Genomic DNA, 57671 nt, shown 5'->3' with positions numbered 1-57671 from the left:
CAGCTGATTGCCGAAAGTATGCAACCGGCCGGTGAAGGGCTGTTGCAGCAAAAATATGAGCTGCTCAAGCAGGCGCTGGCGGATGAAGGGCTGTTCGATGCGCAATTCAAGCAGCCGCTCCCCTCCCCGGCCAAACAGGTGGGCGTTATCACCTCCGCCAGCGGCGCGGCGCTGCACGATGTGTTGCAGGTGCTGAAACGCCGTGACCCGTCGTTGCCGGTGGTGATCTACCCCACGCTGGTGCAGGGCGCTGACGCGCCGATGATGATTGTGCGCGCCATTGAGACCGCCAACCGGCGCAATGAGTGTGATGTGCTGATTGTCGGGCGCGGCGGCGGCTCGCTGGAAGATTTGTGGAGCTTTAATGACGAACGGGTGGCGCGCGCGATTTTCGCCAGCCGTATCCCGGTGGTCAGCGCCGTCGGCCATGAAACGGACGTAACGATTGCGGACTTCGTGGCGGATCTGCGCGCGCCGACCCCCTCGGCCGCTGCGGAGCTTGTCAGCCGTAACCAGCTGGAGTTGCTGCGCCGGATGCAGTCCCAGCAGCAGCGGCTGGAAATGGCGATGGACTATTTCCTCGCCCAGCGGGCGCGGCAGTTCACCCGGCTGCATCACCGCCTGCAACAGCAGCACCCGCAGTTACGCCTCTCGCGCCAGCAGACCGCGCTGTTCCGCCTGCGCCGCCGGCTGGATGAGGCGATGCAGCAGCGGTTGCGCCAATGGGTACGCCGCGCCGATCGCCTGCAACAGCGGCTATTGCAGCATCCGCCGCAGACCCGCATCCACCGTACCCAGCAGCGGGTGCAACAGCTGCGCTACCGGCTGAATCAGGCGCTGGCCCTCCAGCTTGCCCAGCAGAAACAGCGTTTCGGCACCGCCTGCACCCAGCTTGAGGCCGTCAGCCCGCTGGCGACGCTGGCACGCGGCTACAGCGTGACCACCACCGCAGAGGGCGGCGTGCTGAAGAAAACCGCGCAGGCGCAACCGGGTGACCGCCTGACCACCCGGCTGGCCGACGGCTGGGTTGAGAGCGAAGTGACCCACATTACGCCGGTGAAAACGCCGCGTAAACGCACGCCAACACGCTGATCCCCTCGCCGCGGGTTTGTCAGGATTGGGTAAAAATCCCCCACCCTGCTCATCCGGACTATACTGTGAATCAGGCGGTTATCGTTAACCGTCCTGACAGTATTCCGCCTTCCGGGCATTTCTGATAAGGAGATTCGGCATGAGCGACGGCAAGACCCCACGTCATTCCCAGGTTCCCTACAGCGTTATTCCCCCTTACATCCTGCGCCGCATTATCGAGCATGGCTCTGACCCGCAACGTACCCACGCCCAGCAGACGCTGACCCACGTTCGCACGCTGATGGCCGAGCCGTTTGCTAAATCCCAGGCGCCGGACGTCTCCGCGCCGGGCCAGGTACAGCGTAAGATCTATGATGCGCAGAATGAGACCGCGTTGCCGGGCCAGCTGGTGCGCAGCGAGGGCCAGCCCGCCAACGATGACGTGGCCGCCACCGAGGCCTATGACTACCTCGGCGTAACCTATGACTTCTTCTGGCAGGCGTTTAAGCGCAACTCCCTGGACGGCAAAGGGCTGGCGCTGAGCGGCACCGTGCATTACGACAAGAACTACCAGAACGCATTCTGGAACGGTGACCAAATGGTGTTTGGCGACGGTGATGGCGAGATTTTCAATCGCTTCACCATCGCCATTGATGTGGTTGGCCATGAGCTGGCGCACGGCGTCACCGAGAGCGAAGCGGGGCTTATCTATTTCCAGCAGGCCGGGGCGCTGAATGAATCCCTCTCTGACGTGTTCGGCTCACTGGTCAAACAGTTCCAGCGCAAACAGACCGCCGATCAGGCTGACTGGATCATCGGTGAAGGGTTGCTGGCGAAAGGCATCAACGGCAAGGGGCTGCGCTCGATGTCAGAACCCGGCACCGCCTACGATGACCCGCTGCTCGGCAAAGACCCGCAACCGGCGCACATGGATAATTACGTTCAGACGCGTGACGATAACGGCGGCGTCCACCTGAATTCCGGCATCCCTAACCGGGCCTTTTACCTGGCGGCCACCGCGCTGGGTGGTTATGCCTGGGAGCGCGCCGGGTACATCTGGTATGACACGGTGTGTGATAAAACCCTGCCGCAGGATGCGGATTTCGCAACCTTTGCCCAGTTTACCGTGCGGCATGCGCAAACGCGTTTCGACAGCGCCACCGCCCAGGCCGTGCAAACCGCGTGGCAGCAGGTGGGAGTGGTGTAATGCACCCGCTTTCAGAACTGAACCCGGATACGGTGATCATCCTGGTGCGTGAGGGCGGGTTCGCCTTTATTCCCAAGCTGAACGGGCCGCGCCGCATCGCGCTGACCGATGTCAGCGAAGAGACGCGTGAGCGCATCTGCCATCTGATTAACCAGATTCTGCCCTATGCCCAGCAGCAGCCCGGCCAGGCCGGGCGCGGCGACCAACGCTATTTCCGGCTGGAGCTTCATTTCACCTCCGCGGATTATCAGGATTGGGTGCTGGTCATTCCTGAAACCCGCACGCCGGAGGAGCTTATCAAGCTATGGAAATATGGCGATCTGGACGGTGACGGCAAACCGGATATTCCCCCCGGCCACTAAGGCACAGCCTTAAGAGGGAATGTAACAGACTTCCACCCGCGTTTTGGAAATCAGGCCGTGGCCGTGTGGGCAGAAATAGTCCACCGCGCCACAGGCTTTCAGTACCTCCAGCGGCTGATGGCACTGCGGGCATACCACCTTCTGCCGGAAATCCCCGTGGCCCTGTGCACAATGGTAGTGATCCCCGTGCCGGCTCATTGTCTGCTTACAGACAGGACATACTGCGTCCATTATTTTCTCCTTTTTTGCGGGCCGCTGCGCCCTGACAATCAGGTGCTGCCCCTTATTCCAGTGTAGCGCCCCGGTGGCGGCGGGCAACTTCCTGTGGCTGGCTTACACTTAACCTTTTCCCCCTCAGCGAAGGAGCACCATGCATATCCATCATCTGAATTGCGGCTGTATGTGCCCGCTCGGCGGTGCCTTTTATGACGGCTTCAGCAAAGGGCTGACGGCCCACCTCACCTGCCACTGCCTGCTGCTGGAGACGCCGCGGCATGGGCTGGTGCTGGTGGATACCGGCTTCGGCAGCGAGGATATGGCACAACCGCAGCAGCGGCTGGCCCCGTTCTTCCGCGTGCTGAATAATATCCGTTACCGCCAGCAGGATACGGCGCTGAGCCAAATCCGGCAGCTGGGGTTCTCTCCCTCGGATGTGCAGCACATTGTGCTGACCCACCTCGATTTTGACCATGCCGGAGGGCTGAGTGATTTCCCGCAGGCGCAGGTGCATGTGTTGCAGCGGGAAGCCGATGCGGCACGCGACCGCCGCCACTGGCTGAACCGGGGGCGCTACCGGGACGTACAGTGGGCACAGGTGCGGCAGTGGCACTTTTACCAGCCGGGCGGCGAAGGCTGGCACGGTTTTGACGCAGTACGCGGGCTGACCGGGCTGCCGCCGGAGGTGTTACTGATCCCGCTGGCCGGGCATACCCATGGCCACGCCGGGGTAGCGCTCCAGACCGGGGATGGCTGGCTGCTGCACGCGGGCGATGCCTATTTCTACCGGGATGAAGTGGGCCGGCCCGACCGGCACTGCACGCCGGGGCTGCGGTTCTACCAATGGATGATGGAAGCGGATCGTCAGGCCCGCCGCCATAACCAGCAGCGGCTGCGGGCGCTCTCCTGTGACCCCGCTGCCGGGGTCACGATGTTTTGCAGCCATGACGCCAAAGAGCTTGAACGGCTGGCGGCACCCTGAGGAGTCAGACCAGGTGCAGGCCGCGCAGCAGCGCCAGGCCCAGAGCCGTGGTAAAAAATGAGCCGAGAGTGGTCAGGGCGATGATGTTGGCGGCCAGCGTGGCGTTGCCGCCCATTGCCCGCGTCATCACATAGCTGCCCGCCGCCGTCGGGGTGCAGGAAAACAGGAAAATCACCCCCAGCGCCGCGCCATGGAACCCCAGCAGCGCGCCGCCCAGCGTCATCAGCGCCGGCACCACCAGCACCCGCGCCACGGTGGCGTAACCGGCCACGTTGGAGCTGCGGAACATGGCGCGCCAGTCCAGACTCGCCCCGGCGCACAGCATCGCCAGCGGCAGCGCCATGCCGGAGATAAATTCGCCGGTTTTGTACAGCGTGTCCGGCATTGTCCAGGTGGTTTCCTTAAACAGCAGACCCAGCACCAGCCCGATAATCAGTGGGTTAGTGACGATGCCGCGCAGAATGGCCGCGACGTCCAGCCCCTTCCCTGCCCCGCGTTGCAGGCTGCGGCTCAGGGTAATCACCGACAGCACATTAAACAGGATCACGGTGATAGCGATATACATGGAGCCAAGCGCCACGCCCTCTTTGCCGAACGCCAGAGAGGCGTAGGCCAGCCCGGCGATGCCGGTGTTGGCGCGAAACCCGCCCTGCACAAAGATGCCGCGTTCGCGCGGGTCTTTGACCAACTTAATCGCCACCAGCTCCAGCAACAGAAAGGTGACCAGCGTCGCCGCCCCGCCATAGACCGCCAGCGGCAGGTTCATGCCCTCTTCACTGCCGGTATGGGTGGAGACGCTGAAAAACAGCAGACAGGGCAAGGCGACGTTGAAGACGACCCGGCTGGCTTTATCACAGAAATGATCGTCCATGATGCCGGCCCGCTTTAATACTACCCCTAATACCAGTAACAACAGATTGGGCACCGTCACGCCCAACGCAAAACTCCAGGTCTGCCAGAACATCTCCCTTCCTTACCGTCATACCAAAAAAAAGGGATGCACTGATTGTGCATCCCACGAACGTTATTTGCCTTTTTTCAGGTGGCTCATTAAGCGCTTACGCTTACGCATCTGGTTTGGCGTCAGGGTATTGCGCTTACCGGCAAACGGGTTCTCACCCTCTTTGAACTGAATGCGGATCGGCGTGCCCATCACTTCCAGCGAACGACGGTAGTAGTTCATCAGGTAACGCTTATAGGAGTCCGGCAGATCCTGCACTTGGTTGCCGTGGATCACCACAATCGGCGGGTTGTAACCTCCGGCGTGGGCATATTTCAGCTTCACGCGGCGGCCACGTACCAGCGGTGGCTGGTGGTCGTCGGCGGCCATCTGCATGATGCGGGTCAACAGAGAGGTGCTGACGCGGCGGGTCGCGCAACGGTACGCTTCGTTGACCGATTCAAACAGGTTACCCACGCCGCTGCCGTGCAGGGCAGAGATAAAGTGAATACGGGCAAAGTCGATGAAGCCAAGGCGCAGATCCAGCGCATCTTTCACTTCATCTTTAATTTCCTGCGACAGCCCGTCCCACTTGTTGACCACAATCACCAGCGAGCGGCCGCTGTTGAGGATGAAGCCCAGCAGCGACAGATCCTGATCGGAGATGCCTTCACGCGCATCAATCACCAGCATCACCACGTTGGCATCTTCGATCGCCTGCAGGGTTTTGATCACCGAGAACTTTTCCACCGTGTCGGTGACTTTCCCGCGCTTACGCACCCCGGCGGTGTCGATCAGCACATACTCACGCTCATCACGCTGCATCGGAATGTAGATGCTGTCACGGGTGGTGCCCGGCATGTCATAGACCACCACACGCTCTTCACCCAGAATGCGGTTAGTCAGGGTCGATTTACCGACGTTAGGGCGGCCCACGATCGCCAGTTTGATCGGCAGGGATTCCGGGTCGAAATTATCTTCCGCTTCCGCGGCGGCCACGGCGGCCTCTTCTTCGCCCAGTTGCTCAGCCCAGTACGCGGCATTCGACTCCTCTTCGGTGAGCTCAGCGGGTTCTTCATGATCCACAAACGGCAGCAGCACGTGTTCGATCAGCTGGGTGATGCCGCGGCCATGGGATGCGGCAATCGCATGGACTTCGCCCATACCGAGTGAGTAGAAATCTGCCGCAGCGGAATCGGCATCCAGCCCATCAACTTTGTTGGCGACCAGGAAGGTAGCTTTGTCACGGCTGCGCAGGTGTTTGGCAATGCCCTCATCCGCCGGCATCAGGCCGGCACGCGCATCGACCATGAACAAAACGATGTCCGCTTCTTCAATGGCGCGCAGCGACTGACCGGCCATGTGCGTTTCAACGCCGTCTTCGGTGCCGTCAATCCCGCCGGTATCGACGATGATGAACTCGTGGCCCTCAACTTCAGCACGACCATACTTGCGGTCACGCGTCAGCCCGGGGAAATCCGCCACTAACGCATCACGCGTTTTGGTCAAACGGTTAAATAAGGTGGATTTACCCACATTCGGGCGCCCGACCAGCGCGACGACAGGTATCATTGTTGCAGCCTCATTACTTAAAAAACAAAATGTTACGTGGCATCTTCTATTTTCAGGTGCCGCGTTTCAAAAGACGAAACGGCCCCTGAATATCAGGAGCCGTTAAAGAGCCACCGGGGCGGCTCAGGATATGTTACCGGATGTTAGCGGGTGAACGCGTAAACGTCACCGCTTTTCGCCTGGATCAGCAATTTATCGCTCGCCACAATCGGCGCGCTCAGGAAGCCGGAGCTGTCCACTTTCTGCTGGGCCACGAAACGGCCATCATCGGTATTGAGCCAGTGCAGGTAGCCTTCGCTGTCCCCCACGACCAGATAACCATTATACAACACCGGTGCGGTAAGGTTGCGGTGCAGCAGATCGCTCTGGCGCCACAGGCTTACGCCGCCCTGGGTGTTGAGGGCCATCACGCGGTCATTCTGGTCCACCACAAAGATGCGGCCGGCGTCCACGATGAAATCGCTCACGGAGCCGACTTCACGTTTCCAGATGATCTGGCCGGAGCGCAGATCCAGCGCCGTCAGGTTACCGTTGTAACCCAGCGCGTATACCACCCCTTCAACCACTACCGGCGTGGTGTCCACGTCGTTCAGGCGATCGATTTCGGTCGCGCCGCTTGGCTGGGAGATGCGCTGTTGCCAGATCATCTGCCCTTCTTTCATCAGCACTGCGCTGACGCGGCCGTTATCACCGCCAACAATCGCGGCACCAAAAGCGGTAACCGGCGCAGACTCGCCACGCAGGGAAAGGGACGGCATATCCAGGTTAACCGTCCACTGGACTTTGCCGTCGCTTTCGCTCAGGCCCTGCAACATACCGTTGCTGGTGTGCACCAGCACCAGGCCGTCACTGACGACCGGGCGCGAGACAGCCTCACCGGCGACACTGGTCTGCCAGGCAATTTTACCGTCGTTACTGTTCAGGGCATAAACCACTGCGCGCTCACTGCCCACATAGACGTGGTCACCGGAGGCGGTAACGCCACCAGACAACAGCGCTGAACGGTTGCTGGAGAAGAAGCCGGTTTTCTCAGAGAGATCGGCTTTCCAGATCTCTTTGCCGCTGTCGGCATCCATGGCTTTCACTACGCCGTGACGATCGGCCGCAAACACCGTAGTCCCTTGCCAGGCCGGGCGCAGGTTGGAGTAGAACTCACCGATACCATCCCCTACCGAGCTGTTCCAGACTTCGGTCGGTGTGAACTGGTTTTCGACTTTCGGCAGCGGGGACATGGTGACCACATCCTCTTCGCCGTTGAACAATGAACAACCACTCAGCAGGGCAACTGACACCCATCCTACCAAGAGCGTTTTACGCAAATGCATTGGCATCCCCTTAGCTGGCCAAATTATTTAACTTCATGCGCAGCAGTGCCTGCTGTGCCTGAGAAGCTTTAGAGTCGATGCCTTTACTGTATGCGTCACGTGCGCCTTTCAGGTCTCCCTTACGCACCAGCACATCGCCACGGATATCCAGTGACATGGCCGCCCAGCTTTCGCCCTTGACGCCATCCAGTGTTTTCAGCGCGTCATCAAGTTTGTTTTGCTGAAGCTGGAGACGGGCCATCCGCAGTGAAATCAGCGGCAGCAGGTTGTCATCCTTGGTGAGACCGGCGGCCTTCACCAGCTGTTTCTCGGCGTTGGCGTACTCTTTCAAATCAACAAAGTGCTGCGCCAGTTGCAACGCGGCAAAGGCCCCGTAATTATTGTCATTGGCCTGAATGAACTGTTCCGTTGCCGCCACGCCTTCCGGTTTTTTCGCCATCAGCGCGTCGGTCGCTTTCTGGTAGGAGACTGACGCTTCGGTCAGGGCTTCTGTCTGATGCCCCTGCCAGTAGCGCCACCCCACCAGGGCACCAATGCCCAGCACCACGCCAACAGCCAATGCCTTGCCGTTCTCCAAGAAGAAATGGCGCACAGCATTAACCTGTTCGTTTTCAGTGGTATAGACTTCCACGGTGTCCCTCTCCTTAACCCAACATCGTTGCCAGACGCGCGGCAACATCGCCTTGCGCCAGCGTTTCTTGTTCACCACTTTGCAGGTTTTTCACGACCACCTGCCCGGCCGCCACTTCATTCTCGCCCAGCACCAGGGCCACGCGTGCGCCCCACTTGTCTGCGCGGGCAAATTGCTTTTTGAAGTTGCCGCCGCCGTAGTTGGTCATCAGCCGCAGTTGCGGCGCGGCATCACGTACCTGTTCTGCCAGGGCCATGGCCGCACCCTGCGTACCGGCACCGGACGAAATGACGTAAACGTCTACCGTAGCGGGCGCCTTAAAGTCAGGGTTGACTGCCTGCACCAACAGCACCAGGCGCTCCAGCCCCATGGCGAAACCTACCGCCGGGGTGGCGCGGCCGCCGAGTTGCTCTACCAGGCCATCATAACGGCCGCCGGCACACACAGTGCCCTGCGCGCCCAGGCTGGTGGTCACCCACTCGAACACGGTGCGGTTGTAGTAATCGAGGCCGCGAACCAGACGCTGATTAACCGTATATGGGATGCCGGCCTGGTCTAAAAGTTCACACAGACCGGAAAAGTGTTGTTTTGACTCGTCATCCAGATAGTCGGCCAGCGCCGGCGCATCATTCAGCAGGCGCTGCACGTCCGGGTTTTTCGAGTCGAGCACGCGCAGCGGATTGCTGTACATGCGGCGTTTGCAGTCCTCATCCAGCGCCTCTTTGTGCTGTTCCAGGAACGCGACCAGCGCCTCGCGGTAGTTGGCGCGGGCTTCCTGTGAACCGATAGAGTTCAGCTCCAGCGCTACATGATCGGCGATGCCGAGCGCTTTCCACCAGCGCGCTGTCAGCAGGATCAGCTCCGCGTCAATATCCGGCCCCTGCAGGCCGAACACTTCCGCCCCCAGCTGGTGGAACTGGCGGTAGCGCCCTTTCTGCGGACGCTCATAGCGGAACATCGGGCCGATATACCACAGGCGCTGTTCCTGATTGTACAGCAGACCATGCTCAATGCCGGCACGCACACAGCCGGCGGTGCCTTCCGGGCGCAAGGTCAGGCTTTCGCCGTTGCGGTCATCAAAGGTGTACATCTCTTTTTCGACCACATCAGTAACTTCACCGATGGCGCGTTTGAATAACGGGGTCTGCTCTACAATCGGTAGACGGATTTCACTGTACCCATAGCCGCCCAGCACCTGCTTCAGGGTGCCTTCAATCCGCTGCCACAATGCCGTTTCTTCCGGCAGGTAGTCGTTCATGCCGCGAATGGCTTGAATGTTCTTTGCCACGTCAGTTCTCTATAGTCTTAATACAAAAAATGAACCCGATTATAGAGGCGTTGCATCCGGCGGTTCAACGAGGATGCCGGGCAGCCCCCAGCGGGTTCAATAGAAAACGGGCCGCCTGAGCCGCCCGCTACCGATGTCACTCTGTTTGCGTGTTGATCACGATACGTTTGCTTTCGTCCATCATCGCGGCTTTCGCGCGGATTTTGGCCTCCAGCTGATCGATCATCAGGTCGTTATCAAACCGATCACGCTGGCGCACACCATCTTCATAGAAGCCGCTCTTGTTGTGGCCGCCGGTCACGCCCAGGGTCGAGACCAGCGCCTCGCCCGGCCCGTTGACTACACAACCGATGATCGAGACATCCATCGGCGTGATGATGTCCTCCAGCCGCTGCTCCAGCGCGTTGACCGTGCCGATCACGTCAAACTCCTGGCGCGAACAGGTCGGGCAGGCGATGAAGTTGATGCCGCGGGAACGGATGCGCAGGGATTTGAGAATATCGAAGCCCACTTTAATCTCTTCCACCGGATCGGCCGCCAGCGAGATACGCAGCGTGTCGCCGATGCCTTCAGAGAGCAGCAGGCCCAGGCCGATGGCGGATTTCACCGCACCGGCACGCGCACCGCCGGCCTCTGTGATGCCGAGGTGCAGCGGCTGCACAATCTGTTTCGCCAGCAGGCGGTAAGCTTCCACAGCCAGGAAGACGTCAGAGGCTTTTACGCTGACTTTGAACTGGTCGAAGTTGAGGCGATCCAGGATATCCACATGGCGCATCGCGGACTCCAGCAGCGCCTCCGGGGTCGGCTCACCATATTTTTCCTGCAGATCCCGCTCCAGCGATCCGCCGTTAACGCCAATGCGGATAGGGATGTTTTTGTCACGCGCGCAGTCCACCACGGAACGGATGCGGGACTCATTGCCGATATTGCCGGGGTTGATGCGCAGGCAATCCACGCCGTATTCCGCCACTTTCAGCGCAATGCGGTAGTCAAAGTGAATATCCGCCACCAGCGGCACGTTGACCTGTTGCTTGATCAATTTAAAGGCTTCGGCCGCATCCATCGTCGGGACGGAAACACGGACGATGTCCGCGCCCACACGTTCCAGCGACTTAATCTGGTTGACCGTGGCCTCTACATCGGTGGTACGGGTGTTGGTCATCGATTGCACGGCAATCGGCGCACCATCACCAATAGGCACCTTCCCGACGTAAATCCGCGTTGATTTTCGACGGTTTATGGGTGCTTGGTTATGCATGTCTTGCTCTCCATTGCTGCGGGCGCATTGCGCCGGATGCCCTATTATTCAGCAGCCAGCGTAAGGCGCGCAACACGGTTTGACTTAATGAACTGGCTGAGATCAACCGGCTTGCCCTGATACTGGATCTGGACTGCACGCGGTGCGCCGATTTTCAGTTTAAACGGCGCAGTACCGTTCAGGTTCAGCGTACCGCCGCTTTTCTGAATGCCGCTGAACAGGGTTTTCCCGGTTGCGTCATTCACCTGCAGCCAGCAATCCGCATTGAAATTCATCACAATCGCGCCTGCATCTGCTGGCGCTGCCGCCGGGGCGTCGGCCGGCGTCGTGACCGGTGCAGCCACCGGCGCATTGACCGGGGCCTGAGACGGCGAAACCGCTGCCGGGGCCGGGGTCTGAGCTACCGGTGCCGCAGGGGCTGCCGGGGTAACCGGTGCCGGCTGTGCCGCGCTGTTCACGGCCTGGCTGTCCGGCGGCGTGCCGGCATCGGTGCTGTTATCACCGGCCGCGTCGTCACCGTTTCCCAGCGGAATGGACTGACCATCGCCCTGGGAAAGCTGGGCAGAGGATTGATCTGCCATGGTGGCGATCTCCTGCTGCTGCGCCTGATGATTTTGCCACCACCATGCACCGGTCAGGCCAATCACCACAAAGACCACCAGCCAGGTGAACCCCATCAGCCAGCCGTCGCGTTTTTTACGGGATTTCCCCAGCGAGAAGCTCTGCATCGGGGCCACTTTCGCGGCACGGATTGGCGCCTGTTTGGCCATCAGCGGCAACAGCTCTTCTTCAGGAATGTGCACCAGCTTGGCATACGAGCGGATATAGCCCCGCAGGAAGGTCGAGGCCAGCCCCGGCGGCGCGATATCTTCTTCGATATCACGTACCGTGGAGACTTTCAGACACAGGCGTTCTGCAACGGCCTGCTGGCTCAGCCCAAGCTGTTCACGGGCTTGACGCAGGCGTTCACCTGTCGTTTTGGAGATGTTTTCTTGAGAGGCTTCAGTATTCATTAGCGAGAAACTGCTGGTACTGTTTAGAGTGTGGGAAACTTCGCGCCAACTGCCTGCCATAACGGTCTATCTTGTCCTGGCGGTCATCCAGCGCGGCGAAACGAATCTGTAACCATAAACTGTCGGCACTGGCCGGCAAAATATGCTGATAAACATCCAGCAAAAGCTGCGCCTGGGCGCGTTTTCCTTCGCTGAACTGCCGTTCAGCCTCTGCCAGCAGGGGTGCCCCTTTGTCCGGATCGTATTTCAGTGCCCGGCCCAGGAGTACCCGCGCCTCATCGTCCTGATTCGCCTTAAGGAAACAATAGCCGGCATTCTCCAGGCTGTCTGCAACCTGCCCATAATCGGGCACTTGCGCGGCGGCGCTAAACTGCTGTTGTGCCGGTACATACTGCCCTAAACTACACAAGAACGCACCGTAATTATTCATCACCGTGCCATTTTGCGGGGCAAGCTGCAGGGCGCCCTGATAGCGTTGCTGCGCGGCATCATTTTCCCCGACACGCTGCGCATAAAGCGCCATTCCCAGTTGGGTGCGGTAGTCCTGCGGCGCGGCTTTCTCCGCCTTTTCAAGGTTTTGCCGGGCGGCCGGCAAATTCCCCTGGGAAAGGTACCCCAGCCCCAGTTGCAGGCGCGTATCCACCGACGCCGACGTAGCAGATTCTGCGTTATCCGGCCCCGAACCTGAACAACCTGCCAGCACGGCCGCCGCGACGACGGCAGAGAGCCAGCGCGGCGTGCTCCGCAACATTTTCAGCATCATGCGTTTCATTCCCTGGAACGCGGCGGCAGGCTGCCCTGCCCGTGCCGTTCCGATCTGAGAGAGGGAGGCGTGGCGGCACAGCGCCACGCCCTCAGGTCAGGTTCAGAGTGCTTTTACCGAAATCGGCTCCCCTGCCATTTTCTTCTTCAGGGTACGCTTGGTCCGGTCGATCACCTCACCCGCCAACTGGCCGCAGGCGGCGTCAATATCGTCACCGCGGGTCTTACGCACAATAGTCGTAAATCCATATTCCATCAACACTTTGGCAAAGCGATCAACGCGACTGTTCGAGCTGCGTCCATAAGGTGCGCCCGGGAAGGGGTTCCATGGGATCAGGTTGATCTTGCACGGCGTGTCTTTCAGCACGGCGGCCAGCTCGTGGGCGTGCTCGGTGGCATCATTGACGTGGTCCAGCATCACGTACTCAATGGTAACGCGGCCCTGATTCGCATTGGACTTCGCCAGGTAGCGGCGCACCGCGCTCAGGAAGGTCTCGATATTGTACTTTTTATTGATCGGGACAATCTCATCGCGGATGGCGTCGTTCGGCGCATGCAGTGAGATAGCCAGCGCGACGTCAATCATGTCGCCCAGTTTGTCCAGTGCCGGCACCACGCCGGAGGTAGAGAGGGTCACACGGCGTTTGGAGAGGCCGAAACCGAAGTCATCCAGCATGATTTCCATCGCTGGTACGACGTTGGTCAGGTTGAGCAGCGGCTCGCCCATGCCCATCATCACCACGTTGGTGATCGGGCGCTGACCGGTGACTTTCGCGGCGCCGATGATTTTGGCCGCACGCCAGACCTGGCCGATAATTTCTGACACGCGCAGGTTACGGTTGAAGCCCTGCTGTGCCGTTGAACAGAATTTGCACTCGAGCGCGCACCCTACCTGGGAGGAGACGCAAAGGGTCGCGCGATCCTCTTCCGGGATATAGACCGTCTCAACGCGCTGATCGCCCACCAGAATCGCCCATTTGATGGTGCCGTCAGCGGAGCGTTGCTCATCCACCACTTCCGGCGCGCGGATCTCCGCAATCGCCTGCAATTTGCCGCGCAGCACTTTGTTGATGTCGGTCATCTGCTCGAAATCGTCGCAGCAATAGTGGTACATCCACTTCATGACCTGGTCGGCGCGGAAGGGCTTCTCCCCCATTTTGGCGAAAAATTCGCGCATTTGCTGGCGGTTCAGATCGAGGAGGTTAATTTTTTCCACAGCCGGTTTCACCGTTTGTACGGCGGGCGCAGAGGATTGAGAAAGTTCAGACACGGTTTGCCCAGAAGGAGTTGTTTCTAACATGGATGTCGCGGCCTCGTTGTTACACTTTTGGCTCAAGGGAAGTGCACCCGCCCGGTGGCGTGATGCGAAAACATGCGCCCCGAGAGAGCAGGCTCCTTCGGGGCGCAGTATTGTACAAATTTTAGGATAGCGATGCTATCGCGGAAAGCCTGCTGTCACCGTTTAATTGTTTCAGCAAATGAATCTTTCAGCTCGCTATCATTCACCAATTAACGGGTGCGCGGGCACAGCTCGTTTTCGGTGAAGAAGTACGCGATTTCACGCTGTGCAGATTCAACCGCATCAGAACCGTGAACGGCGTTCTCGGTAAAGCTGTCTGCGTAGTCAGCACGCAGGGTACCGGCCAGGGCGTTGTCCGGGTTGGTTGCGCCCATGATGTCACGGTTACGCTGAACGGCGTTTTCGCCTTCCAGAACCTGCATCATGATCGGGCCAGAGGTCATGAACTCAACCAGACCGTCGAAGAACGGGCGGCCTTTGTGCTCAGCGTAGAAGCCTTCAGCCTGCTCGCGGGTCAGGTGAACCATTTTAGCGGCAACGATTTTGAAACCAGCGGCTTCGAAACGGGCATAGATAGAACCAATGGCGTTTTTGGCCACTGCGTTCGGTTTGATCATGGAAAAAGTACGTTCGATAGTCATGTAAACCTCTGTCTGACGTCGTCCTGGGAGGCAGGCATAAAAGGGCCCGCCGTGAAATGGCGCCGATTATAGGGGGCAAGACGGCGCTTGCCTACCGGAAACACAACATTTGATTAAAATAACTTTAGCTAATTCCCTACTGTTTATGCACATATTTATCAATTTTTCGCCAACTGGCAGGCTGTCACCGCGCTATTGCCGTCAGGCGATGCCGGAAGAGGGAATGATATTGCGCAGCCAGCTGCCCCAGCGGCGCTGGTAGAAGGCCTGGGTATGCTGGATCAGGTAATGGCTGATGCCGCGCTCTTTCTCATTCACCAGACAGAAGTCCACCGGCTCGTCGTCTGCCAGCGCCTCACTGGCGACACTGCCGGCTTCCTGGATCAGCTGTTCAATCTCCTGCTCCGAGGCACCGTCAATCTCCAGCCCCACCAGCAGGTTTGGCCGTTCATCGCTGGTTTTATCATGGATTAACGCCAGAAACGCGCGGCGCACCGGCTTGCGCTGGCTGAACAGCGTGGTGAGCGCGTCCACCATGGCGGCCGGGTAGTGTTCCGGCTGGCCAATCAGGAACTCTGTTCCGGCTTCCAGCACCCGCTCCAACGGTTTGCCTGCCGTGCCCTCCTGCAACAGCTGGCTCACCTCCTGCGGGGTGAACTCTTTGCCGTACTCATTCTTCGGGTTAAGGAACAACTCCGCGCCTTCCGTCATCTCAAACAGCACACGCACCGGCAACGCCATAAACGGCTGCTCGCGCTCAACCGCCCGTTGCAGGGCCGCCAGTGAACTGAAGAACGGCAGCACATTCGTGCCATCCTGTTTTTCCCAGACCTGCAGGCTCAGCGGGCTGCCGGCGTCCAGCACCACCTCGCCCTCCGGGGCCTGATTGTCAGTCAGTACCAGCACGGTGGCGTCCATCAGCGCCCGGTAGAACGCCGGGCGCTGTGCCGGTTCGCTGACGGCCTGCATCAGTAGCTGCTCCAGTTCACTTCCCTGCGTAGTATCGGTGGGATCAAAAGACGGTGTGCTCATACGTTACTCCCTCAACAAGCCGGAACGGCTCTGCAACAAGATAAAACCATAAAAAAACGGGGCAGCCAGGCCGCCCCGTGATACCTGGTCACGTCATTATACCGGGAATGTGCTGCCGGTTACTGTGCTTTGCTCAGCAGCAGGTTCGCCAGGGTACGGACGCCCAGCCCGGTCGCGCCTGCCGACCACTGATCCACCGCGCCTTTGCGGTAGGTGGCGGAGCAGTCGATATGCAGCCAGCCCTGCCGGTAGTTCTGCACAAAGTGAGACAGGAACGCGGCAGCGGTGCTGGCCCCGGCGGTGTAGCTTGGGCCGGCCACGTTGTTCAGATCGGCAAAATTGGACGGCAACTGGCTGCGGTGGAATTCCGCCAGCGGCAGTCGCCAGAACGGCTCCTGCTCCTGCCCGGCACTCGCCAGCAGATCGGTGGCTAGTGCATCATCGAAGCTGAACAGCGCATGGTAATCATTGCCCAGCGCGGTTTTGGCGGCCCCGGTCAGGGTCGCGCAGTCGATCAAAAGTTGCGGCTGCTGCTCAGAGGCGTCAATCAGGCCATCAGCCAGCACCAGGCGCCCTTCTGCATCGGTGTTCATCACTTCCACGGTTTTGCCGTTACGGTAGTGGATAATGTCGCCAAGCTTAAAGGCGTTGCCGCTGACCATGTTGTCCGCACAGCAGAGGTAGAGCTTAACGCGCTGCGTCAGGCCGCGGGCGGCCGCCAGGGCCAGCGCGCCGGTCACGGTGGCTGCGCCGCCCATGTCAGACTTCATTGAGTCCATAAAGGCGCTCTGTTTCAGGCTGTAGCCGCCGGTGTCAAAGGTGATGCCTTTCCCCACCAGGCAGGCATAGACCGGCGCGCTCTCATCCCCGGACGGGTTATAGTCGAGCACCAGCAGCACCGGCGGGCGCTCAGAGCCACGGCCGACAATATGCAGGCCCGCATAATTCTGCTCGCGCAGGTCATCCCCTTTGGTGATGCGGTAGGTGACGTGCTCGCCGCCATACTGGCACAGCAGGTCAACGGCGCGGCGGGCCAGCGCTTCCGGCCCCAGATCTTCGGCCGGCAGGTTAATGGTGTCACGCACCCAGTCAATGATCGTCAGGCGGCGATCCAATTCCTCGCGATCGGTCTGCTCAAGGTCAGCCCATTCAATGCTGCGCTGGCCTTTCGGGCCACGGAAACCTTGCCAGAAGGCCCAGCTGTTCTCCAGATCCCAGCCCTCACCGGCCAGTCTGACCTTCTTAATGCCCTGCCCGTCAATCCGGCGCGCGGCGCGTTGAATCGAGACCAATGTAGCGGCATGCACTGTCATGCCCTCATTGCCGGTGCTCAGCAGGGCATTGTCACCCCAGCGGGCGTCGGCAGGCTGGGATGAAAGAAAGAGAGGCATGACATCTGTTGCCATCGTGTCTGCGGTCATAACGAAACTCCTGATTGTTGTTCTCATTGTCAGGGTAGGCCCGGAACCGGACCTATGCCGTGATGCGGCGAACCATAAACAAATCGGGCCACCTTATGGCAGCCCGTATGCTAGTCATTCCGCTTTATCTAACCAGACCCGGCAGATCGCTGCCAGCAGTTTTTACCCGGTGAGGTGGCAACATGTGCCGTATCAGGCCGCGCCGGAGAGATGGCGCAGGCGATCAACTGACTTGCGCACCAGCGCGACGGCGTAATCAATCTCGTCTTCGGTGGTGAAGCGCCCGGCCGAGAAACGCAGCGAGCTGTGCGCCAGCTCGTCATTCAGCCCCAGCGCCCGCAACACATAGGAGGGCTCCAGGCTGGCAGAGGTACAGGCAGAACCGGATGAGAGCGCCAGATCTTTCAGCGCCATGATCAGGGATTCCCCGTCCACGTGGCTGAAGCTGACGTTCAGGATGTTCGGCACCCCGTGCTCCAGCGAGCCGTTCAGGCTGACGCCGTCAATTTCACTCAGGCCATGCCACAGGCGGTCACGCAGGCCGCGCAGGCGCTCACCTTCCGCAGCCATCTCGGCGTTGGCAATGCGGTACGCCTCGCCCATGCCGACAATCTGGTGCACCGGCAGGGTGCCGGAACGCATGCCGCGCTCATGGCCGCCGCCGTGCATCTGGGCTTCAATCCGGATGCGCGGTTTACGGCGCACGTAGAGGCCGCCGATGCCTTTCGGGCCGTAAATTTTATGGCCGGAGAACGACATCAGGTCAATACTGAGCTCGCTCAGGTCAATCGGCAATTTGCCGACGCTCTGGGTGGCATCCACATGGAAAATGATCCCGCGGCTGCGGCACAGCTCGCCGATGGCGGCCACATCCTGCACTACACCAATCTCATTATTGACGTGCATGATGGAGACGAGAATGGTGTCGTCACGCAGGGCGGCGGCCAGGTCATCCAGGTCAATCAGGCCGTTGGGTTGCGGCGTCAGATAGGTGACCTCGAACCCTTCCTGTTCGAGCTGTTGACAGGTGTCCAGCACGGCTTTGTGCTCAGTCACGCTGGTGATGATATGCCGGCCCTTTTCCTGATTTGCATGGGCTGCGCCCTTGATCGCCAGGTTATCGGATTCGGTGGCACCGGAGGTAAAGACGATCTCACGCGGATCGGCACCAATCAGTTCGGCAATGTTATTCCGGGCGACATCCACTGCCTCTTCCGCCTGCCAGCCGAAGCGGTGCGAGCGGGAGGCCGGGTTACCGAAAGTACCGTCGAGAGTCAGGCACTGCATCATCTTTTCAGCCACACGCGGGTCAACCGGCGTGGTGGCCGCATAATCCAGATAAATCGGTAATTTCATTACTCTTCAACTCCGTACATCACGTAAAACGTCAGTGTAACGCGTCCGGATTACGAACGCAGGTTTACATTGATCGCTTCTTGCGGACGGCTATTGGCAGGCAGACGGCGGGTTTCATGGTTCTGGCGGTCAGCCACGTCCAGCACTTCCTGGTTGTTGACCAGTTCAGCCAGCGTGATGTTATTCAGGAAGCCGCTGATGCGCTCGCTCAGGTCGCGCCAGAGGGTATGGGTCAGGCAACGGTCGCCACCCTGGCAGCCTTCTTTGCCCTGGCAACGGGTCGCGTCGATGGATTCGTCTACCGCAGTGATTACGGCGCCAACGGCGATTTCCGCCACATCTTTGCCCAGCAGGTAACCACCGCCCGGGCCGCGCACGCTGGCCACCAGGCCATTTTTACGCAGGCGGGAGAAAAGCTGTTCCAGGTAGGAGAGCGAAATGCCCTGACGCTCAGAAATATCGGCTAACGGCACCGGCCCGTCCTGGGAATGTAATGCTACGTCCAGCATAGCGGTTACTGCATAACGACCCTTAGAAGTCAGTCTCATGGCTAATCTTACCTGTAAATAGGGGGTGAAATATGGCCAAGAGTCTGCCATTCCCGAGTATTTCAGTCAACTATTTACCCTACTGAAACAGTCAAGTATTAAAGCCGAAACAGCATTTCATCCTGAGCCAAAATTAACACGCCCGCTGAACCTTTTATTTTTCAACGGGCTATTCTGCTTACTGCTTTTTCTCGATGGACGTCAGGATGCCGCGCAGGATATTCAACTCCTGCGTCTCCGGCCGCGCACGGGTAAACAGGCGACGCAGGCGGCTCATCACCTGCCCGGGGTGCTGCGGGCGGATAAAGCCGGTCTGCAACAATACCTGTTCCAGGTGGCCGTAAAAACGCTCCAGATCGTCCACCAGCGGGTAGGCTTCTTCCGGCACCGGTGCCTGGCCGCGTTGCTGCTGGTCGAGCCACGCCACGCGGACTTCATAGGCAATCAGCTGTACAGCCATCGCCAGGTTCAGCGAGCTGTATTCCGGATTGGCCGGGATGCAGACATGGTAGTTACATTTCTGAAGTTCTTCGTTGGTAAGGCCCACGCGCTCGCGGCCAAACACCAGCGCAACCGGGGCGCTTTCGGCGGCTTGTGAGCATTTGACGCCACATTCGCGCGGCTCCAGCATCGGCCACGGCAGAGTGCGTGAGCGGGCGCTGGTGCCGACCACCAGACTGCAACCGGCCAGCGCCTCGTCCAGGGTATCAACGATGGTGGCGTTACCGATGACATCACTGGCACCGGCGGCCAGGGAGATCGCCTGCGAGTCGGGTTTTACCAGCGGGTTTACCAGATAAAGATTGGTGAGGCCCATGGTTTTCATGGCACGGGCGGTGGAGCCCATGTTACCGGTATGAGAAGTTTCAACCAGGACAATGCGGATATTGTGCAGCATACGAACTCTGAAGGTTGCGGAAAATCGGGCCATGCTAACACAACCGTAGGTATTTTTCAGAAGCCCTGCTATACTGCGCGCCGTTTCCCGTTCTTTAACATCCTAGTTGGAAGATATCCCATGCATCCGATGCTCACCATCGCCGTGCGCGCTGCGCGTAAGGCCGGTAACCTGATTGCCAAAAACTACGAAACCCCGGACGCTGTTGAAGCGAGCCAGAAAGGCACCAATGATTTTGTTACTAACGTTGATCGTGACGCTGAGCACCTGATTATCGACGTGATCCGCCGCTCCTACCCACAGCACACCATCATCTCTGAAGAGTGCGGTGAACTGATCGGCGAAGACCTGGATGTACAATGGATTATCGACCCACTGGATGGCACCACCAACTTCATCAAACGTCTGCCGCACTTCGCGGTCTCCATTGCAGTACGCATCAAAGGCCGTACTGAAGTGGCCGTGGTTTACGATCCTATGCGCAACGAACTGTTTACGGCCTCCCGCGGTCAGGGCGCCCAGCTGAACGGCTATCGCCTGCGCGGCGGCAACGCCCGCGATCTGGACGGCACCATTCTGGCGACCGGTTTCCCGTTCAAAATGAAACAGCACGCGACCCCGTACATCAACGTGGTCGGCAAACTGTTTACCCAGTGCGCAGACTTCCGCCGCACCGGCTCCGCCGCGCTGGATCTGGCCTATGTCGCGGCCGGCCGTGTAGATGGTTTCTTCGAGATTGGCCTGAAGCCGTGGGATTTCGCCGGCGGTGAGCTGCTGGTACGTGAAGCGGGCGGTATCGTGACCGACTTCATGGGCGGCCATAACCATTACAACTCCGGCAATATCGTGGCCGGTAACCCGCGTGTGGTGAAATCGCTGTTGAGCAGCATGCGTGAAGAGCTGAGTGAAGCGCTGAAACGTTAATTTATCTGCACAAATTTTGTGATGCCGCCCCCCGGGGCGGCATTTTTTTTGCCTGTGTCCCCGCCCGGCCACCCGGTTCCGGCCCAATAAATGTGATGGCGCTTCAAAGCCGGAGCAAAAAACAGCGCGCCCGGCGCGGCCTGGCGGCCCTTTTGCTATGCTTACACCTCCATACCCAGCAACGGTCAGAAGGTGTTCATGAGCCCGGCCACTTCCTCTGCGCCTGAGCTCTCCGGTCAACAACGGCGCTGCCATATCGTCCTGATGTTGTATGCGCTCTCCCCTGCGGTGCGCCTGGAGAAGATCAGCCAAATCAATGGCGTTGACCTCCCCACAACCCGACGGGATGTGGCTGCGGTTGCCGCGGAAATCCAGCGTTTTCACCATCTGGATCTGGTACTCGATGGGGCAGAAACCTGCCGCATTGCCGGCACCTCACTTAACCAGCGTTTATGCTTTTTTCACTGGTTACGGCGTGCTTTACGCATTTCACCTGACTTTACCACCCAGCAGGCGGCACTGGCCCTGCATCAGGGGCTGGCCCTTTTTCATCAGGCCGAAGCCGATGAGACCGACCAGTTGCTGCACACCCTGATTGAGCAGGCAGAAGTACGGCTGCGGCGCCCGGTCAACACCCGCGACCGGCACTTCCTCTGCCTGTTTATCAAATATTGCCTGAACCGCCACCACCAGCTCTGCCACCCTGATTTTACCCCCCACCAGCTGGCATGGCTGCGGCAGAAAAGTGAGTATGACGCTGCACACTACCTGGCCGGTGCGCTGACCGAGCGCTTCACCCTGCCCCCCTGTGAGGCTGAGCGTGACTTCCTGACCCTGCTGTTTACCCTGTTGAAAACCCACCGTTATGACAACAATGATTCGCCGGAAGACCGGCAATTGCAGGAGGAGGTTCACCGGTTGATCGCGCGCTTCCAGCAGATTGCCGGTATGAGCTTCAGCAGCCGCGAGGGGCTGGCCGGTCAGCTGTTTACTCATCTGGGGGCGGCGATTGAGCGGTGCCGGTTTGATATCGGCATCGATCATACGTTACTGGAAGAGGTGACGCGCATGTACCCACGGCTGATGCGCACCACACTGGAAGCGCTGGAGGCGTTTGAAGCAGCTTATGATTTGCGCCTTTCGCCGGAAGAGGCCGGGCTCATTACCATCTGCTTCGGGGCCTGGCTGATGCAGGGTAACGAATTGCAGGAGAAGCAGGTGCTGCTGCTGACCAACGGCAACCCGGCGCTGGAGACGGCGGTGGAATACCATATCCGTGAAGCAACCCTGCTGCCGCTTTCCGTGAAATACCTGCCGCTGTCGCACTTCCTGCACCAGGGGCCGCCGCAGGGGGTGACGCTGGTGATCACCCCCTACCCGGCCGATGAACCGGCGATCACCCTGCCGATTCTGCATGTGGAACTGCCGCTGGAGAAAGCGCAACGCATGCAGATCCGCGCCTTGCTGGAAAGCCCCTGAGGCGGCTCAATGCCCTATGGCCTGCACCTTCGGGCGCAGAAAAATGGCCGGAAACGCCACCAGCGCCATCACCCAGAACACCTGCTGGTGAATATGCTGGAACAGGAAACCGGCCACCACCGTCATTACCGCAATTCCGCCGCCCATCGCCAGCGCCGAATAGGCCGCCTGCAAACGAATCACCTCACGCGGCTCACGCGCAGAGATAAAGCGCATGGCTGCCAGGTGGCACACCGTGAAACTGCCGCAATGCAGGAGCTGCATCACCACCAGCCACGGCAGGGCAATAAAGCTGCCCATCAGCGCCCAGCGCACCACCCCGCAACAGGCGGAAAGCAGCAACAGGTTACGGGCGCTCCAGCGGGAGAAAAGCGGGCGGCTGAAGGTAAACACCAGCACTTCCGCTACGACCCCCAATGACCAGAGATAGCCCACCACAGATGCCGGATAACCCGCCTCCTGCCAGTAAAGCGCACTGAAGCTGTAATAGCCCGCATGCGCCGCCTGTAACAGCGTCACACACAGCAGGAATTGGCGCACCGGTGGCTGGCGTAACAGCGCCCGCCATGGGATCGCGCCGTTGCCGGCGGCCTGGGGGTCGGCCTGCGGCATCACGGCCGGCCGCAGCAACATCCCGAGCAGCATGGCGGCAAGCCCGGCCGTCAGGGCTGCCAGAATGGCGTCATGCCCGAATACGGCAATCATCTTGCCGGTAAAGGCGGAGCCAATCACAAACGCCAGCGATCCCCAGACCCGCACCTTGCCGTAATCCAGGGCGATTTGCCGCTGCCAGGTGCCGGCCAGCGCGTCACTCATCGGTACCAGCGGGCCAAAGAAAAGGTTAAACCCCGCCATCACCAGCATCAGCCAGGCCCAGCCGGTGCCAAACCAGAAGCCAACGCAACAGACCAGCGCCAGCAACGCGATCAGGCGCAGTGCCGCAACCAGCTGGGAGGCCTGTTTTACCGCCGGGGCCAGCAGCAAAGTGCCGGAGAAGCGGGCCACCATCCCGGTGCCCAGCAGCAGCCCGATGGCCTGGGCGTCCAGCCCCTCGCCCTTCAGCCAGGTAGCAAAAAACGGCAAAAAGATGCCGTAAGCGAAGAAGTAGGTGAAGTAGCTGAGTCCCAGCCAGTATGAGGAAGGCAAAACCATGGTATCTCCGATAACATGCAGAGCCGGTAAACACAGCGCTGCCTTGCGCCGGGCACATCCGCACCCGTTCCTGTTGGTGAGCGGCAACCCCCGCTCTCTGGGCCTGCCCCGGTGCAGCCGCGCATGGGTTGCACCGGAGTATAGGCAAAAAAAGTCCGGGTGAAAAAAGCCGGGGTGAAAAAGTCCGGACGAAAAAAAGGTACTGCCCGGCAGTACCTTTTTTGTCAGCGCATGACCGGGCAGCCTGCACCGGTCAGCGGGCGGTTACGCGTAAACCGGCAGGCGGGCGCAGATGGCCAGCACTTTCTGTTTCACACGTTCAATGGTGGCTTCATCATTGATGTTGTCCAGCACGTCACAGATCCAGCCGGCCAGTTCGCGCACGTCTGCTTCGTTGAAGCCGCGACGGGTCACTGCCGGGGTACCGATACGGACACCGGAGGTCACGAACGGGCTTTTCGGATCGTTCGGTACGCTGTTTTTGTTCACGGTAATGTTGGCACGGCCCAGGGCGGCATCCGCTTCTTTACCGGTCAGGTTTTTGTCCACCAGATCCATCAGGAACAGGTGGTTTTCCGTCCCGCCGGAGACCACTTTGTAGCCGCGCGCCAGCACCACTTCCACCATCGCTTTGGCGTTTTTGGCAACCTGCTGCTGGTAGGTTTTGAACTCAGGTTCCATTGCTTCTTTCAGCGCCACCGCTTTACCGGCGATCACGTGCATCAGCGGGCCGCCCTGGCCGCCTGGGAATACGGCAGAGTTCAGTTTTTTATACAGGTCTTCATCACCGCCCTTCGCCAGGATCAGGCCGCCACGTGGGCCTGCCAGGGTTTTGTGGGTGGTGGTGGTGACGATATGGGCATGCGGAACCGGGTTCGGGTAGACGCCGGCGGCCACCAGGCCTGCCACGTGCGCCATGTCCACAAACAGGTACGCGCCGATGCTGTCAGCGATTTCGCGCATTTTTGCCCAGTCAACGGTGCCGGAGTAAGCAGAGAAGCCACCGATGATCATTTTTGGCTGGTGGGTCTGTGCCTGACGGGCCAGATCGTCATAGTCGATCTTGCCGGTTTCATCGATGCCGTAAGGCACGACGTTATAGAGCTTGCCGGACAGGTTAACCGGGGAGCCGTGCGTCAGGTGGCCGCCGTGGGCCAGGTTCATCCCGAGGATGGTGTCACCCGGCTGCAGCAACGCCGTGTAAACCGCGAAGTTGGCCTGGGAGCCGGAGTGCGGCTGGACGTTGGCGTAGTCTGCGCCGAACAGCGCTTTGGCACGGTCGATCGCCAGTTGCTCAACGATGTCGACGTACTCACAGCCGCCGTAGTAGCGTTTGCCCGGATAGCCTTCAGCGTATTTGTTGGTCAGCTGCGACCCTTGTGCCTGCATCACACGCGGGCTGGTGTAGTTTTCAGAGGCGATCAGTTCAATATGCTCTTCCTGACGGACTACTTCCTGCTCCATCGCCTGCCACAGCTCGGCATCATAATCGGCAATGTTCATTTCACGCTTTAACATCTGCTTCTCCTGACTCACACTCAATTAAACGACCCCCAACGGGATATGCGGCACAGTGTAAACTGTTTTTGCCTGCGGCCATAGGGTTGAGGCCAGCTTTTTACGCAAACGGTTGGCTTGCCGCCGTACAAGGATTTTACCTGTTATTTGCTTCCCCCTTACAACCGAGTTTTCCTCATTTCAAGATGCAAAAATTTCACCTTTGGAAGCCATCTCTCATTATTACAAAGCCTTAACAAATCAAAGGCTATTTACAACAGATAAGCGCCGCTATAAGATGCATTTAAAATGCATCATTTATAATTCTGACGCTGCGCGTCTTCAGGAGCACCTCATGCTTGATACCACCACAATCGCCACCATTAAATCGACCATTCCTGCGCTGGTCGCCACCGGCCCTGCCCTCACCGCCCACTTTTATGACCGGATGCTGGGCCGCCACCCTGAGCTGAAACATGTGTTCAACATGAGCCACCAGATGAAAGGCGATCAGCGCGAGGCGCTGTTTAATGCCATCTGCGCCTATGCGGCCAACATTGAAAACCTGCCGGCCATTTTGCCTGCAGTAGAGAAGATTGCGCAGAAACACACCAGTTTGAACATCCGCCCGGAACAGTACGCGATTGTGGGCGAAAACCTGCTGGCAACGCTGGATGAGTTGCTCAGCCCCGGCCAGGAGGTGCTGGATGCCTGGGGCAAAGCCTATGGCGTGCTGGCGGATGTGTTTATCCAGCGTGAAAGCCAGATTTACCAGCAAACCGCGGCCAAAACCGGCGGCTGGGAAGGGGTGCGGGCGTTCCGCATTGTGGCGAAAACGCCGCAGAGCGAGGTGATCAGCAGCATTGAACTGGCCCCGGTGGACGGCCAGCCGGTGGTGGATTACCAGCCGGGGCAGTACATCTCCGTGTATATCCGTGATGAAGCCTTTAATGAATACCAGCAGATTCGCCAGTACTCGCTGACGCAAAGCCCGAACGGCCGCACTTACCGGATTGCGGTAAAACGTGAGGGCGGCGGTAAAGCCTCCAACTACCTGCATGATGTGGCGCAGGTCGGTACGGTGGTCAACCTGGCCGCGCCGCACGGCGATTTCTTTATGGACGTAACGCCGGACACCCCGGTGGCACTGATCTCCGCCGGTGTGGGCCAGACGCCAATGCTGGCCATGCTGCATACGCTGTATGAGCAGCAGCACCGCGCGCCGGTCTGGTGGCTGCACGCGGCGGAAAATGGCCGCGTTCATGCGTTTGCGCAGGAAGTGGCGGACATCGCCGCGAACATGCCGGATTTACACCGCCATATCTGGTATCGCGTACCGGCTGAGGGGGATGTTCAGGGTGAAGGGTATCACACGGAAGGTGTGATGGATCTGGCCCCGCTGGCTGAGACCCTGCGCGATCCGGCGCTGCACGTCTACCTGTGCGGCCCGGTGGCCTTTATGCAATTTGCGGCGCGTCAGCTGCTGACGCTGGGCGTGAGTAAAGATCGCCTGCACTATGAAGTGTTCGGCCCGCATAAAGTGGTCTGACACCGCACGGGCGGGAGCGATCCCGCCCGGTAACGGCAGGCGTCAGATCGCCTCTTCGTCCTCTTCGCCGGTACGGATACGCACCACGCGCAGCACATCAAACACAAAGATTTTACCGTCCCCGATTTTACCGGTCTGGGCGGTTTTCATGATGGTTTCGACACAGGTATCGACGATGTCGTCCGCCACCACGATCTCAATTTTGACCTTCGGCAGGAAATCCACCATATATTCCGCGCCCCGGTAGAGTTCGGTGTGCCCCTTCTGGCGGCCAAACCCTTTCACTTCCGTCACCGTCATGCCGGTAATCCCGACTTCAGCCAGCGCTTCACGGACATCATCCAGCTTGAATGGCTTAATAATCGCGTCAATCTTTTTCATGGCGAACCCTTTCTTTTACATAATATGCGGCTAAAGCCGGAGGTTGTCGTCTGGCGCCGCGCCCTGTGTGGCTACAGGCCGGAAATTTCTGGCCGTGAAAAGCCGGCGTCCTGATGGCGGCATCTCTTATGGGGTGCTGCCGGGCTTCAAGTATGGCATCTGCCCGGTATTCTGCCCCGCCATGCGCCCATTTACGGGCAACAGGTCTGCGAGTGTAAAGCATTCCGGCCAGTTTGTTTAGCCGCAGCGGCCCTGTGCTGTCCGGTAAATGCCCTGTATTTACTCTTTAAAGTCATTGGCATCCAGTTCATGCCGTGACAGCAGCTTGTAGAACTCGGTACGGTTACGCCCCGCCATCCGCGCGGCCTGGGTGACATTGCCCTTGGCGATTTGCAACAGCTTGCGCAGATAGTGCAGCTCGAACTGGTTACGCGCCTCGGCGAAGGTCGGCAGCACGGTGTTCTCACCTTCCAGCGCCTGCTCAACCAGTGCATCACTGATCACCGGGGCGGTGGTCAGGGCCACACATTGTTCAATCACGTTCACCAGCTGGCGCACATTGCCCGGCCAACCGGCCGCCATCAGCCGCCGCATCGCATCGGCGGAGAAACTGCGTACAAAAGGTTTATGGCGTGACGCCGCCTCACGCAGCAGGTGATTGGCCAGCAGCGGGATATCCTCCGGCCGCTCATTCAGCGCCGGCAATTTGAGGTTGACCACATTCAGCCGGTAGAAGAGATCCTCGCGGAACTCCCCTTTGGCCATCACTTTCGGCAGGTCGCGGTGGGTGGCGGAGATAATCCGCACATTGACGTCAAGATCGCGGTTGCTGCCGAGCGGGCGCACTTTGCGCTCCTGCAAGACCCGCAGCAATTTGACCTGAAGCGACAGCGGCATGTCGCCAATCTCATCGAGAAACAGCGTGCCGCCCTCGGCAGCCTGGAACAGCCCCTCACGCTGGCTTACCGCGCCGGTAAACGCCCCTTTGGCGTGGCCGAACAGCTCAGACTCCAGCAATTGCTCCGGCAGCGCCCCGCAGTTAATGGCGATAAACGCCTTTTTCGCCCGCGGGCTGGCGGCGTGGATCGCCTGCGCCAGCACCTCTTTGCCGGTGCCGCTCTGGCCGTTAATCAGCACGCTGACATCCGATTGCGCCACCATTCTCGCCTGCTCCAGCAGGCGCAACATCAGCGGGCTGCGGGTCACGATGGCCTCCCGCCAGCGCTCATCGGTGGCGGAAGCAGTGGTCAGGGCCAGCGCCTCATCAATCGCTTTATAGAGCGCATCGCGATCCACCGGTTTGGTAAGGAAGCTGAACACCCCTTGCTGGGTGGCGGCCACCGCATCGGGAATAGAACCGTGGGCGGTCAGGATAATCACCGGCATACCCGGCTGGTGCTTCTGGATCTCCACGAACAGCGCCAGGCCATCCATTTCATCCATCCGCAGGTCGCTTATCACCAGGTCAATCTTGTCACGCGCCAGCAGCCGCAGCGCCTCCTGGCCGCTTCCGGCGGTAGTGACGCTGAAGCCCTCACTGGTGAGGCGCATCCCCAGCAGTTTCAGCAGGCTGGGGTCGTCATCGACCAGCAATAAATTGGCGGGTTTGCGTTGGGTCATCTCCCTGACGCTCCTTAAGGGTTGGCGGGGGTGGAAGCACGGCTGCCTTGTGCGGCGGGCGGCGTGTAGGTGTCATCCGGCTCAACATGGCGGACGGTGCCGCGGTTTTCGCTGCCCTCCGGCATGTCGCCCTGCAACTGCTTGCGCGAAGAGAGCTGGCGTTCGATGTCGGTGAGGTTTTCCAGCTTTTGCCGGGTGTCATTGAGCTTGCTTTGCAGCAGCGCCTGGGACTCGTGCAGCGCCGCAAGCTGGGCGGCAGCGGCATCCTGCGCGCGCTGGGCTTTGGCCCGGTCATCATTCAGCACGATTTCCAGATTCTGGCGCTCGCGCCATAACTGCACCAACGGCCGCAGCGAGCCGGGCATCTGTGCGCGGTAAGTGTTGACGTTGCCCAGCAGCTGGCGGCGCTCTCCGGGCGTCGGCACGGCGCTGGAGAGCAAAATCCCCTGCCGGAAAGCACTCTCCCAGGATGTGACCACCATCGATGCGCCCAGCCGGCGCGCCTGCGCGGCACCCAGCCGGTCGGCGCAATCCATGGCACGCAGCCAATAGAGCGGGTTTTCCGTGTACTCTTTACCCTCCAGATCCCAGAGGGTGTCACAGGAGGCGACGCGGAAATCGATCACTTGTTTGTCCGGGATCTTTTCCGGCGCAGAGAGGGCCGCCCCCTGGCCGCCGCCCTGCATACAGCCCACCAGCAGCAACGGCATACCGGCCAGCGCTGCCAGCCGGGCGCGCCAGCCGTGGCGGACGGACTGTGCCAGCCCGGCCCCCTGTCGCAACAGGGCGTGCAGTGAAAGCGTCATCATGGTTGTTCATTCCCGGCGGTTAAAGGCAATTCAATTCGAAAACAGACATCAGCATAGGCGACATTCACCAGTTGCAGGTCGCCCTGCATACGGCGGATACAGTCATGGGCGATGCTCAGCCCCAGCCCGCTGCCTTTGACAGCCCCTTTTCGCTGCTGGCTGCCCTGGAAAAACGGCTCGAACACCATCGTTTTTTCCGCGTCGGCTATCGGTGTGCCGCTATTGGCCACCTCAATCTGTATTCTGTCGCCCGCCTGTTGGCTGCGGACCCAAATGGTACCGGATTCAGCCCCGTAGTGCACCGCATTGGAGTAGAGATTGTCCAGTGCGCGCATCAGCAGGGTCGGCTCAGCCCAGCACTCCGCCACGTCCAGCTCAAGCCGGGTGGTGATCTGCTTGGCGCGGGCCGGCAGGCTGTGATCGGCGATGATCTGGTTGATCAGCGCCGCCAGCGCCACCCCCTCTTTACCGGCCGGGCCGTCAGCCAGTTTGCGGTTGTAATCCAGCAGTTGTTCAATCAGCTTTTGCAGGTGGCGGCTGCTGTGGTCAAGAATCGCCACCACCTCCTGCTGGTCTCGGGTCAGCGGCCCGGCGACCTCATCGGCCAGCAGTTCTGTCCCTTCGCGCATACTGGCCAGCGGCGTTTTCAGCTCATGGGAGATGTGGCGCAAGAACTCATGGCGCTGCGACTCCAGCCAGGCCAGCCGTTCACTCAGCCAGATGATGCGCTGCGCCAGCGAGCGGATCTCACGCGGGCCGCGGAACGAGACGCTGTTGCCCAGCGCCCGGCCTTCGCCCAGCCGGTTGATCATCCGCTCCACGCCCTTGACCGGGCCGATGATCATCCGGGTAAACAGCACCACCAGCGCGACGCTGAGTAAAAACAGCAGCAGCGCCTGCCAGCCAAAGAACTGGCCGCGCTCGGCAATCGCGTGCTGGAGCTGCTGCCCGCGGGAGAAGATCACATTGCGCGTGGCCTGTACCATTTCAGCATTAGCACGGGAGAACTGCGCCAGCCCGTCCGCGGCCTGCGGGGCCGGGCTGCTCTCCCGGCATGCCATGGTCGCCAGTTGGTTAAGCAGGGTACGTAAAGTCTGGTAGTAACGGGGATCCGGTAAAATGGTGGCATGGGTGCCGAGCATCTGCGCGTACTGCGTGCGCTGGTTCTGGTAGAGCCGCGCCAGGGTGGCGTCATCCAGCACACAATACTGGCGGTAGCTGCGCTCCATCTCCAGCGCCACGCTGGTCATCGCCTCACTGCGCCGCGCATCGCTCAAGGTGGTCCGGTTGATGTCAGCCGCCTGCGCGCTGAGGTTATCCAGGCTCTCATAGGCCTGATAGGCCAGCACCAGCAGCGGCAGCAGCACCAGCAGGAACGCCATCAGCACCAGCTGGCGCAGTGAACGCGGAAACAGCCGCCCGCTTTTGATCGACAGCCGTTTGCGGGTAAAAAGGTGTTTGGTGAATCGCATGGGTAAACCGGCTCCTTGCTGAGTCCGTGCGCATCGCAGCCCGACAGTATACCCCACCCGCAGCAGCGCTGAAAAACGGGCAAAAAAAAGCACCGCCATTATGCGGTGCTCAAATCGGTGGGCTTCCTGCCCGGCCATACGGAGTCCGCAGGCAAGGGGGTAAATCTCAGACTCTGATGGTAATCTCTTCCCGGCGTACCGGTTTATCTGGGTTACGCGGCCAGGCCCCGTAACCGGAAAGGGTGGATGCCTGGTGACGTCCCCGGTGTGATGATGCCGGGCATTCATCAGAAGCGGGACGTGCGCATCCTTTTTTACCTCGTCGGATGAATCCTTCATCGCCGGAGATGGTCAGGTTGGTGCCTCACTCAACGTGTCGCCCTGCGGGTGATAGCGCCTTTCGGCGGTATCGGTGCGGTGGACGATAGGCACCTTGCTTTGGCGTCATTCGGGTCTTATGGAGCGCATAGTCCGCCTGAGCGGGGCTGTCATAAGTAAGGTGAATGAGCAACTGAGCGTTAATAAGCACAATGTATGCCAACTTTTTATAAAAACCGTTAACTCATTAAATTTAAGAATAATTTTATATTTATTGGCGGTTATTTTATTTTTCTATCCGGATAAATGCTGGTTGTTTCCTACCCACCCTGTCGCTAAAACCCGACGTTTTAATCATCTTGATTTATATACTAATAAAATCAAGCGATTGCGTGTCGCCATTAGGAGACACCCAAAGCCGGGCATGTCGCAATTTCCCGACACCAGACAGACATAAAAAAGGCGGCCCGAAGGCCGCCTGATATCAGGATGTCACGCTTTATCAGCCCAGCTGGCGGCGGGCATTGCGGAACATGCGCATCCATGGGCTGTCCTCACCCCAGTTGTCCGGGTGCCAGGAGTTGCTGACGGTGCGGAACACGCGCTCCGGGTGCGGCATCATTACCGTGACACGGCCGCTGGCGTTAGTGACGGCGGTAATGCCGTTCGGTGAGCCGTTCGGGTTCGCCGGGTAGGCTTCCGTCACGCTGCCGTTGTTGTCCACATAGCGCAGCGCCACCAGCCCCTGATGCTCCAGCTCGGCCAGATGCGCCGCATCACGCACTTCCACCCGCCCTTCCCCGTGGGAAACGGCGATCGGCATACGGGAACCGGCCATGCCCTGCATCATCAAGGACGGGCTGGCCGTCACTTCCACCAGGCTGAAGCGCGCCTCAAAGCGGTCTGACTGGTTACGCACAAAGCGCGGCCAGTGTTCCGCCCCTGGGATCAGCTCTTTCAGGTTGGACATCATCTGGCAGCCGTTGCACACGCCCAGCGCCAGCGTCTGCGGCCGGTTGAAGAAGGCCTCAAACTCATCACGTACCTGGTTGTTGAACAGTACGGATTTCGCCCAGCCTTCGCCCGCGCCCAGCACGTCGCCATACGAGAAGCCGCCACAGGCCACCAGCGTATGGAAATCCTGCAGGTTGCGGCGGCCTTCCAGCAGATCGCTCATATGCACATCCACCGCGTCGAAACCGGCACGGTGGAACGCGGCCGCCATCTCCACATGGGAGTTGACGCCCTGCTCACGCAGCACCGCCACTTTCGGGCGCGTCTGTTTAGCGATATACGGGGCAGCCACATCTTCATCGATCGCAAAGGTCAGGTTGACGTTCAGGCCCGGATCGCTCTCCTCCTGCTTGGCCTGATGCTCCTGATCGGCACAGGCCGGGTTGTCACGCAGGCGCTGCATCTGCCAGGTGGTTTCGGCCCACCAGGTACGCAGGGTGCGGCGGCTCTCGCTGTAAACAGTTTTGTCACCGCTGCGGATGACAAAGCGATCCCCGTCGGTGACGCGGCCCAGATAGTGAGTACACGCTTGCAGGCCATGCTGCGCCAGCACCGCTTCCACCGCTTCGCGTTGTTCGGCTTTCACCTGAATCACTGCGCCCAGTTCTTCATTGAACAGGGCCGCCAGGTAATCATTACCCAGCGCCTGAATATCCGCGTCCAGCCCGCAATGGCCGGCGAAGGCCATTTCTGCCAGCGTCACCAGCAGGCCGCCGTCACCGCGGTCGTGGTAGGCCAGCAGTTTTTCGTCGGCCACCAGCGCCTGCATGGCGTTGAAGAAACCGGCAAGTTGGTGGGCGTCATGCACGTCAGCGGTCTTGTCACCCAGTTGGCGATAAACCTGCGCCAGCGCGGTAGCGCCCAGCGCATTCCGGCCGTTGCCGAGGTCAACCAGCAGCAGCGCGCTGTCGCCTTTATCGGTACGCAGTTGCGGCGTCACGGTGTGGCGCACATCTTCCACCCGGGCAAAGGCGGTGATTACCAGCGACAGCGGTGAGGTCATCTCGCGCTGTTCGGTACCGGCCTGCCAACGGGTTTTCATCGACATGGAGTCTTTGCCGACCGGGATGGTGATGCCCAGCGCCGGGCAGAGTTCTTCACCCACGGCGCGCACCGCGTCATACAAGCCAGCGTCCTCGCCGGGGTGGCCGGCCGCGGACATCCAGTTAGCGGAGAGTTTCACCCGCTTCAGGCCGCCAATCTGCGTGGCCGCCAGGTTGGTCAGGGCTTCCCCCACCGCCAGGCGCGCCGAAGCGGCGAAGTCCAGCAGCGCTACCGGGGCGCGTTCGCCCAGCGACATCGCCTCACCGTGGTAGCTGTCGAGGCTGGCGGTGGTTACCGCGCAGTCTGCCACCGGGATCTGCCATGGGCCCACCATCTGATCGCGCGCGACCATGCCGGTCACGGTGCGGTCACCAATGGTGATCAGGAAGGTTTTTTCCGCCACTGCCGGCAGGTGCAGCACGCGCTTCACCGCGTCCGCCAGGGTGATGCCCTCACGCTGCAACGGCGCACCGGCGGCCTGCTGACGCGCCACATCACGCAGCATCTTCGGCGTTTTGCCCAGCAGCACATCCAGCGGCATGTCGATTGGCTGGTTGTCGAAATGGCGGTCATTCAGCGTCAGGTGGCGCTCTTCCGTGGCTTCGCCAATCACCGCATAGGGTGCGCGCTCACGGCGGCAGATGGCGTCGAATTGCGCGATCTGGGCCGGGTCAACCGCCAGTACATAACGCTCCTGCGACTCGTTACACCAGACTTCCAGCGGGCTCATGCCCGGCTCGTCATTCAGGATGTCACGCAGCTCAAAACGGCCGCCGCGGCCGCCATCGCTGACCAGCTCCGGCATGGCGTTGGAGAGGCCGCCCGCGCCGACGTCATGGATAAACAGAATCGGGTTCGCCTCGCCCAACTGCCAGCAGCGGTCAATCACTTCCTGGCAGCGGCGCTCCATCTCCGGGTTGTCACGCTGTACTGAGGCGAAATCGAGATCGGCATCCGACTGGCCGGACGCCATCGACGAGGCGGCACCGCCGCCGAGGCCGATATTCATCGCCGGGCCGCCGAGCACAATCAGTTTCGCGCCGACGGTGATTTCGCCTTTCTGCACGTGGTCGGCACGGATGTTGCCGATGCCGCCCGCCAGCATGATCGGCTTGTGGTAGCCGCGCAGCTCCACGCCGTTATGGCTGTTGACCTGCTCTTCATAGGTGCGGAAGTAGCCCAGCAGCGCCGGACGGCCGAATTCGTTGTTGAAAGCCGCGCCGCCCAGCGGGCCGTCGGTCATGATCTCCAGCGCAGTGACGATGCGTTCCGGTTTGCCGAAATCCTCTTCCCACGGCTGTTCAAAGCCCGGGATGCGCAGGTTGGAAACCGAGAAGCCCACCAGCCCGGCTTTGGGTTTCGCGCCGCGCCCGGTGGCGCCCTCGTCACGGATCTCGCCGCCGGAGCCGGTGGCGGCACCCGGCCACGGGGAGATGGCAGTCGGGTGGTTGTGGGTTTCCACTTTCATCAGGATGTGCGCCTCTTCCTGATGGTAGTCATAGCGCCCGCCCTCTGCGTCAGCAAAGAAGCGCCCCACCGTCGAGCCTTCCATCACGGCGGCGTTGTCCTTGTAAGCGGACAGCACGTGATCCGGGGTTTTCTCAAAGGTGTTTTTGATCATCTTAAACAGCGACTTCGGCTGCGCTTCGCCATCAATCACCCAGTCGGCGTTGAAAATCTTATGGCGGCAGTGCTCGGAGTTCGCCTGGGCAAACATGTAGAGCTCGATATCGGTCGGGTTGCGCCCGAGCGTGGTAAATGCCTGTTGCAGGTAGTCGATTTCATCCTGCGCCAGCGCCAGCCCAAGGCGGAGGTTTGCCTGCTCCAGCGCGCCGCGCCCTTCGCCCAGCACATCCACATGCTGAACCGGGGCAGGCTGGTGGTGGGCAAACAGCGCCTGGGCCTGCTCCAGTGCGGTGAACACCGTTTCCATCATGCGGTCATGCAGCAGTGCCGCCAGTGCCTGCCACTGCTCGTCCGTCAGGGTGGGGGCTTCTATATAGAAGGCCAGCCCGCGCTCCAGGCGCGTGACCTGCGGCAGGCCGCAGTTGTGGGCGATGTCAGTGGCTTTGGAAGACCAGGGGGAAATCGTGCCGGGGCGTGGGGTCACCAGCAGCAGGCGGCCTTGCGGCGCATGTTCGGCGAGAGAGGGACCATATTTCAGCAGGCGTTGCAGTTTGGTCTGTTCGTCAGCGCTGAGCGGCGCAGAGACGTCGGCAAAGTGTACATATTCGGCGTAAACCGCATCGACCGGCAGGCGGGCTTCCTGGCAACGGGACAACAGTTTGTTAATACGAAAAGCCGACAAAGCGGGCGAACCACGCAGTATTTCCATCATTTCAGTTCTCTCGTCTTCGAAGCCGCAGGCAAATGGGCTTCATTGGGCGCAACAGGGGGAAAACGCCGGCCATTATAGAGAATCCCACCCGCATACGAAACCGTTTGCGTAGTGATTGTTGCGATTAACTGCACCGGCCTGCCTTTTGGCATAGGATGCCAATAAAGTTGCACGCTGGCTTTTTGTTGAGCAAAATGCCCCGGCACACTACTTTCAGCTCCATTTTGGCAACACTTTACACACGCAATGAACACGCGCCGCGACGAGACAACTATTTGAAGCGCATACAATTAAATTATATTCTGGTCGGTGCGGTCGCCCTGCTGCTGGCGCTTGCCCTCTGGCCGGCCATACCCTGGCACACCAACCAAAACGATCAGCTCGACCGCATCCTTTCCCGGGGTGAGCTGCGCATCAGCACGCTTAACTCGCCGCTGACCTATTACACTACCCAGACCGGGGCCGGTGGGCTGGATTACGAGCTGGCGCAGCGTTTTGCCGCCTATCTGGGCGTGAAGCTGGTGGTGACACCGCGCCGCAGCATCGATGAGCTGTTTGATGACCTGGATGATAAGCGCGCTGACCTGGTTGCCGCCGGGCTGATTTATAACACCGAGCGGCTCGCCCGTTTCCGCGCCGGCCCGGCTTACTACTCGGTTTCGCAGCAGCTGGTTTACCGGCAGGGCAGCGTCAGGCCGAAAAACATCGATGCCCTGAAAGGCCGGCTGGCGGTGGCTTCCGGCTCGGCGTATATCAGCACCCTGAAACAGCTGAAAGAGGGCAAACACCCGGATCTGACGTGGGAGTCCTCCAGCGATCTCTCCAGCCGTGAACTGCTGGAGCAGGTCGCGGACGGCAAACTGGCGTACAGCATCGGGGATTCCGTCACCATCGGGTTGTTGCAACGTATTCATCCCCAGCTGGCGGTGGCCTTTGACATTACCGAAGAGGAGCCGGTTACCTGGTATTTCCCTCGCGGCGGCAATGACAGCCTCTACGCGGCGATGCTCGATTTCTTCAGCCAGATGATGGAAGACGGTTCGCTGGCGCGGCTCGAGGAGAAATACCTCGGCCATGTCGGCAGCTTTGATTATGTGGATACGCGCACCTTCCTGGCCGCGATTGACAGCACCCTGCCCGCGCTGCAACCGCTGTTTGAGAAGTATGCGCGCCAGATCGACTGGAAATTACTGGCGGTGATCGCCTATCAGGAGTCGCACTGGGACCCTACCGCCACCTCCCCCACCGGGGTGCGCGGCCTGATGATGCTGACCCGTGCCACGGCCGCTGGGCTGGGCGTGGGCGACCGGCTGGATTCTGAGCAGAGCATTCAGGGTGGCGCGCTCTACCTTGAGCGGCTGATGGCAAAAGTGCCGGACACCATCCCGCCGGATGAGCGCATCTGGTTTGCGCTGGCGGCCTACAATATGGGCTATGGCCATATGCTGGATGCCCGCAGACTCACCAAAGCGCAACAGGGCAACCCGGACAGCTGGGTAGATGTAAAACAGCGGTTGCCGATGCTGAGCCAGCGGCGCTACTACACGCAGACGGCTTACGGTTATGCACGCGGCCAGGAGGCGTATAATTACGTGGAGAATATCCGCCGCTATCAGGCCAGCCTGGTGGGCTACCTGGAAGAGCGGCAGAAAAAAGCCGCCCAACAGGCGGCCCTTGATGCGGAATATGCACAGGCTTACCCGGCCGTGCCGGCTGCCGAGGCGCTGGCCCAGTAACGCCGGGAGGGGTCAGCCACCACCCGCCGCTTTGGCGGCCTGTTTCAGCGCTTTTTGCTGGGCGCGGCGCTGGCGGAAGAACTCACTCAGCATCGCTGAGCAGGCGTCAGCCAGCACGCCGGATTCAATCGCCACCTGATGGTTCATACCCGGGTGGCGCAACACATCCAGCAATGAGCCGGCGGCGCCGGTTTTACGATCGTCTGCCCCATACACCAGCCGCCCGATGCGGCTGTGTACCATCGCCCCGGCGCACATCACACACGGCTCCAGGGTGACATAGAGCGTCGCATCCAGCAGGCGGTAGTTCTGCATCACCTGCCCGCCCTGGCGCAGAGCCATAATCTCCGCATGGGCGGTGGGATCGTGCCGGCCAATCGGCCGGTTCCACCCTTCGCCAATCGGCTGGTTATCCAGCACCAGCACCGCACCGACCGGGACTTCCCCTTCATCCTGTGCGCGTTGCGCCAGCGTCAATGCGTGCCGCATCCAAAATTCATGGTTAATTTCCTGCGTCACCTTGACCTCATGATTCATTTGCCGCGCGCATTATACACGGCAGACCCTTGCATTCTAGTTTATCTATCAAACCGGGCCGGATCCTGAAACGCCATACATTGGCGGCAGGAATACATTATGGAAACTTTTGCCGCCGCCCTGTCGCGGCCGGGCGACACGCAGCAAAAAGGGCGGAGATTCCGCCCTTGATGAGATTGAGCCACCGGTGTTGCCGCCGCTACTCAAGTTGCTGAAGCTCCCCTTCTTTACTGACCCGGAAGCGATGCTCACAGAAAAACAGCAGCGGGTTATCCTGCTTGCTGTCACTGTACCCGCTGTAGAGTTTCAGCGGCGAGCCAAGGCGCTGTTCGAGTTCCACCACCTTCTGCATGCCGAGGCAGCGTAGCGGCAGCACCCAGCCGCCATTACGGCGGGCCATACGGCTGCCGACCAGCCGCACGCGGGGCAGGAATTCGGAGCCGTTGTAGACCTGCTCCACCAGCCGTTGCGGCGAACCGGTAATCAGCCAGACTTCGGCATTGTGCTTGTCGAGATACTCGTTCAGGCGCATCTGCACCACTGGGAAGGCGGTGACAATGCTGCGGAACCAGGTGACAAAACGCAATTCCAGATCGCGCAGGTGCGCCTCGCTATGGCCAAAGGTGATGGCCCACAACAGCAGGCTCATCGGCCAGCGCGTTGCCCGGCCGCCGATCAGCAGGCCAAGCCCGATGACCGGCAACAGCGGCACCACCAGCACCAGATTTTGCGGCATCCGCCACAGCAGGAAACGTAAAAAACTGCCGAACATGTCCTGCTGATGCAGCGTTCCATCCAAATCAAAAAACACTACCCGCCGGGCTTGTTCCGCGCTCAATGGTTACTCCTCAGGATCGGTGAATCCTAATATCCAGGTGAAAATAAATCCGGCCAGTACCGTGATCAGGCACCCCGTTAAATAAAACATCACTTTACCGGCAATAATGGTCAGAGCCAGCGGCAATCCTGAGATGCCGAAAGTAATGACCGTAGCCACTTTCCAGTAACTTATCAAGGCACCGCCCACCGCCCCGCCCAGGCAAGCCCCCAGGAAAGGCCTGCCCAGCGGCAGCGTCACGCCAAAAATCAGCGGCTCGCCAATGCCCAGGATGCCTACCGGCAGCGCGCCCTTAATCACTTTTTTCAGCCGCGCATTACGCGTTCTCAGCAATACCGCCAGGGCCGCCCCCACCTGCCCGACGCCGGCCATCGCCAGAATCGGCAGCAGAGGGTTGTTCCCGTGCGCCTGTACCATCTCCACGTGGATCGGCACCAGCCCCTGATGCAGGCCTGACAGCACCAGCGGCAGGAAAAAGCCGGACAACAGTGCGCCCACCAATAACCCGCCCTGATCCAGCGCCAGATTTACCCCCAGCACAATGGCATCAGAGATGTAACCGCCCAGCGGCTGCACTATAAGGATAGCCAAGCTTGCGGTGATTAAGGTGGTTAACAACGGATTGACAATCAGCTCAACCGATTCCGGCAGCCAGGCGCGCAGGCGGCGCTCCACCCAGCACATCAGCGCGACCACCAGCAGCACGGCAATCACCCCGCCGCGCCCCGGCTGCAACGGCTCACCGAACAGCACAATCTGCGCCAGTGCCGGGCTGGTCAGAATCCCGGCCATTACCCCGCCCATCGCCTGGGAGCCGCCAAACACCCGCGCGGCGTTCACCCCCACCAGAATATTCATGATGGCAAACACCGCGCTGCCGAAAATAGCCAGCAGCCCCAGCACATTGGGGTAGTGAACGGCAAACTCCCCGGCGATGTCCGGCCGCTTCAGCAGGTTGATGATGCCGGTGATCAGGCCGGAGGCGATAAACGCCGGGATCAGCGGGATAAAGACCGCCGCCAGCTTTTTCAGCGCTTCGCTCATCGGCGCCGCATATTTCGCTTTCGCTGCGGCCTTGTTGCGTGCCACCTCGTCCTGCGGCGTGACCGGCCTGTCTGACAGCAGGCTGCGCATGCAGTCCACTACTTTGGCCGCCGCGCCGGGACCAACAATGAACTGATGCTGCTCCCCCTGCTTGATGTAGCCTTTTATGCCGTCCAGGTTGCGCAGATCGGCCAGCATCAGTTGCTGTTCATCTTTAACTTCGACCCGCACCCGCGTCATGCAGTTTTCCAGCTTGCTGATGTTCGCTTCGCCGCCGATACCTGCCAGAATTTCTGTTGCCAATGCCGTGGTTTTGTCCATGTTTCCACCCCATCTGGCGTCAGCCCGCGATCGCCGCGCGCAGATAGCCGTTATGTTGTGCCAGGCGCTGACGGGCTTCGTCAGCCGATACCTGGGCCAGAATCATCAGAATGGCCGGTTTCACCTCAAAGCCGGTCTGTTGCAATGCCTGTTCCGCTTCACGCCGTTCTGCGCCGGTGGCGTCCACCACGATGCGGCAGGCGCGATCCACCAGCTTTTCATTGGTGGCTTTCACATCCACCATCAGGTTCTGGTAAACCTTGCCGGTTTTTACCATTGCGCCGGTAGAGATCATGTTCAGTACCAGTTTTTGCGCGGTGCCGGATTTAAGCCGGGTCGAGCCGGTCAGCGCCTCCGGCCCCACCACCGGGCTGATGGCCACCTGGGCCTCACGGGCGATGGGCGAGTCAGGGTTACAGGAAATGGCTACCGTGGCGCAACCGGCCTCGCGCGCATAGCGCAGTGCGCCAATCACATAGGGGGTACGGCCCGAGGCTGCCAGCCCCACCACCAGATCGCGCGGGGCCAGCGCAATGGCCTGAAGATCCTCCGCCCCCAGCGTCAGGCTGTCTTCCGCGCCCTCGACCGCTTTCAGCAAAGCGCCCGGCCCCCCGGCGATTAACCCGACCACCACGCCGTGATCCACGCCGAAAGTAGGCGGACACTCTGACGCGTCCAGCACGCCGAGCCGCCCGCTGGTACCCGCCCCCAGGTAGATAATGCGCCCACCCGCCCGCAACGCGGCGGCGGCCAGATCGACCGCCTCCGCTACCTGCGGCAGCACCCGCGCAATGGCTTCCGGCACCGTGCGATCTTCATGATTGAACGCGGTGACCATCTCCAGCGTGGTCATCTCATCGAGCTGCAGGGTGTTGGGGTTACGGGTTTCAGAAATCAGTGTGCCTAGGTTCATCATGTCGCCTTTGAATATTTAATTCATGAAAGATAAATGATGATTGAATATTTTATTCATTAACACGAGCAGAATTTGCTACTTTATTTGTCAGGCGATCAAAACCGTGATCGATGGCGCGCTTGCCCGTGCGTTTGTGGCCCCCTTGCAGGAATGAATTTATGAGCAGCTTTTTACGCATTCGTCAGATCTATCATTCGCTGGCGCAGAATGACCGCAAACTGGCTGATTTTTTATTGTCCCACACGGAAAGCGCCCGTCACCTTAGTTCACAGCAACTGGCGCAGCAGGCCGGGGTCAGCCAGTCAAGCGTGGTAAAGTTCGCCCAGAAACTGGGATACCGGGGCTTTCCAGCGCTGAAACTTGCGCTGAGCGAAAGCCTGGCGTCAGCCGGGGATCAGACCGCCGTGACGGTGCATAACCAGATCCTCAGCACGGACAGCCTGAAAACGGTGGGCGAGAAGTTGCTGGCGGAAAAGCAGGCGGCCTTGCGCGCCACGCTGGACATCAACAGCGAGGAGCGGCTCCAGCAGGCATTAAGTATGCTGGCCACAGCACGGCGGATATTGCTGGTGGGCATTGGGGCATCCGGGCTGGCGGCGAAAGATCTGGCGTATAAGCTGCTGAAGATCGGGGTGCTGGCCAGCGCGGAATCGGATACCCATGTGCAACTGGCTACGGCCCAGGCACTGACGGCCGATGATCTGCTGCTGGCCATCTCGTTCAGCGGGGAGCGGCGTGAAATCAATCTGGCGGCGGAGGTGGCACGGCAAACCGGGGCTAAGGTGCTGGCGCTGACCAGTTTCTCCCCCAATGGGCTGCAACAGCGCGCTGACCATAGTCTCTATACTGTCGCGGAGCGCCCGGCCACGCGTGGCGCGGCGATCTCTGCCAGCACTGCACAATATGCCCTGACCGATCTGCTGTTTATGGCGCTGATACAGCACGATGCTGACCATGCGTCGTCACACATCCGCCACAGCGAAGCGTTAATGAAAAAGCTGGTTTGACCGGGATCAGGCCGGCGGGGCTTAGGCTCAGCAAAGCGCAGGCGTTCTGGTATACTCCGCCTCCCGTTTTAATGAAGAGACGATCATGGCCCTGCTGATCACCAAAAAATGCATCAACTGCGACATGTGCGAGCCGGAGTGCCCGAATCAGGCCATTTCAATGGGAAAGGCTATCTATGAGATTGACCCGGCGCGCTGCACCGAGTGCGTAGGCCATTATGACGCGCCCACCTGCCAGCAGGTCTGCCCGATCGACAAAACTATCCTTATCGATCCGCAACACACTGAAACCCGTGAGCAGCTGTGGGACAAATATGTTGAACTGCATCTGGTGAATTGACCCACCCGATGCAGTCGCGGCCGATAATTACCCTTCCACGATCACGGTGGCGCAGGCATAGCGGCGCTCATCCGCCAGCGTGACGTGAATTGACGTGACGCCCATTTCGGCAGCAATCTCAGCTGCACGCGCATGCAGCACCAGCCCCGGTTTGCCGAGCGCATTATTGACCACTTCAAACTGTTCAAAGGCCAGCCCCTGACGGATGCCGGTACCGAGCGCCTTGGCGGCCGCCTCTTTCACCGCAAAGCGCTTGGCCAGAAACCGTACCGGCTGCTGGTGCTGCTGATAGAGCGCCCACTCATTGTCGCAGAGAATACGCCTCGCGAGCCGGTCGCCACTGCGCTCAACCACCGCCTCAATGCGTGTTATTTCCACAATGTCGGTGCCCAGCCCCAGAATAGCCATCAGCGGCGCGCATCCAGCATCAGGGTTTTCATGTCACGCACCGCCTCTGCCAGCCCGCTGATGACCGCACGGCCAATAATGGCGTGGCCGATATTCAGCTCATGCATTTCGGGGATGGCGGCGATTGGCTGCACATTGTGGTAGGTCAGGCCATGGCCGGCGTTAACCTTCAGCCCTTTGCCGGCGGCATAGGCCGCGGCACGTTTGATGCGCTCCAGCTCGGCCAGTTGCGCCTGCGGTGACGCCGCTTCGGCATAGGCACCGGTATGGATTTCGATATAAGGCGCACCTACCGCCACGGCGGCGTCAATCTGGCGCAGATCGGCATCAATAAACAGGGAAACCAGAATGCCCGCCTGGTTCAGGCACTCTACGGCAACGCTCATTTTGTCAATTTGCCCGGCCACATCCAGACCGCCTTCGGTGGTCACTTCCTGGCGTTTTTCCGGCACCAGACAGCAGAAATGCGGCTTCAGTTCGCAGGCGATCGCGATCATCTCATCCGTAACAGCCATCTCCAGATTCATGCGCGTCTGGATAGTCTGCCGCAGAATACGCACGTCGCGGTCAGTGATATGGCGGCGATCCTCACGCAGATGCACGGTGATGCCGTCCGCGCCTGCCTGTTCAGACACAAACGCCGCCTGCACCGGATCAGGGTAAATCGTGCCGCGCGCATTACGCACCGTGGCGATGTGGTCGATATTAACACCAAGCAGTAAGTCAGCCATGACAGTCCTCAGAATAAGGGGGAAGTGCAGGCAGTTTACACTGCCGATGCGGTGAGGGGTAATCGGAGGAGATGTCAGTCAGGGGAATTCAGCGGTTTCTCAGCCGGTGCTTTGACGCTGAACTGACGGAACAGTTCACGGCTTTTCAAGGGTTTACCACCCAGATAGGGCTTCAGCGCCATGCGGGTAAACCGCTTGGCCGCGCGCAGGGTATCACTGTCAGGAAACTCGCGTTCGGCCAGCGCTTTGAGCTGGCGACCGGTAAAGCTGTGGTTATCGATGACCAGACTGGCGATAAAGCCTTTTTCTTCGCGGTAACGATAGGTCATCTCATCAGCGACCTGCTCGCCGCTGCCGGCGCAGTGCAGGAAGTCCACGCCATAGCCCAGGTGCGCCAGCAGAGCCAGCTCAAACCGGCGCAGCGCCTGTTCCGGTGAACCCTGCCCGGCCGCCAGTAACTGAATGCAGTTGAGGTAATCAAAAAACAGGGAGGCGCAGTCCGTTTCCGGTTCCAGCACCCGTGCCAGCAGCTCGTTGACATATAAGCCGCTGTAAAGCATCAGACCGCTGAGCGGCAGAGAGAGCGACACCGGTTCGGCGTTGCGCAGGGTTTTGACTTCCCCGCGCCCGCCCCAGCGCACCAACAGGGGGGTAAAAGGCTGCAGCGCGCCTTTCAGGTTAGAGCGGCGGCTGCGTGCACCTTTTGCCAGTACCCGCACCCGCCCGTGCCCTTCCGTGAACAAGTCCAGCATCAGGCTGGTTTCACTGTAGGGCCGCCCATGTAACACAAATGCCCGCTGCCACCCTTCCATCGGCATTGCGCCTTAGAGGTCGTCTACGTAACCCAGGCTGCGCAACGCACGTTCGTCGTCTGCCCAGCCGGATTTCACTTTCACCCACAGTTCGAGGTGCACTTTGGCCTCGAACATCTCTTCCATATCCTGACGGGCTTCAATACCGATGGTTTTGATCTTGGAGCCTTTATTCCCGATCACCATCTTCTTCTGGCCTTCGCGTTCTACCAGAATTAAGCCGTTGACGTCATACCCGCCTCGTTCGTTGGATGCAAAGCGTTCAATCTCCACGGTAACCGAGTAAGGCAGCTCCTCACCCAGGAAACGCATCAGCTTTTCACGGATGATTTCAGACGCCATAAAGCGCTGCGAACGGTCAGTGATGTAATCTTCCGGGAAGTGGTGGATCGCTTCCGGCAGGCATTTGCGCACGATGCCGGCGATGGTATCCACATTAGTGCCTTTCTCTGCAGAGATCGGTACCACATCAAGGAAGTTCATCTGCTCACTCAAAAACTGGATGTGCGGCAGCAGTTTGCTTTTGTCTGCCACGTTATCCACTTTGTTGATGGCCAGCACAACCGGGGCTTTCAGGTCACGCAGTTTGTTGACCACCATCTCGTCGTCCGGCGTCCAGTGCGTGCCTTCTACCACAAAGATCACCAGCTCCACGTCACCAATGGAGCTGCTGGCCGCACGGTTCATCAGGCGGTTGATGGCGCGCTTCTCTTCGATGTGCAGCCCCGGGGTATCGACGTAGATCGCCTGGTATGGGCCTTCGGTATGAATGCCCATAATACGGTGGCGGGTGGTTTGCGGCTTACGTGAGGTGATGGAGATCTTTTGCCCCAACAACTGATTCAGCAGCGTCGATTTGCCTACGTTCGGTCGCCCGACGATGGCGGCAAATCCGCAATAGGTTTTTTCTTCGCTCATTCAAGCTCCAGCTTTTTCAGCGCTTGTTCCGCTGCCGCCTGTTCGGCTTTGCGGCGGCTTGAGCCGGTGCCAACCACCGGTTCACTCAACCCGCTCACCTGGCAGTGGATAGTAAATTCTTGATCGTGCGCCTCACCGCGAACCTGTACGACCAGATAAGAAGGCAACGGCAGATGACGACCTTGTAAAAACTCCTGTAACCGGGTTTTTGGGTCCTTCTGCTTGTCACCGGGACTGATTTCATCCAACCGGCTCTGGTACCAGTTAAGAATCAAACGTTCGACATTCTGGATATCGCTATCTAAAAACACGCCACCAATCAGGGCTTCTACCGTGTCCGCGAGAATAGATTCGCGGCGGAAACCACCACTTTTCAATTCACCAGGGCCGAGGCGCAAACATTCGCCAAGATCAAATTCACGCGCCATTTCTGCCAGCGTATTGCCGCGTACCAGCGTGGCACGCATCCGGCTCATATCACCCTCATCCACTTTGGGAAAACGGTGATAAAGCGCATTGGCAATGACAAAACTGAGAATAGAGTCACCCAGAAACTCTAACCGTTCGTTATGTTTGCTGCTGGCGCTGCGATGAGTCAGTGCTTGCAGCAAGAGCTCCTGCTGTTGAAAAGTGTAGCCCAGCTTTCGCTGCAGCCTGTTTATTACGATGGGGTTCATGAGTTACCAATAGATCAAGAATGCGTCAAAAACTTCAGCATACGGAACAGGCCTGCTTCGCCCAAAGCCAATCCAAAGCTGTTTCGTTTGCAGTGGCTCCTCTGGGATGAGGAGCCAACTTTTATCGCTCAAGGGGTTATTCTACAACGAGTCGCGACATAATGCTGCGTTTATGGGCCGGATTAATGGATTCCACCAATACGGCTGAAGCGTACCCCGGTCGGCCATTCGCCTTCCTGCTTCTCAAAACTCATCCAGATAGCGGTGGCTTTACCCACCAGATTCTTCTCAGGCACAAAGCCCCAGTAGCGGCTGTCAGCGCTGTTATCCCGGTTGTCGCCCATCATGAAATAGTGCCCGGCCGGCACCACCCACACGCCCAACGGCTGCCCAGGTTGCTGATAGTACATCCCTAACTGGTCCTGCGCGCCCGGCACATCCAGAATGTCATGCGTTACGCCGCCCAGGTTTTCCTGACGGTTACGCAGGCGAATGCCGCCATCCGGCACGGCGTCGCTCTGCGGAATATCAAAGAAACCGCTGGAGACTTCACTGCCGGCGCTGTGGCCAAACGTCTGCACCAGGTTGCTTGGTTCGCCCTGGGAATAAGTCACGGCCAGCGCCTTATCGCAGTTGCTGTCACTGTTGCAGGCCGGCTGCACGGTGACGCGCTTGCTGACCGGATCATAACTGATCCGGTCACCCGGCAGGCCAACCACACGTTTGATGTAGTCAACCCGCGTGTCGCGCGGATATTTAAACACCACAATGTCGCCACGTTTTGGGTGACCGGTAGGGATGAGCGTCGTTTGGGTGACCGGGTCTTTCAGGCCGTAGGCAAATTTTTCTACCACGATGAAATCACCAATCAGCAGGGTCGGCATCATTGAACCTGACGGAATCTGGAACGGCTCAAAAATAAAGGAGCGCACCACAAACACGATGAATAATACCGGGAACACGGAGGCACAGGTTTCTACCCATCCCGGCTGCTTCCCGACACTGTTCAGGGTTGCGCTGTCAAGATTACCCGCTATCTGGGCATTAATTGCTGCCGCTTTTTTCCGGCGGGCCGGTGCCCAGACAAAACGATCCAGACACCAGATAATCCCTGTGAGCAGGGTGGCAATAAACAACCCCAGCGCAAACATGTTAGCCATGCTGACTCCTTAATTTATTTGCTGTCTTTACCAACATGCAGAATGGCCAGGAACGCTTCCTGCGGCAACTCAACGTTACCCACCTGCTTCATGCGTTTTTTACCGTCTTTCTGCTTCTGCAGCAGTTTTTTCTTACGGCTGACATCACCGCCATAGCATTTTGCCAGCACGTTTTTGCGCAATTGTTTCACGGTAGAACGCGCAATGATGTGGTTACCAATGGCGGCCTGAATCGCGATGTCAAACTGCTGGCGCGGGATGAGTTCACGCATCTTCTCAACCAGATCACGGCCACGGTACTGCGCGTTATCACGGTGAGTAATAAGAGCCAGCGCATCCACACGTTCACTGTTGATCAGCACGTCAACCCGCACCATGTCTGATGCCTGGAAGCGTTTGAAGTTGTAATCCAGTGATGCATAACCGCGTGAGGTGGACTTCAGACGGTCAAAGAAGTCGAGCACCACTTCCGCCATCGGGATTTCATACGTCAGCGCCACTTGGTTACCGTGGTAAACCATGTTGGTCTGCACACCACGTTTCTCAATACACAGGGTAATAACGTTGCCCAGGTACTCCTGCGGCATCAGCATATGGCACTCAGCGATAGGCTCACGCAGCTCGGCGATATTGTTCAGCGCCGGCAGTTTGGAGGGGCTGTCCACGTACACGATGTCGCCGGAGGTGGTTTCCACTTCGTAAACCACCGTCGGGGCCGTGGTGATCAGGTCCAGGTCGTATTCACGCTCCAGACGCTCCTGAATGATCTCCATATGCAGCAGGCCCAGGAAGCCACAACGGAAGCCGAAGCCCAGTGCGGTGGAGCTTTCCGGCTCATAGAACAGGGAGGCATCGTTCAGGCTCAGTTTGCCGAGCGCATCACGGAACGCTTCATAGTCATCTGAGCTGATCGGGAACAGACCGGCGTAAACCTGCGGTTTCACTTTTTTAAAGCCCGGCAGCGCTTTGTCAGCCGGCTGGCGTGCCAGCGTCAGGGTATCGCCCACCGGCGCGCCCAGGATGTCTTTGATCGCACAGACCAGCCAGCCCACTTCCCCACAGCTCAGGGAGTCACGGTCCAGCTGTTTCGGCGTAAAGATGCCCAGGCGGTCAGCGTTATAGGACTGGCCGGTGCTCATCACTTTCACCTTGTCGCCTTTGCGCAGGGTGCCGTTTTTAATACGGATAAGCGAAACAACGCCCAGGTAGTTGTCGAACCAGGAGTCGATGATCAGGGCCTGCAGAGGGGCATCCGGGTCGCCCTGCGGCTGCGGAATATCACGCACCAGGCGCTCCAGCACCTCCGGCACGCCTACACCAGTTTTGGCGGAGCAGCGTACGGCGTCCGCGGCGTCGATGCCGACAATATCTTCGATCTCTTGCGCCGCGCGATCCGGGTCGGCAGCCGGCAGGTCAATTTTGTTCAGTACCGGCACCACTTCCAGATCCATTTCGATTGCGGTGTAGCAGTTGGCGAGGGTCTGAGCCTCTACGCCCTGCCCGGCGTCCACCACCAGCAGCGCACCTTCACACGCGGCCAGTGAGCGGGAAACTTCATACGAGAAGTCAACGTGCCCTGGGGTATCGATGAAATTGAGTTGGTAGGTCTGGCCATCCTGCGCTTTATAGTCCAGCGTCACGCTCTGGGCTTTGATCGTAATGCCGCGCTCACGCTCCAGATCCATTGAATCCAGCACCTGCGATGCCATTTCACGATCGGAGAGCCCGCCGCAAATCTGGATAATACGGTCGGACAGCGTCGACTTACCGTGGTCAATATGGGCAATAATGGAGAAATTTCGTATATGCTTCATTATAAAAGTTTTTCTGCCTTGGTATTTCTGAATCGCTCGCCTATGGGGACACGCATGGACAAGAAGCGACGGTGAGTAGGTTGGCTCTCTTACGCCTGAGTCGCAGCATTCTACATGCCGGGCCTGTGAAAGCCTAGTCATCCGCCATGCTATCGTTTAATTATGGATATCATCGCGCAAAAGTGGCAGCAAAGGGGGAAATAAGATGTGAGAAGGTGCGACAGAGACTGACAGGTAAGAAAAAAGGGCTTGCTGTATGCCTGAAAAAGGGTGTTTTCCGGTTTACCTCCCCACCCCATTCTCCCCAAAATAACTAGGGGAAATAACGCAAAGATAATGCTTCATATTATTGTGGCGTGTGTTCTGGCTCCCGATACCTTTTTTTATTGCACTTTTCATCACGCCTTTTCATGCAGTCTCATGCCTTTAGGATAATGCTCATTTACACCTTTCCTCTCAGTAGACTAGATAGAGTACTCGCCTGTAGAGCGTGAACAATAATGATTTTAAAGGTAGTTTCAGGGATATTTTGGTTTTTTTCATATTATTCAGGTTACAAGGATACCCGTTATGATCGAGGAAGGACGGTTACTCAGCCGCCATGGTTTTGCTAAAACCAACTCGTGGATAACCATTGTCATTTCTGCGTTGCTGATGCTGGCAGGGGCTGTGCTGTTTCTGTTTTTACTTACCGCAGAACGTGCAGAGGATGATCGGGTACAGTTCACGTTGTTGGCCGGTATGGCCTGTGTGGTGCTGGGTATTACATTAATTTTCCTGCGCCATTTAATTAAACCCAAACAAATCTATCAGCTGCATGAGAATGGTATTTTAGTGATTAATCAGCATGACCAAAAGGATCACTTTATTCCTTTTGAGAAAATATCTGATATTTACCGTTATCGCAGCGGCAATTATACCGGTAAATTAATCAATGCCCTGGCATTCCGCACAGATATATACAGTGCCTGGAATAAAATTTCCCCAAATGTGGCCGGATCAGCCCGCCTGATTGAGGTCATTATCAATCAGCAATTGATTCATCGCGGCGCGGCAGCCCTGACCATGCTGGCCAATGACGGCCATGTGAGCTTTTTCTACCTCTCACCCAGCCGCAGCCTGCTGAAAAGAGTACTGTCACGTAATTTTTTGATGATGAAAGAGAAGCAACTGCGGCTGAGCGCGTTGTCACTCAGCACAGATGACCAGATGATCCCGATCGATGAAGTGCACCATATTGTGTATGGCGGCCCAGGTGACCCCATTGAGCTGCTGGATGCTCAGGATCGGGTAATCTTCTCTATTCCCTATATGTCACTGTTCAGCGCCGATCTGTTTATTGCGTTAATTGAACACATGATCCAAAGCCGTATTCCGATTCGCACATAATATTTTGAAAGACAGCAGAAAGGAGAAACAGTACGGGTGATAAGCAGGTTGAAAAGGCAGGGAAAGTATTCGCGCGCCGCCACGGCATAGTACAGCGCGCGAATAAGCGTCAGGAGAGGTTGCTTTGCATGCGAAATGCCGTCGGCGGCAGGCCAATCTGCAAGACCACTGGCTGATAGTCCTGCTCATCTGCATGCTGTTTAGCCAGGGCGCGTGCGGCCAAAAAACCGGCTGCCCCACCTGCAACAGCACCCAACAGCGCAAAGGCATCACTGTTAAGCCACATCTGCATCAGGCCGCCTCCCAGCAACAGGCCGACTAACGGCGTCATATACACCAGCAACGCTGAACGCAACAGGCTGCCTTCGGTGATGCCCAGTTCAACTTTCTGGCCGGGTTCCAATGGCTGATCAATATTCACCTGCAAGTGATGGGTAGGTTGTGGCCCCAGTTTATTCAGCGTACGGGTGCCGCAGCCGGTGCGCGCGCTGCAGCTGCTGCATCCGGCCTGAGGATCGCATTGCAACAGCGCTACGCCCTCTTCCCACGAAATGACGGTGGCCCATTCTTTCATCATAGCGAATTACCTTATTGCGACCGGGTCAGTACAATGCTGTCAGCAATGCGTTTTGCGGTAGAGGGCGGCAGCTCGCCGACCACTGTAATCTCCCGCCCATCACGGATTTCAGTATGTACCGTGCGCCGCCCCTGTCGGACAAATTGTTCGGAGGTGGGGCTGCCGGACGTGCTGACGTTGACAGAGAAACTGAATAATCCATCGGAGTAAAGCCGGGATTCTATCGGAAGCGGCAGATTTGGCAACGTACGGCGGCTGCGTGACACTTCTGCTACCCCTGCCGGCAACCATTTCGGCTCCCAGCTAAAGTTCACTTTATCGGTTGCCGGGATCGAGAGCAAAGGGGGCAATTCTGCTTTTTGCAGGCCGCCCAACGCTTGTTCTACCTGCTTGCTGGCCACAAAGGAGATAACCCGGAACTGCTCCAGTGTTTCGCCATCACGGTCCAGCAGGTCGGCCCGCAGAGGTAATTTCGTCTCTTCATCAATCCAGACGATGTAGCTGTAACGTGTACCGTCACGCGCCACAATACGGATAACCTCACTGGGGCGATCGGCGATGCGGGCACGCCCTACCGGGATAAAGTCATAGTATTTTGCGAGTTGCCCATAATCAGAGAAGGCCAGGGCCGGCAGTGCGTCAACAATATGATCGCCGGTCAGGGTAAAAGGCTCCAGCCCCGCTTCAAAATAACTGATCTCATTGCCACGCTGCACAATTTCCCGGCGCGGGCCATCCATCTGCAACAACTGGGCGAGAGACTCTTTTCCCAGCCGTACATGGCGATAGCGTGAGGAGTCTATTCCTTGCTTGCTGATGCTGATAAAGGCGATTTCATAATCGAGTGTCTGGCTGGCGCTGTTCATCTGTTGCAACAACGCCCCGGACGCAGGCTGCGCCGGGGCGATGGAGGGATAAACCAGGCTGCCTGTCAGCACACTAACGGCAAACCAAAATTGCTTCATTACTGCGATTGCATTCCTAATGACTGAGTTCCTGGTACCTGAACAGCGGCCTGTTGCGGACTGGCTGAATCCAGCTGCAGCTGATCAGAATGCAAACGGCGCTGCAACTCATAATCCTGCAAAATCGCGTTAATACGTTTGCGCTGTTCCTGCAGTTGCTGCTGCCCACCGTTAGCCGCGGCGTTGTCACTCGGGACACCAAAGCTGACCTGAGACGCTTTCCCGCCCATCATCGGCAGGGTGTTAAATACCGGCGTTTCAGGCGAGGTGCTGCCTTCAGGCTGATTGTAGTGCTGTACGCCCACAATCACAGCCAGGGACACGCACGCCGCTACCCCAACCTGGGTAAGCTGGCTCGCCCACGGGCGGACTTTGTGCCAGAACGGCATTTTCTGCCAGGTATGCGGTTGCGGCTGAGCATCCGCAATCACGTGCGGAACCAGCCGGGCCGGTTCTTTCGCAATCGCAGCGGCAACCTGGGCGGCGATATCCAGATGCATAACCTCACCAACATCGCCCCGCATCGTATCTCGGATGAGATGATAGCTCTGCCAGCGGTCCTGAAGCGCTTTATCGTTTGATAAGGCGTTCAAAAACTCGGAATCAAGCGCTTCACCATCCATCAGAGCGGAAAGCTGTTCTTTCTGCATGCCTTAGTACCCTTCCTGTGCCCGCTGTACTAACGCTGAATCAGCGGTTGGACTTTATTATCAATAGCTTCCCGAGCGCGGAAGATGCGGGATCGCACCGTGCCTACCGGACACTCCATAATGGCGGCTATCTCTTCATAGCTCAGGCCATCCAGTTCCCGCAAAGTAATCGCCATGCGGAGATCTTCAGGGAGTGATTCAATAGTGCGGAAAACTATCTGTCGTAACTCCTCAGACAACATTAAATTCTCAGGGTTCGAAATTTCTTTCAATGCGCCTGCACTTTCAAAGTTTTCTGCATCGTTGGCATCAACGTCGCTGGCCGGTGGCCGGCGCCCTTGAGCGACCAGATAATTTTTAGCCGTGTTCACGGCGATACGGTATAACCAGGTGTAGAACGCACTGTCTCCCCGGAAGGACTCCAGCGCACGGTACGCTTTAATAAAAGATTCCTGTACCACATCCGGCACATCGCCCTGAGGTACATAGCGGGAAACGAGACTCGCCACTTTATGCTGGTAACGAATCACCAGTAAATTGAACGATTTTTGATCTCCCTTCTGGACCCGCTCAACCAGAACCTGATCCGTAAACTGCTCGCTCATCCGAGGTAAATTCTCCCCAAACCTGTCTCCACGCGTAAAATTGTACTGCCAGCCATCATCTTTTTTTCCTGAGCAAGCACCTGCTTGGAGTTTACACGGTACGCAGAGTTCCGCATTGTCTCTGTTTTTTCTGTTGGCACCTCAAGCACGTGGCTTTTGCCCAGGCAAGTAGGCTAACATGATTTTCACTCTTCTTCTGCACAACATCATACGCTATGTCATCTCCTTCTGAACATGTCAGCGACGTCCTGATTATCGGCAGTGGTGCGGCGGGGCTCTCCCTGGCGCTGCGTCTGGCAGAGCACTGCCGCGTTACCCTACTCAGTAAAGGCCCGCTTCGCGAAGGGGCGACACTCTATGCGCAAGGCGGCATTGCGGCCGTATTTGATGAGGCTGACAGCATTGCGTCGCACGTTGAGGACACCCTGGTGGCCGGGGCCGGATTATGTGACCGGCAGGCAGTAGAATTTATTGCCGGCAATGCCCGCCATTGTGTGCAATGGCTGATTGATCAGGGCGTCTGTTTTGATACCGAGTCGGATGCTGCCGGTGACGCACGCTATCACCTGACGCGCGAAGGTGGCCACAGCCACCGCCGCATCCTGCATGCGGCCGATGCCACCGGCAAGGCAGTAGAAACCACGCTGGTAGCGAAAGCAAGTTCCCACCCCAATATTTGCGTGCTGGAACGGCATAATGCCGTTGACCTGATCACTACCCGCAAAGCGGGCCTGGCCGGGCCGGAACGGGTGGTGGGAGCCTATGTCTGGAACCGTGACAGCGAGTCAGTGATGACGTTCCGCGCCGGGGCGGTGGTGCTGGCAACCGGTGGGGCGGCCAAGGTTTACCAATATACAACCAATCCCGACATTTCCTCCGGTGACGGCATCGCCATGGCCTGGCGTGCCGGCTGCCGGGTAGCCAACCTGGAATTTAACCAGTTTCACCCAACCTGCCTGTTCCACCCGCAGGCACGCAATTTTTTGCTGACGGAAGCCCTGCGCGGTGAAGGGGCCTACCTGACACGCCCTGACGGCACCCGTTTTATGCCGGAAATCGACCCGCGTGCCGAGCTGGCTCCGCGGGACATTGTGGCCCGCGCGATTGATCATGAGATGAAACGGCTGGGTGCCGACTGTATGTATCTCGACATCAGCCATAAGCCGGCAGAATTCATTCTCCAGCATTTCCCCACCATTCATGAAAAATTGCTGTCACTGGGAATTGACCTGACGCGAGAGCCGATCCCGATCGTGCCGGCCGCGCACTATACCTGTGGCGGGGTGATGGTCGACCATCAGGGGCGGACCGATCTCGACGGGCTGTATGCGATTGGTGAAGTGAGCTATACCGGGCTGCACGGGGCCAATCGCATGGCATCCAACTCGTTGCTGGAGTGTCTGGTGTATGGCTGGTCCGCTGCCGAAGATATTCTGGCGCGCCTGCCGCACACGCCGCTGCCGGACACCCTGCCCGCCTGGGATGAGAGCCTGGTGGACAATGCCGATGAACAGGTGGTGATCCAGCATAACTGGCATGAGCTGCGGCTGTTTATGTGGGACTACGTAGGCATTGTGCGCACCACCAAACGGCTGGAGCGTGCCTTGCGGCGCATCATACTGCTTCAGCAGGAAATAGAGGAATACTATGCGCGCTTCCGCATTTCCAACAACCTGCTGGAGTTGCGTAACTTAGTGATGGTCGCGGAGCTGATTGTCCGCAGCGCCCTGCTGCGCAAAGAGAGCCGCGGGCTGCATTATACCCTCGACTACCCGCAGCAGCAGGCCAGCCCCGTGCCGACGGTGCTTTGCCCGAAGGCGGCCGGTAACACTCCCGCTGAAGCCGTTAATAAAACAGATAGAAATCAGTAATCATCTGGCGGAAGGCCGCGCTGTAGCTGCCGTCTTCATCGCGCAATGCCAGCTCATCCTGATGCAACGTCACGGGCGAACGCGCCAGGGCCAGCAACATGCGATGCAAGGGTTTGCCCGGCCGGTCGCGGATCACTGTCCGCCGGGCCGGGTACCAGCCGTCAGCCTGCGCAGTGGCAATGAAGCGTTCGCCAATCTCATAGGGCAGGACGACGCAAAACTGGCCCCCCTCTTCCAGCAAGGCCGCCGCACAGGCGAGCAGCGCATCGTGGCTCAGCGTTTCGGTGTAACGCGCCTGGGTTCTTGCCGCATCCCGGCAAGCCACGGCCGGTTCAAAATAGGGCGGATTGCTGACAATCAGGGCGTAGCGGGCCACGTTTTCACGCGCAACCTGATGAATATCGTTTGCCAGCACCTTAATCCGGTCAGCCCAGGGTGACGCACCGGCATTTTCCCGCGCCTGTTCAGCGGCATCCGCATCCAGCTCTACTGCATCAATCTCACAGCCCGGTGAGGTACGTTGCGCCAGCATCAGCGCAATCAGGCCGCTACCGGTGCCGATATCCAGAATACGCCCGGCATTGTCCACCGGTGCCCAGGCACCAAGCAGCACGCCGTCGGTGCCGACTTTCATCGCACAGCGATCGTGGGCAACAAAAAATTGTTTAAAGGTAAAACCGTTGCGGCGCAAGGCGGGAGCGGGCGTTGATTCGGTAGTCACGGGTTCTTCCAGGTCAGATCCAGGGGCGTCTTTACCAGACGCAGCACGACAAAACCTGCGTAGCATAGGATAATCACTCACAGAGTAAAAGCGGCACCGGCGGCTTAAATAGGTGAAGAACGCGTCTAACCCGTCTATAATCAGCGCCCCACGTAGAGGTAGACCATGACAGCAACCACTTTTTCCGAACTCGATCTAGACGAACGCCTGCTCGCCGCCCTGCGCGACAAAGGCTATGACCGCCCCACCGCTATCCAGGCTGAGGCGATCCCGCCCGCTATGGATGGCCGTGACGTTCTGGGTTCGGCACCCACCGGCACCGGCAAAACCGCCGCGTTTCTGCTGCCGGTCATGCAGCATCTGCTGGATTTCCCGCGCCGGAAATCCGGCCCGCCGCGCATTTTGATTGTTACCCCGACCCGTGAGCTGGCCATGCAGGTAGCTGACCAGGCACGTGAGCTGGCGGCTCACGCGTCACTGGACATCGCCACCATTACCGGCGGTGTTGCGTATATGAACCACGCCGAAGTGTTCAGCGAGAATCAGGACATCGTGGTCGCGACCACCGGCCGCCTGCTGCAATATATTAAGGAAGAGAATTTCGACTGCCGCGCAGTGGAAACACTGATTCTGGATGAAGCAGACCGTATGCTGGACATGGGGTTCGCTGAGGACATCGAAAAAATCGCCGGTGAAACACGCTGGAGAAAGCAGACCATGCTGTTCTCCGCGACGCTGGAAGGCGACGCCATCCGCGACTTTGCTGAGCGCCTGCTGCAGGATCCGGTAGAAATTGAAGCCGACCCGTCACGCCGTGAACGCAAAAAGATCCTGCAATGGTACTACCGGGCCGATAACCTGGCGCATAAAACCGCCCTGCTCTGCCATCTGCTGAAACAACCGGATGTACAGAAGTCAATTGTGTTTGTGCGCACCCGTGACCGGGTACATGAGATGGTGACCTGGCTGCGTGAAGCCGGCATCAACTCCTGCTACCTCGAAGGCGAAATGGTGCAGGCCAAACGCAACGAGGCCGTAAAACGTATGACGGACGGGCGCGTCAATGTGCTGGTTGCCACTGATGTTGCGGCGCGCGGGCTGGACATTAATGATGTCAGCCATGTGTTCAACTTTGACCTGCCGCGCACGGCGGACACCTACCTGCACCGTATCGGCCGTACCGGCCGCGCGGGCCGCAAAGGGTGCGCCATCTCCCTGGTGGAAGCGCACGATCACCTGCTGCTGGGTAAAATCGGCCGTTATCTCAATGAGCCGCTGAAAGCGCGTGTGATTGATGAACTGCGCCCGACCAGTAAAGTGCCCAGCGAGAAAAGCAACGGTAAGCCGTCGAAAAAGGTGCTGGCGAAACGCGAGGCGGATAAAAAGCAGGCCAAAGCCAAGCCGAAAGTCAAAGTGCGCCAGCGCGATGCCAAGAATGTGGGTAAACGCCGTCAGCCAAAAGCGGCAACCGGTACGGCAGGCGAATAATACGTGGGATAGAGGAAGGGGAGCCATGGCTCCCCTTTTTTATGCTGTGTGCAGGGGTGAAAAGGGCCTTACAGGCTTTCGGTAAAGGTGCGGGCGATCACGTCGCGTTGCTGTTCCGGCGTCAGTGAGTTGAAACGCACGGCATAGCCGGAAACACGGATAGTCAGTTGCGGATATTTTTCCGGATGCTCAACCGCGTCCAGCAGCGTTTCGCGGCGCAGGACATTGACGTTCAGATGCTGACCACCCTCAACACGCACGGTCGGCTGCATATCAACCGGCACTTCACGATATTCAATCTGGCCTAATTCCCGCAGGGGAACAATTTGGTCTTCCTGATACGCCGCTTTGGCACACAGGCAGCGTGCTTCCTCTTTTTCACCGTCCAGCAGCCAGAAAGAGTTCACCAGCGCCGCATTATTGGCCTGAGTAATTTGGATACCTGTAATCATACTTTCCTCCATAGGGCAGTGGTATGCCACCCGAATGATTTACGGGCAGTTTCACTCGCGTAAAACCACCTCTTCTCATCCCTGTATACCAGTGCAAAAACTGTGCTTCTTTGATTAATATCAATAATTCTCTCTATGAGTCCTACCCCACTAAGGCAAGTTTTTGTTTTTAATCAAAATAGGCACATCAGCGATTTACATAAATTTTGTAAATTATCAATTAATTTTGAATTTATGGACGGGCTAACGCGTCGCCTTGCCATTTCAGCCGTTT

The 57671-nt window shown here is 58.8% G+C and carries 53 protein-coding genes (1 of these 53 running past the window's edge); 13 read left to right on the top strand and 40 right to left on the bottom strand.

What is annotated here, in order from left to right; genetic code table 11:
- From xseA to CYR55_RS11365, 3 genes are all read left to right on the top strand, one after another.
- Window positions 1–1092: the 3' portion of an exodeoxyribonuclease VII large subunit gene (gene xseA / locus CYR55_RS11375; RefSeq protein WP_420912732.1), read on the top strand. It extends 285 nt beyond the left edge of the window; only the last 1092 of its 1377 coding nucleotides appear in the window; its start codon lies beyond the left edge, outside the window; it ends in the stop codon at window positions 1090–1092.
- 139 nt (window positions 1093–1231) lie between these two features.
- Window positions 1232–2278, top strand: a complete 1047-nt coding sequence (locus CYR55_RS11370) for a M4 family metallopeptidase (RefSeq protein ID WP_101816255.1) — start codon at window positions 1232–1234, stop codon at window positions 2276–2278.
- Window positions 2278–2640: a protealysin inhibitor emfourin gene (locus CYR55_RS11365; RefSeq protein ID WP_101816254.1), complete on the top strand. Its 363-nt coding sequence runs from the start codon at window positions 2278–2280 to the stop codon at window positions 2638–2640. The genes CYR55_RS11370 and CYR55_RS11365 overlap by 1 nt, the downstream gene beginning before the upstream one ends.
- Before the next feature lie 9 nt (window positions 2641–2649).
- Here CYR55_RS11365 and CYR55_RS11360 read toward each other — a convergent pair whose 3' ends face one another.
- Window positions 2650–2871 (bottom strand): zinc ribbon domain-containing protein, encoded by a 222-nt coding sequence (locus CYR55_RS11360; RefSeq protein WP_101816253.1) that lies wholly within the window; start codon window positions 2869–2871, stop codon window positions 2650–2652.
- Window positions 2872–3010: 139 nt separating this feature from the next.
- On the opposite strand from CYR55_RS11360, the gene CYR55_RS11355 reads away from it, so the two are divergent.
- Window positions 3011–3838 (top strand): MBL fold metallo-hydrolase, encoded by an 828-nt coding sequence (locus CYR55_RS11355; RefSeq protein WP_101816252.1) that lies wholly within the window; start codon window positions 3011–3013, stop codon window positions 3836–3838.
- 4 nt (window positions 3839–3842) lie between these two features.
- Here the strand turns inward: CYR55_RS11355 and CYR55_RS11350 are convergent, their stop codons facing one another.
- From CYR55_RS11350 to trmJ, 15 genes are all read right to left on the bottom strand, one after another.
- Entirely contained in the window at window positions 3843–4802 is a 960-nt protein-coding gene (locus CYR55_RS11350) for an AEC family transporter (RefSeq protein ID WP_101816251.1), read from the bottom strand.
- A 60-nt stretch (window positions 4803–4862) separates the two neighbouring features.
- The gene (gene der / locus CYR55_RS11345) at window positions 4863–6350 is read right to left on the bottom strand and encodes a ribosome biogenesis GTPase Der (protein WP_101816250.1); all 1488 of its coding nucleotides are present in this window, start codon (window positions 6348–6350) and stop codon (window positions 4863–4865) included.
- A 143-nt stretch (window positions 6351–6493) separates the two neighbouring features.
- Entirely contained in the window at window positions 6494–7675 is a 1182-nt protein-coding gene (bamB, locus tag CYR55_RS11340) for an outer membrane protein assembly factor BamB (protein ID WP_101816249.1), read from the bottom strand.
- A 10-nt stretch (window positions 7676–7685) separates the two neighbouring features.
- The gene (locus tag CYR55_RS11335; RefSeq protein WP_101816248.1) at window positions 7686–8306 is read right to left on the bottom strand and encodes a YfgM family protein; all 621 of its coding nucleotides are present in this window, start codon (window positions 8304–8306) and stop codon (window positions 7686–7688) included.
- A 13-nt stretch (window positions 8307–8319) separates the two neighbouring features.
- Window positions 8320–9594 (bottom strand): histidine--tRNA ligase, encoded by a 1275-nt coding sequence (hisS, locus tag CYR55_RS11330; protein WP_101816247.1) that lies wholly within the window; start codon window positions 9592–9594, stop codon window positions 8320–8322.
- Window positions 9595–9730: 136 nt separating this feature from the next.
- Window positions 9731–10852: a flavodoxin-dependent (E)-4-hydroxy-3-methylbut-2-enyl-diphosphate synthase gene (gene ispG / locus CYR55_RS11325; RefSeq protein ID WP_101816246.1), complete on the bottom strand. Its 1122-nt coding sequence runs from the start codon at window positions 10850–10852 to the stop codon at window positions 9731–9733.
- Window positions 10853–10896: 44 nt separating this feature from the next.
- Window positions 10897–11865, bottom strand: a complete 969-nt coding sequence (rodZ, locus tag CYR55_RS11320) for a cytoskeleton protein RodZ (protein ID WP_101816245.1) — start codon at window positions 11863–11865, stop codon at window positions 10897–10899.
- A complete protein-coding gene (pilW, locus tag CYR55_RS11315; protein ID WP_101816319.1) occupies window positions 11855–12616 on the bottom strand; it encodes a type IV pilus biogenesis/stability protein PilW in 762 nt (253 codons plus the stop codon). The genes rodZ and pilW overlap by 11 nt, the downstream gene beginning before the upstream one ends.
- A 114-nt stretch (window positions 12617–12730) precedes the next feature.
- Window positions 12731–13927 (bottom strand): dual-specificity RNA methyltransferase RlmN, encoded by a 1197-nt coding sequence (rlmN, locus tag CYR55_RS11310; protein ID WP_277622328.1) that lies wholly within the window; start codon window positions 13925–13927, stop codon window positions 12731–12733.
- A 209-nt stretch (window positions 13928–14136) separates the two neighbouring features.
- Window positions 14137–14568 (bottom strand): nucleoside-diphosphate kinase, encoded by a 432-nt coding sequence (gene ndk / locus CYR55_RS11305; protein WP_072930234.1) that lies wholly within the window; start codon window positions 14566–14568, stop codon window positions 14137–14139.
- Window positions 14569–14769: 201 nt separating this feature from the next.
- Complete coding sequence (gene sseB / locus CYR55_RS11300; RefSeq protein WP_101816243.1) at window positions 14770–15600, bottom strand: enhanced serine sensitivity protein SseB; 831 nt, start codon at window positions 15598–15600, stop codon at window positions 14770–14772.
- Window positions 15601–15719: 119 nt separating this feature from the next.
- Entirely contained in the window at window positions 15720–16991 is a 1272-nt protein-coding gene (pepB, locus tag CYR55_RS11295; protein ID WP_420912733.1) for an aminopeptidase PepB, read from the bottom strand.
- 222 nt (window positions 16992–17213) lie between these two features.
- Complete coding sequence (locus CYR55_RS11290; RefSeq protein ID WP_101816242.1) at window positions 17214–18377, bottom strand: IscS subfamily cysteine desulfurase; 1164 nt, start codon at window positions 18375–18377, stop codon at window positions 17214–17216.
- 50 nt (window positions 18378–18427) lie between these two features.
- Window positions 18428–18925, bottom strand: a complete 498-nt coding sequence (iscR, locus tag CYR55_RS11285; protein ID WP_101816241.1) for a Fe-S cluster assembly transcriptional regulator IscR — start codon at window positions 18923–18925, stop codon at window positions 18428–18430.
- A gap of 178 nt (window positions 18926–19103) precedes the next feature.
- Window positions 19104–19823 (bottom strand): tRNA (cytosine(32)/uridine(32)-2'-O)-methyltransferase TrmJ, encoded by a 720-nt coding sequence (gene trmJ, locus CYR55_RS11280; RefSeq protein WP_101816240.1) that lies wholly within the window; start codon window positions 19821–19823, stop codon window positions 19104–19106.
- A 120-nt stretch (window positions 19824–19943) separates the two neighbouring features.
- On the opposite strand from trmJ, the gene suhB reads away from it, so the two are divergent.
- Together suhB and csiE are read left to right on the top strand one after the other, a co-directional pair.
- The gene (gene suhB / locus CYR55_RS11275) at window positions 19944–20747 is read left to right on the top strand and encodes an inositol-1-monophosphatase (RefSeq protein ID WP_101816239.1); all 804 of its coding nucleotides are present in this window, start codon (window positions 19944–19946) and stop codon (window positions 20745–20747) included.
- Window positions 20748–20945: 198 nt separating this feature from the next.
- Window positions 20946–22226, top strand: coding sequence for a stationary phase inducible protein CsiE (csiE, locus tag CYR55_RS11270; RefSeq protein WP_101816238.1), 1281 nt, complete (start codon window positions 20946–20948; stop codon window positions 22224–22226).
- 6 nt (window positions 22227–22232) lie between these two features.
- Here the strand turns inward: csiE and CYR55_RS11265 are convergent, their stop codons facing one another.
- Both CYR55_RS11265 and glyA read right to left on the bottom strand, forming a co-directional pair.
- Window positions 22233–23378, bottom strand: a complete 1146-nt coding sequence (locus tag CYR55_RS11265) for a 3-phenylpropionate MFS transporter (protein WP_101816237.1) — start codon at window positions 23376–23378, stop codon at window positions 22233–22235.
- A 264-nt stretch (window positions 23379–23642) separates the two neighbouring features.
- Window positions 23643–24896 carry a serine hydroxymethyltransferase gene (gene glyA, locus CYR55_RS11260; protein WP_101816236.1) on the bottom strand — a complete coding sequence of 418 codons (1254 nt, stop codon included), beginning with the start codon at window positions 24894–24896 and terminating at the stop codon, window positions 23643–23645.
- Between the two features lie 334 nt (window positions 24897–25230).
- Between glyA and hmpA the strand changes: the two genes are divergently transcribed.
- A complete protein-coding gene (gene hmpA / locus CYR55_RS11255) occupies window positions 25231–26424 on the top strand; it encodes an NO-inducible flavohemoprotein (RefSeq protein WP_101816235.1) in 1194 nt (397 codons plus the stop codon).
- A 42-nt stretch (window positions 26425–26466) separates the two neighbouring features.
- On the opposite strand, the gene glnB is transcribed toward hmpA, so the two are convergent.
- From glnB to purL, 5 genes are all read right to left on the bottom strand, one after another.
- A complete protein-coding gene (gene glnB, locus CYR55_RS11250; RefSeq protein ID WP_072930217.1) occupies window positions 26467–26805 on the bottom strand; it encodes a nitrogen regulatory protein P-II in 339 nt (112 codons plus the stop codon).
- A gap of 279 nt (window positions 26806–27084) precedes the next feature.
- Window positions 27085–28425 (bottom strand): two-component system response regulator GlrR, encoded by a 1341-nt coding sequence (glrR, locus tag CYR55_RS11245; RefSeq protein WP_101816234.1) that lies wholly within the window; start codon window positions 28423–28425, stop codon window positions 27085–27087.
- Between the two features lie 14 nt (window positions 28426–28439).
- Window positions 28440–29234: a two-component system QseEF-associated lipoprotein QseG gene (qseG, locus tag CYR55_RS11240; RefSeq protein WP_101816233.1), complete on the bottom strand. Its 795-nt coding sequence runs from the start codon at window positions 29232–29234 to the stop codon at window positions 28440–28442.
- Window positions 29231–30706, bottom strand: a complete 1476-nt coding sequence (locus CYR55_RS11235; RefSeq protein WP_101816232.1) for a sensor histidine kinase — start codon at window positions 30704–30706, stop codon at window positions 29231–29233. Before CYR55_RS11235 ends, qseG begins: the two co-directional genes overlap by 4 nt.
- An 820-nt stretch (window positions 30707–31526) precedes the next feature.
- Complete coding sequence (gene purL / locus CYR55_RS11230) at window positions 31527–35420, bottom strand: phosphoribosylformylglycinamidine synthase (protein ID WP_165699576.1); 3894 nt, start codon at window positions 35418–35420, stop codon at window positions 31527–31529.
- Window positions 35421–35695: 275 nt separating this feature from the next.
- Here purL and mltF point away from each other — a divergent pair, with 275 nt between their 5' ends.
- The gene (mltF, locus tag CYR55_RS11225) at window positions 35696–37156 is read left to right on the top strand and encodes a membrane-bound lytic murein transglycosylase MltF (RefSeq protein ID WP_101816231.1); all 1461 of its coding nucleotides are present in this window, start codon (window positions 35696–35698) and stop codon (window positions 37154–37156) included.
- A 12-nt stretch (window positions 37157–37168) separates the two neighbouring features.
- Here the strand turns inward: mltF and tadA are convergent, their stop codons facing one another.
- The 4 genes from tadA to murQ all read right to left on the bottom strand — a co-directional run bounded on the left by tadA (window position 37169) and on the right by murQ (window position 40809).
- Window positions 37169–37693, bottom strand: coding sequence for a tRNA adenosine(34) deaminase TadA (gene tadA / locus CYR55_RS11220; protein ID WP_101816230.1), 525 nt, complete (start codon window positions 37691–37693; stop codon window positions 37169–37171).
- Between the two features lie 199 nt (window positions 37694–37892).
- Complete coding sequence (yfhb, locus tag CYR55_RS11215) at window positions 37893–38531, bottom strand: phosphatidylglycerophosphatase C (RefSeq protein ID WP_101816229.1); 639 nt, start codon at window positions 38529–38531, stop codon at window positions 37893–37895.
- 3 nt (window positions 38532–38534) lie between these two features.
- Entirely contained in the window at window positions 38535–39896 is a 1362-nt protein-coding gene (locus tag CYR55_RS11210; protein WP_101816228.1) for a PTS transporter subunit EIIC, read from the bottom strand.
- Between the two features lie 19 nt (window positions 39897–39915).
- Complete coding sequence (gene murQ, locus CYR55_RS11205; protein WP_101816227.1) at window positions 39916–40809, bottom strand: N-acetylmuramic acid 6-phosphate etherase; 894 nt, start codon at window positions 40807–40809, stop codon at window positions 39916–39918.
- A gap of 161 nt (window positions 40810–40970) precedes the next feature.
- Here murQ and CYR55_RS11200 point away from each other — a divergent pair, with 161 nt between their 5' ends.
- Both CYR55_RS11200 and CYR55_RS11195 read left to right on the top strand, forming a co-directional pair.
- Window positions 40971–41819: a MurR/RpiR family transcriptional regulator gene (locus CYR55_RS11200; protein ID WP_101816226.1), complete on the top strand. Its 849-nt coding sequence runs from the start codon at window positions 40971–40973 to the stop codon at window positions 41817–41819.
- An 85-nt stretch (window positions 41820–41904) separates the two neighbouring features.
- Complete coding sequence (locus CYR55_RS11195) at window positions 41905–42159, top strand: YfhL family 4Fe-4S dicluster ferredoxin (protein ID WP_101816225.1); 255 nt, start codon at window positions 41905–41907, stop codon at window positions 42157–42159.
- Between the two features lie 27 nt (window positions 42160–42186).
- On the opposite strand, the gene acpS is transcribed toward CYR55_RS11195, so the two are convergent.
- The 7 genes from acpS to lepA all read right to left on the bottom strand — a co-directional run bounded on the left by acpS (window position 42187) and on the right by lepA (window position 48679).
- Window positions 42187–42567, bottom strand: coding sequence for a holo-ACP synthase (acpS, locus tag CYR55_RS11190; RefSeq protein ID WP_101816224.1), 381 nt, complete (start codon window positions 42565–42567; stop codon window positions 42187–42189).
- Window positions 42567–43298 (bottom strand): pyridoxine 5'-phosphate synthase, encoded by a 732-nt coding sequence (gene pdxJ / locus CYR55_RS11185; RefSeq protein WP_101816223.1) that lies wholly within the window; start codon window positions 43296–43298, stop codon window positions 42567–42569. Before pdxJ ends, acpS begins: the two co-directional genes overlap by 1 nt.
- 74 nt (window positions 43299–43372) lie before the next feature.
- Window positions 43373–44110 carry a DNA repair protein RecO gene (gene recO / locus CYR55_RS11180; RefSeq protein WP_101816222.1) on the bottom strand — a complete coding sequence of 246 codons (738 nt, stop codon included), beginning with the start codon at window positions 44108–44110 and terminating at the stop codon, window positions 43373–43375.
- 12 nt (window positions 44111–44122) lie between these two features.
- Window positions 44123–45028 (bottom strand): GTPase Era, encoded by a 906-nt coding sequence (gene era / locus CYR55_RS11175; RefSeq protein WP_101816221.1) that lies wholly within the window; start codon window positions 45026–45028, stop codon window positions 44123–44125.
- Complete coding sequence (rnc, locus tag CYR55_RS11170; RefSeq protein WP_072930182.1) at window positions 45025–45705, bottom strand: ribonuclease III; 681 nt, start codon at window positions 45703–45705, stop codon at window positions 45025–45027. The genes era and rnc overlap by 4 nt, the downstream gene beginning before the upstream one ends.
- A 182-nt stretch (window positions 45706–45887) precedes the next feature.
- A complete protein-coding gene (gene lepB / locus CYR55_RS11165; protein ID WP_101816220.1) occupies window positions 45888–46865 on the bottom strand; it encodes a signal peptidase I in 978 nt (325 codons plus the stop codon).
- Window positions 46866–46879: 14 nt separating this feature from the next.
- Entirely contained in the window at window positions 46880–48679 is a 1800-nt protein-coding gene (lepA, locus tag CYR55_RS11160; RefSeq protein WP_101816219.1) for a translation elongation factor 4, read from the bottom strand.
- 570 nt (window positions 48680–49249) lie between these two features.
- Here lepA and CYR55_RS11155 point away from each other — a divergent pair.
- The gene (locus CYR55_RS11155) at window positions 49250–50068 is read left to right on the top strand and encodes a hypothetical protein (protein WP_101816218.1); all 819 of its coding nucleotides are present in this window, start codon (window positions 49250–49252) and stop codon (window positions 50066–50068) included.
- Window positions 50069–50177: 109 nt separating this feature from the next.
- Here CYR55_RS11155 and rseC read toward each other — a convergent pair whose 3' ends face one another.
- The 4 genes from rseC to rpoE are packed head-to-tail and all read right to left on the bottom strand — an operon-like array spanning window position 50178 to window position 52865.
- Window positions 50178–50645 carry a SoxR-reducing system protein RseC gene (gene rseC, locus CYR55_RS11150; protein ID WP_101816217.1) on the bottom strand — a complete coding sequence of 156 codons (468 nt, stop codon included), beginning with the start codon at window positions 50643–50645 and terminating at the stop codon, window positions 50178–50180.
- A gap of 11 nt (window positions 50646–50656) precedes the next feature.
- Window positions 50657–51610: a sigma-E factor regulatory protein RseB gene (gene rseB, locus CYR55_RS11145; RefSeq protein WP_101816216.1), complete on the bottom strand. Its 954-nt coding sequence runs from the start codon at window positions 51608–51610 to the stop codon at window positions 50657–50659.
- Window positions 51610–52260, bottom strand: a complete 651-nt coding sequence (gene rseA, locus CYR55_RS11140) for an anti-sigma-E factor RseA (RefSeq protein WP_101816215.1) — start codon at window positions 52258–52260, stop codon at window positions 51610–51612. Before rseA ends, rseB begins: the two co-directional genes overlap by 1 nt.
- A 29-nt stretch (window positions 52261–52289) precedes the next feature.
- Complete coding sequence (gene rpoE / locus CYR55_RS11135; RefSeq protein WP_072930403.1) at window positions 52290–52865, bottom strand: RNA polymerase sigma factor RpoE; 576 nt, start codon at window positions 52863–52865, stop codon at window positions 52290–52292.
- Window positions 52866–53080: 215 nt separating this feature from the next.
- On the opposite strand from rpoE, the gene nadB reads away from it, so the two are divergent.
- Window positions 53081–54736 (top strand): L-aspartate oxidase, encoded by a 1656-nt coding sequence (nadB, locus tag CYR55_RS11130; RefSeq protein ID WP_101816214.1) that lies wholly within the window; start codon window positions 53081–53083, stop codon window positions 54734–54736.
- On the opposite strand, the gene trmN is transcribed toward nadB, so the two are convergent.
- Window positions 54711–55457, bottom strand: coding sequence for a tRNA(1)(Val) (adenine(37)-N(6))-methyltransferase TrmN (gene trmN, locus CYR55_RS11125; protein WP_241522135.1), 747 nt, complete (start codon window positions 55455–55457; stop codon window positions 54711–54713). The genes nadB and trmN overlap by 26 nt on opposite strands.
- A gap of 165 nt (window positions 55458–55622) precedes the next feature.
- On the opposite strand from trmN, the gene srmB reads away from it, so the two are divergent.
- Window positions 55623–56945, top strand: coding sequence for an ATP-dependent RNA helicase SrmB (gene srmB, locus CYR55_RS11120; protein WP_101816212.1), 1323 nt, complete (start codon window positions 55623–55625; stop codon window positions 56943–56945).
- A 68-nt stretch (window positions 56946–57013) separates the two neighbouring features.
- Here the strand turns inward: srmB and grcA are convergent, their stop codons facing one another.
- Complete coding sequence (gene grcA / locus CYR55_RS11115; RefSeq protein ID WP_101816211.1) at window positions 57014–57397, bottom strand: autonomous glycyl radical cofactor GrcA; 384 nt, start codon at window positions 57395–57397, stop codon at window positions 57014–57016.
- Between the last annotated feature and the right edge of the window lie 274 nt (window positions 57398–57671).

Source organism: Chimaeribacter californicus, assembly GCF_002858675.1.
In the GTDB taxonomy this organism is placed as follows: domain Bacteria; phylum Pseudomonadota; class Gammaproteobacteria; order Enterobacterales; family Enterobacteriaceae; genus Chimaeribacter; species Chimaeribacter californicus.
Note: the sequence above shows the minus strand (reverse complement) of the source record. Positions and strands in the feature narration are given on the sequence as shown.

Bases quoted from the DNA above. Each gene is read 5' to 3' on its own strand.
- CYR55_RS11370 (WP_101816255.1), top strand. From the start codon at position 1,232: ATGAGCGACGGCAAGACCCCACGTCATTCCCAGGTTCCCTACAGCGTT.
- CYR55_RS11365 (WP_101816254.1), top strand. From the start codon at position 2,278: ATGCACCCGCTTTCAGAACTGAACCCGGATACGGTGATCATCCTGGTG.
- CYR55_RS11360 (WP_101816253.1), bottom strand. From the start codon at position 2,871: ATGGACGCAGTATGTCCTGTCTGTAAGCAGACAATGAGCCGGCACGGG.
- CYR55_RS11355 (WP_101816252.1), top strand. From the start codon at position 3,011: ATGCATATCCATCATCTGAATTGCGGCTGTATGTGCCCGCTCGGCGGT.
- CYR55_RS11350 (WP_101816251.1), bottom strand. From the start codon at position 4,802: ATGTTCTGGCAGACCTGGAGTTTTGCGTTGGGCGTGACGGTGCCCAAT.
- der (WP_101816250.1), bottom strand. From the start codon at position 6,350: ATGATACCTGTCGTCGCGCTGGTCGGGCGCCCGAATGTGGGTAAATCC.
- bamB (WP_101816249.1), bottom strand. From the start codon at position 7,675: ATGCATTTGCGTAAAACGCTCTTGGTAGGATGGGTGTCAGTTGCCCTG.
- ispG (WP_101816246.1), bottom strand. From the start codon at position 10,852: ATGCATAACCAAGCACCCATAAACCGTCGAAAATCAACGCGGATTTAC.
- rodZ (WP_101816245.1), bottom strand. From the start codon at position 11,865: ATGAATACTGAAGCCTCTCAAGAAAACATCTCCAAAACGACAGGTGAA.
- pilW (WP_101816319.1), bottom strand. From the start codon at position 12,616: ATGTTGCGGAGCACGCCGCGCTGGCTCTCTGCCGTCGTCGCGGCGGCC.
- rlmN (WP_277622328.1), bottom strand. From the start codon at position 13,927: ATGTTAGAAACAACTCCTTCTGGGCAAACCGTGTCTGAACTTTCTCAA.
- ndk (WP_072930234.1), bottom strand. From the start codon at position 14,568: ATGACTATCGAACGTACTTTTTCCATGATCAAACCGAACGCAGTGGCC.
- sseB (WP_101816243.1), bottom strand. From the start codon at position 15,600: ATGAGCACACCGTCTTTTGATCCCACCGATACTACGCAGGGAAGTGAA.
- pepB (WP_420912733.1), bottom strand. From the start codon at position 16,991: ATGCCTCTCTTTCTTTCATCCCAGCCTGCCGACGCCCGCTGGGGTGAC.
- CYR55_RS11290 (WP_101816242.1), bottom strand. From the start codon at position 18,377: ATGAAATTACCGATTTATCTGGATTATGCGGCCACCACGCCGGTTGAC.
- iscR (WP_101816241.1), bottom strand. From the start codon at position 18,925: ATGAGACTGACTTCTAAGGGTCGTTATGCAGTAACCGCTATGCTGGAC.
- trmJ (WP_101816240.1), bottom strand. From the start codon at position 19,823: ATGCTGCACAATATCCGCATTGTCCTGGTTGAAACTTCTCATACCGGT.
- suhB (WP_101816239.1), top strand. From the start codon at position 19,944: ATGCATCCGATGCTCACCATCGCCGTGCGCGCTGCGCGTAAGGCCGGT.
- csiE (WP_101816238.1), top strand. From the start codon at position 20,946: ATGAGCCCGGCCACTTCCTCTGCGCCTGAGCTCTCCGGTCAACAACGG.
- CYR55_RS11265 (WP_101816237.1), bottom strand. From the start codon at position 23,378: ATGGTTTTGCCTTCCTCATACTGGCTGGGACTCAGCTACTTCACCTAC.
- glyA (WP_101816236.1), bottom strand. From the start codon at position 24,896: ATGTTAAAGCGTGAAATGAACATTGCCGATTATGATGCCGAGCTGTGG.
- hmpA (WP_101816235.1), top strand. From the start codon at position 25,231: ATGCTTGATACCACCACAATCGCCACCATTAAATCGACCATTCCTGCG.
- glnB (WP_072930217.1), bottom strand. From the start codon at position 26,805: ATGAAAAAGATTGACGCGATTATTAAGCCATTCAAGCTGGATGATGTC.
- glrR (WP_101816234.1), bottom strand. From the start codon at position 28,425: ATGACCCAACGCAAACCCGCCAATTTATTGCTGGTCGATGACGACCCC.
- qseG (WP_101816233.1), bottom strand. From the start codon at position 29,234: ATGATGACGCTTTCACTGCACGCCCTGTTGCGACAGGGGGCCGGGCTG.
- CYR55_RS11235 (WP_101816232.1), bottom strand. From the start codon at position 30,706: ATGCGATTCACCAAACACCTTTTTACCCGCAAACGGCTGTCGATCAAA.
- purL (WP_165699576.1), bottom strand. From the start codon at position 35,420: ATGATGGAAATACTGCGTGGTTCGCCCGCTTTGTCGGCTTTTCGTATT.
- tadA (WP_101816230.1), bottom strand. From the start codon at position 37,693: ATGAATCATGAGGTCAAGGTGACGCAGGAAATTAACCATGAATTTTGG.
- CYR55_RS11210 (WP_101816228.1), bottom strand. From the start codon at position 39,896: ATGGACAAAACCACGGCATTGGCAACAGAAATTCTGGCAGGTATCGGC.
- murQ (WP_101816227.1), bottom strand. From the start codon at position 40,809: ATGAACCTAGGCACACTGATTTCTGAAACCCGTAACCCCAACACCCTG.
- CYR55_RS11200 (WP_101816226.1), top strand. From the start codon at position 40,971: ATGAGCAGCTTTTTACGCATTCGTCAGATCTATCATTCGCTGGCGCAG.
- CYR55_RS11195 (WP_101816225.1), top strand. From the start codon at position 41,905: ATGGCCCTGCTGATCACCAAAAAATGCATCAACTGCGACATGTGCGAG.
- acpS (WP_101816224.1), bottom strand. From the start codon at position 42,567: ATGGCTATTCTGGGGCTGGGCACCGACATTGTGGAAATAACACGCATT.
- pdxJ (WP_101816223.1), bottom strand. From the start codon at position 43,298: ATGGCTGACTTACTGCTTGGTGTTAATATCGACCACATCGCCACGGTG.
- recO (WP_101816222.1), bottom strand. From the start codon at position 44,110: ATGGAAGGGTGGCAGCGGGCATTTGTGTTACATGGGCGGCCCTACAGT.
- era (WP_101816221.1), bottom strand. From the start codon at position 45,028: ATGAGCGAAGAAAAAACCTATTGCGGATTTGCCGCCATCGTCGGGCGA.
- rnc (WP_072930182.1), bottom strand. From the start codon at position 45,705: ATGAACCCCATCGTAATAAACAGGCTGCAGCGAAAGCTGGGCTACACT.
- lepB (WP_101816220.1), bottom strand. From the start codon at position 46,865: ATGGCTAACATGTTTGCGCTGGGGTTGTTTATTGCCACCCTGCTCACA.
- lepA (WP_101816219.1), bottom strand. From the start codon at position 48,679: ATGAAGCATATACGAAATTTCTCCATTATTGCCCATATTGACCACGGT.
- CYR55_RS11155 (WP_101816218.1), top strand. From the start codon at position 49,250: ATGATCGAGGAAGGACGGTTACTCAGCCGCCATGGTTTTGCTAAAACC.
- rseC (WP_101816217.1), bottom strand. From the start codon at position 50,645: ATGATGAAAGAATGGGCCACCGTCATTTCGTGGGAAGAGGGCGTAGCG.
- rseB (WP_101816216.1), bottom strand. From the start codon at position 51,610: ATGAAGCAATTTTGGTTTGCCGTTAGTGTGCTGACAGGCAGCCTGGTT.
- rseA (WP_101816215.1), bottom strand. From the start codon at position 52,260: ATGCAGAAAGAACAGCTTTCCGCTCTGATGGATGGTGAAGCGCTTGAT.
- rpoE (WP_072930403.1), bottom strand. From the start codon at position 52,865: ATGAGCGAGCAGTTTACGGATCAGGTTCTGGTTGAGCGGGTCCAGAAG.
- nadB (WP_101816214.1), top strand. From the start codon at position 53,081: ATGTCATCTCCTTCTGAACATGTCAGCGACGTCCTGATTATCGGCAGT.
- srmB (WP_101816212.1), top strand. From the start codon at position 55,623: ATGACAGCAACCACTTTTTCCGAACTCGATCTAGACGAACGCCTGCTC.
- grcA (WP_101816211.1), bottom strand. From the start codon at position 57,397: ATGATTACAGGTATCCAAATTACTCAGGCCAATAATGCGGCGCTGGTG.